The organism is Streptomyces sp. NPDC045998 (assembly GCF_056430285.1).
In genome coordinates this window covers 111,435-166,766 of the sequence record NZ_JBWKLJ010000005.1, presented here as the reverse complement: position 1 = coordinate 166,766, position 55,332 = coordinate 111,435, and the positions used below count along the sequence as shown (strand labels likewise).

The window sequence follows — 55,332 nt, the reverse complement described above, 5'->3', positions numbered from 1 at the left end:
ACCATCTCCTGCGCCTCCGCGCGGCCGAGTTCTCCGTCGAGGCCCCGGACGACGAGGGCGGGGCAGGAGACCTGGGCGAGCGCGTCCCAGTGGGCGTCGTGGACCCAGGTCTCGCGGGAGGTGAGCATCTGGCGGCGGGAGAAGAGCGGGTACCAGCCGTCCTCGCGCTCGGCCATCACCTCGGCGAAGAACTCACCGCGCGCGGGGCTGGGGCGCTCCAGCCGGGGGTCGTCCTCGCCGAACCACTTGCGGACGTCGGCGAGGGTGGCGAAGGGGACGGGCCAGGAGCCGAACCACTGCTCCCACTCGCGCTGGGAGGCGGCACCGAGGGCGGAGGCGCGCATGTCGCAGATGACGAGGGCGCGGACCAGGTCGGGGCGCTCGGCGGCGAGCTGCCAGGCGGTGAGGGCGCCCATGGAGTGGCCGACGAGGATGGCGGGGCCCAGGCCGAGCTGCTCGATCGCGGCGGCGGCGTCGGCGACGTACGCCTCGCGGGTGAAGGGGCCGTCGGCGGGCTTGTCGCTGCGGCCGTGCCCGCGCTGGTCGAGCGCGACGGCGCGGTGCCGCTCGGCGAGCCAGCGGGCGGTGGTGGCCCAGTGCGAGGCGCGGCCCATCAGGCCGTGGAGGAGCAGGACGCCCGGGACCGCTTCGCCCGCCGCCTGGTCCTTGGGCGGGTCGGCGAACTCCCAGGCGGCGAGGCGTAAGCCGTCGGCCGCGGTCAGGTCGATGCGTCGCACCATGCGTCCTGGCACCCCCTTCTCTCTCGTGTGTCTCGCTGTCTCGTACCGACGCCCACAGTATCGAACTCGTATTCGAAAATCGGGTTCCGGGGCATAACACCGCTCGTTCGAGTGACGCCGCTCAAGGATTGACGGGCGTGACCGAGGGGAGATCTTCATCGGGAGGCGGGCCGCTCGGGGAAAACCGGCCCGAGGGGGATGACCCTGAGAGCTCGGGGCTCCGGGTCAGCACAGGGGAGGCAAGGCCCCGGCGCCGAAAGGCGCCGGGGCTTTCCGTATGCCCATGCCAGCGGGGCACGCGGCGTGGCCGCGCGCCCCGGATGCCGGTGCGGCGCATCACCTGCTCCCTCCCCGGGCCCGCGGCCCCGGCGCTCACGCCCTCAGGTCATATGCCGAGCCAAGCGTGGCACGCGGAAGGGTGCGTGCGCTGCGATTCCGGAAGTAACCGCAGGTAAGCCGCCTAGGCCTGTCTTTTCGATCAGGCCCTAGCGCTTGGCGACGAAGACGTGGGACGCGACGTCCGCGCCCAGCTCCGCGGCCTCGCCGCCGCTGCCGACCAGCACCCCGCCGGGGGATTCCGTCACGCTGACCACCGAGCCGGGCTGCACGCCCGCGCGGCGCAGCGTGTACATCAGCTGGGCGTCCGTCTGGATCGGCTCGCCGATCCGGCGCACCACCACGGTCTTGCCCTCCGCGCCCGCGTCGAGCTCGGCCAGCGACACCATGCCCTCGTCGAGGAACGCCTCCGCGCCGGCCTCCTCGCCCAGCTCCTCCAGGCCCGGGATCGGGTTGCCGTACGGCGACTCCGTGGGGTGGCGCAGCAGCTCCAGGACGCGGCGCTCGACGGCCTCGCTCATCACGTGCTCCCAGCGGCACGCCTCCGCGTGGACCTGCTCCCACTCCAGGCCGATCACGTCGACGAGCAGGCACTCGGCGAGCCGGTGCTTGCGCATCACGCGGGTGGCCAGGCGGCGGCCCTCCTCCGTGAGCTCCAGGTGGCGGTCACCGGCCACGGTGACCAGGCCGTCGCGCTCCATGCGCGCGACCGTCTGGCTGACGGTCGGCCCGCTCTGGTCGAGCCGCTCGGCGATGCGGGCGCGCATGGGCACCACACCTTCCTCCTCCAGCTCGAGGATGGTGCGGAGATACATCTCCGTGGTGTCGATCAGTCCGGACATACATGCCCCTCGATTCGTGCGCTGGCCCTGCCTCAATTCTGACGCATCGCACTGACAACCGTCTTCGGTAGGCGGGGAGCCGGTATTGACAGAGCAATGGTCCAGACCGCAACGTGAGCGCGGGACGAGCGAGCGGCACGAGGAGAAGGGGCTCCGAGCCATGGGCGAGAGCAAGCTGGCCGGCCGGTACTTCGACGCCGCGATCGACCTGCTGCGGCGGGTGCGGGACGAGGAGGCGGAGCACGTCGCCGCCGCCGGCGCCGCCATCGCCGACACCGTCGCCGCGGGGGGCCGCCTCTTCGCCTTCGGCGCCGGCCACTCCTCGCTGGCCGCCCAGGACGTGGTCTACCGGGCCGGCGGGCTCGCGCTGATGAATCTGCTCGCCGTGCCGGGTGTCGTCGGCGTCGACGTCATGCCCGCCACGCTGGGCTCCGCGCTGGAGCGCGTGGACGGTCTGGCGGGCGCGGTCCTGGACGCCTCACCGGCCCGCTCCGGCGACCTGCTGATCGTCGTCTCGCTCTCCGGTCGCAACGCCCTCCCCGTGGAGATGGCGATGAACGCGCGCGCCCTGGGCCTGAAGGTCATCGGTGTGACCTCGGTGGCGTACGCGGAGGAGACGAAGTCCCGGCACGTCTCGGGCACCTTCCTGAAGGACCACTGCGACATCGTGCTGGACTCCAAGATCGCGGTGGGCGACGCGGAGCTCACGCACGAGGGCGTGGAGGCGCCGTTCGCGCCGGCGTCCACGGTGGTCACCAGCGCGCTGATGCAGGCGGTGATGGCCGCGGCGGCCGAGGCCCTGGTGGCCCGCGGCATCGAGCCGCCGCTGCTCCGGTCGGGCAACGTCGACGGCGGGCACGAGTGGAACGGCCGCGTGATGAACGAGTACGCGGACCGGATCTTCTTCCGTCACTGAGCCTCCCGGCCCTCTCGACCCTCCCGGCCCTCCCGGCCCTCCCGGCCCTCCTGGCCCTCCTGGGCGAAGGCGACCCGTACCGTCAGACCGCCCGAGGGGGGCGGGTTCGGGGTGGCGGTGGCCGTCGCCCCGTGGGCGTGCGCGATCGACTCGACGATCGAGAGGCCCAGCCCCGCGCCCTCGCCCCCGGAGTGGTGGAAGGGTTCGAAGAGCAGCGGGACCGTGTCCGGCGCGACCTCGGGGCCCGTGTTGGAGACCTCGACGCCCGACGGGCCCGTACGGAGGCGGACGTGGCCGCCCGGCCGGTTGTGGCGGATGCCGTTCGCGACCAGGTTGTGCACCAGGCGGTCCAGCAGGACGGCCTCCCCCGCGACGGTGAGCGGCCGCGCCTCGACCTCGACGGTCACCTCGCGCCGCGCCGCCTCCGCCGCCAGCGCCTCCGCCGCCGCGCGGGCGACCTCGTCCACGCGTACCAGTTCGCGGCGCTCCAGGCCCTGGTCGGAGGCGGCCAGCAGCAGCAGCCCATCGATGATCCGCTCGCTGTCCTCGGCGACGGAGAGCAGCTTCGTGCGGATGCGGGCCACCCGCTCCGGGTCCGGCCGGCCCGCCAGGCCGATCTCGGCCGCGGCCCGCTGCACCGCCACCGGCGTACGCAGCTCGTGCGCCGCGTTGGCCGCGAACCGCTGCTGGGCGGAGACCAGGCGCTCCATGCGCTCCAGCATCCCGTCGAAGGTGTCCGCGAGCCGCTTCAGCTCCCCCGGCGGCCCGGTCAGCCCGATCCTCTCGTGGAGGTTCTCGCCGGACAGCCGCCGTGCCGTCTCCGTGATCACCGCGACCGGCCGCAGCACCCGCCCGGCCATCCACCAGGCCAGCGCCACGGACGCCATCGCGTACAGGCCGAGGGCGGTCAGCGACACGGTGAGCAGCCGGCCCAGCGCGGCCTCCTCGGCGGCGCCGCTGAGCCTCTGGGTGACCGCGTACGCGCGTACGGCCCGTTCCGACGTCGTGGGCGAGGGGGTGGGGACGGGCACGGGGCTGGCCGGTACCGCCGAGGCGGTCGCGTCCGGCCAGGGCAGGGTGGTGTCAAACGACCTGCCGGGTACGGCCGTCGTCACCGCCGTGCTGATCGACGAGTACAGCCCCTGCCGTACGAGCAGGTAGACCACGCCCGTGAGCAGCACCCCGGCCACCACGAGCAGCCCGCCGTACAGGGCCGTGAGCCGGGCCCGCTCGCTCCTCATCGCGCGATCCGGTAGCCCGCGCCCGGCACCGTCTCCACCACCGGCGGCTCCCCCAGCTTGGCCCGCAGCTTGCTCAGGGTGACCCGTACGGCGTTGGTGCGGTAGCTCGTGTGCTCCTCCCACACCTGCTCGATCAGGTCCTCGCCGCTGACCACCGCCCCGTCCGCGCGCAGCAGCGCCTCCAGGACGGCGAACTCCTTGCGGGAGAGGTGCAGCGGCCTGCCGTCCCGGTCGGCCTGGCGGCGGGCCGTGTCCAGGACGATCCCGGCCCGTTCGAGGACGGGCGGCAGCGCGGGGCGGGCCCGCCGGCCGAGGGCCAGCACGCGCGCGAGGAGCTCGTCGTACGCGAACGGCTTGGTCAGGTAGTCGTCGGCGCCGAGGCCCAGGCCGTCCACCCGGTCCCGTACGGTCCCGGACGCGGTCAGCATGAGGATGCGCGTCAGGAGCCCCTGCCGCACCACCCGGCGGCACACCTCGTCGCCGTGGACGCCGGGCAGGTCCCGGTCCAGGACCATCACGTCGTACGCCCCGAAGGACAGCTTGCGCAGCGCCTCGGCGCCGTCCGCCGCGACGTCGACGGCGAGCGCGTCACGGCGCAGCCCCTCGGCGATCATCTCCGCGAGGAACTCCTCGTCCTCCACCACCAGTACGCGCATGGGTCCCTGTGTAGCCCAGGGACACCTTTCGTCGGTGTAAAGGCGGCGCTGAGAGAAACGAAACACCGGTCGGCGCCACGCTCCCGGTCATGAGAATCCGACAGATCCGCCACTGCACCGCTCTCGCCGCCCTGGCGCTCCTCGCCGCCGCGTGCTCCGGCACCGGCGCCGAAGCCCCCAAGAGCGACGACGTCAGCGGCGAGGGCAAGAAGGCCGACCAGGCCCTGGAGTACCGCAAGTGCCTGCGCGACCAGGGCCTCGACGTGCCCGAGCCGAAGCCGGGCCAGGATCCGCGCTCCATCGCCATCGGCGGCGACCTGAGCAAGGAGCAGATGGAGAAGGCCTTCAAGGCGTGCCGGGGGAAGGGCGGCGGCGGGGCGGGCGGCTCCGGTGAGCTCACCCAGGCCGACAAGGACAAGGCGCTGGCGTTCTCCCGCTGCATGCGGGAGAACGGCGTCAACATGCCCGACCCGAAGTTCGACGGCGCGGCGCAGCAGGCCCTGCCCATGCCGACGGCCGGGCCGGAGAAGGAGACGTTCGAGAAGGCGATGAAGGTGTGCGGGGGCGAGGCCCGGTGACCCGCCGCCGCCTCGCCGTCGCGATCGGCGCCCTCGTCGTACTGGCGGGCAGCGGCGCCGCCGCCGTCTCCGCGTACAGCGCGCCCGAGCGGAAGGACGCGCCGGAGAAGACGGCCACCGCCACCGCCGCCGTCGAGCGGGGCGACCTCAGCGACAGCAGCAGGCAGACCGGCACCCTCGGCTATGCCAAGGAGCGCCGTATCACCGCGGGCCCCGTCTCCGGCACGCTCACCTGGATCGCGGGCGCCGGCTCGACCGTCGAGCGCGACGAGCGGCTGTACGAGGTCGACGGCACGCCCGTACGCCTGCTGTACGGCACCGGGCCGATGTACCGGACGCTGAAGCCGGGCGACGAGGGGCGGGACGTCGAGGAGCTGGAGGAGAACCTCCGCGACCTCGGGTACGGCTCCGGGCTCGCGGTCGACGAGAAGTACACCGACGGCACGGCCGAGGCCGTCAAGCGGTGGCAGAAGTCCCACGGCCTGAAGCGCACCGGGCACATCGGCCCGGACCAGGTGGCGTTCGCGTCCGGCGCGGTGCGGGTGAAGGAGGCGGGCGCGGCGGTCGGCGAGCCGGTCGGGCCGGGCAAGCCCGTCCTGACGGTCACCGGCGCCGAACGCACCGTACGGTTCCAGCTCCCCGTCGCCGACGGCTCGCTCGCGAAGACCGGCACCAGGGTCACGGTCGAGCTCCCGGACGGCACGGTCGTACCGGGCAAGGTCACGGGGGTCGGGAAGACGGCGAAGGCGGCCGAGGACGCCCAGGACAAGACGCCGAAGATCGACATCACGGTGTCGTTCGACGATCCGGGCAAGGTCAAGGCGCTCGACCAGTCGCCGGTCACCGTCAACCTCACCGGCGAGACCCGCAGAGGCGTCCTGTCCGTGCCCGTCAACGCGCTGCTGGCCCTCCCGGGAGGCGGTTTCGGCGTCGAGGTCGTCGACGGCGACGGCCGCAGCCGGGACGTGAAGGTGGAGCTCGGCATGTTCGCCGAGGGCCGCGTGGAGGTCAGCGGCGGCGGACTGCGCGAGGGCATGAAGGTCGGGGTGCCGTCCGTATGAGCACGGTCGTACGCCTGACCGGGGTCACCAAGCAGTACGCGGGCGGCGTCACGGCGCTGGGCGGCGTGGACCTCACCGTCGACCAGGGTGAACTGGTCGGCATCGTCGGCCCGTCCGGGTCCGGCAAGTCCACGCTGCTGCACATCGTCGGCACCCTCGACCGGCCGACGGCGGGGAGCGTGGAGATCGCCGGGCACGATGTGGCGACCCTGTCCGACCGGCGCCTGTCGGCGCTGCGCGCCCGGCACATCGGCTTCGTGTTCCAGGCGTTCCACCTGGTGCCGGGCGTCAGCGCCCAGGACAACGTCGCCGAAGGGCTGCTGTACTCGGGCCTTCCGCGCGGTCGGCGCCGGGCCTTGGCCGCGGAGGCGCTCGCCCGTGTGGGGCTCGCCGACCGGCTGCGGCACCGGCCGCACGAGCTGTCCGGCGGGCAGAAGCAGCGCGTCGCCATCGCGCGTGCGGTGGTCGGGCAGCCGGACCTGCTGCTGGCCGACGAGCCGACCGGGGCGCTGGACTCGGCGTCCGGGGAGGCCGTCATGGAGCTGCTGCGCGACCTGAACGCGGAGGGCGCCACGATCGCCGTCATCACGCACGACACGGAGATCGCGGACCGGCTGCCGCGCCAGGTGCGGATCCGGGACGGCCGGATCGTCGCCGACGTGCGGGGGGTGGCGGCCTGATGGCCCGTACGCGTACGCGATCGAAGGCATCGAAGGCATCGAAGGCGCTGAAGGCGGCGCGGCTCGGGCCGCGCGACGTCCTGCACGTGGGTTCCGCGGGGCTGCGCAGCCGGCCGGTGCGGATCGTGCTGTCCGCACTCGGCATCGCCATCGGGATCGCGACGATGATCGCGGTGGTGGGCATCTCGGCGTCCAGCGCGGCGCAGTTGATGCGCCAGCTGGACGCGCTGGGCACCAACATGCTGGTGGCGACGCCCGGCGAGTCGATGTTCGCCGGGCAGGAGGTCAAGCTACCGAAGGACGCGCCCGGCATGGTCGGCCGCATCGACGGCGTCGAACACGTCGGCGCGACGGGCGACGTGGCCCGGTCGGTGCGCCGCTCCGAGAAGATCCCCGAGGGGGAGACGGGCGGAATCGCGGTCAAGGCCGCCTCGGAGGAGCTGCTGGAGGTGCTGCGCGGCGAGGTGGCGCGCGGCACCTGGCTGAACGGCGCCAACGGCCGCTACCCGGCGGTCGTGCTCGGCCATGTCGCCGCCGAACGCCTCGGCATCACCGAGCCGGGCCGTCAGGTGTGGCTCGGTGACCGGTACTTCACGGTCGTCGGCATCCTCGCCCCGCTGCCGCTCGCCCCGGAGATCGAACGCTCGGCGCTGGTGGGCTGGACGGCCGCGGAGGAGCTGCTCGGCTTCGACGGGCACCCGACGTCGGTGTACGAGCGGTCCACGGACGCCTCGGTGGGGCACGTACGGGCGCTGCTGGCGGCGACCGTGGACCCGCGCAGCCCGCAGAACGTGCGGGTGACCGACCCGTCGTCGGCGCTGCGGGCGAAGGCGGCGACGGAGGGCGCGTTCTCCACGCTGCTGCTGGGGCTGGGCGGGATCGCCCTGCTCGTGGGCGGGGTCGGGGTGGCCAACACCATGATCATCTCGGTGCTGGAGCGCCGCCACGAGATCGGCCTGCGCCGCTCGCTGGGCGCGACCCGGGGCCAGATCCGGGTGCAGTTCGTCACCGAGTCGCTGATGCTGTCGGGCCTGGGCGGCATCGCGGGCGTGGCCCTCGGCGCGGCGGCGACGGGCGCGTACGCCGTCTCCGGCGGCCTGCCGTGGGTCGTCCCGCCCTGGGCGGTGGGCGGCGGCTTCGCCGCCACCCTGGCGATCGGCACGGTGGCCGGCCTCTACCCGGCGGTGCGGGCGGCCCGGCTGTCCCCGACGCTGGCACTGCACGCGGCGTAGCCGCGGGCGTCTCCGGCCGGGGCTCTCCAGGCCGGGGCTCTCCGGCCGGGCGGGCTCTCCAGGCCGGGGCTCTCCGGCCGGGCGGGCCCTCGCCCGGGCCCCGCCCCGGAGAGCCGCCTCAATCCCCCGAGCGTCCCCCCAGCGCCGACGCCAGGTCCACCGAGCCCGCCACGCGGACCGCCACGCTCTCCGCGTACGCCGCGTCCGGGCGCTCGAAGGCCGGTCTGGTCGCGCAGCGGAGGAAGGTCACCACGCCGAGCGTCCGGCCCCGGCTGCGCAGGACCGTGCAGAGGGCGTGGGCCGCGTCCCGGGGCCACTGGCGCTCCGCGGCCCAGGCCTCGGACGCGGCGCTCGCCCGCACCGAGCCGGCGCGGTCCACCGCCTGGAGGGCCGGGTGGCCGGGGCCGTACCGCACGGGAAGGCCCCCGCCCGCCACGCGCGCGACGGGGCCGGGCGCGCCGGAGGGCGACGCCGCGGCGCGTACGAGGCCCTCGCCCCGCGCCGGGTCGGGGCCGACGAGGTCGAGCAGTACGTGGTCGGCGAACCCGGCGAGCGCGAAGTCCAGGTACACGGCCGCCGCCTGCATCGGGTCCTCGCACTCCGCCGCCGCGCCGCCCGCGCGGTGCAGCTGGCTGGAGCGGAACCGCAGCCGGTCGGCCTCCTGTGCCGCCAGCTTGTCCTCGGTCACGTCCTGGAACAGCCAGCCGACGCCCAGCGGGACCGGCTCCTCCGCGAGCGGGGACGCCAGCCGCAGGAAGCCGCTGCGCCAGCACCGCCGCCGCTCGCCCTCCGCCGTCCGCACCGTCACCCACAGCTCGGCGAGCGCCGGGGGCGCGCCCTGCGCCAGTACGTGCTGCAGCGCGCCCTCCAGCTCCTCCACGCCCTGCACCACCAGCTCGCCCAGCGGCCGGCCCAGCACCGTCGTGCGCCCGGCGCCCAGGGCCCGGGCGGCGTGCGCGTTGACCAGGGCCGGGCGCAGGTCGACGTCGACGAGCACGACACCCCAGGCGGCGTCCTCGAACAGCGCCTCGCTGAGCGCGATGGACCGCTCCAGGTCGATCTGCGCGTGCACCTCGCTGAACGCGCAGTACACCCCCGCCGGCCGGCCGTCCGCGCCGCGCACACCGGCCGACTGCGTCCGTACGAGGACCCGCCCGCCGTCCTTGCGCAGCAGCGGGAACTCGTGCACCTGCCGCCCGGCCGCCCGCATGACCCCGGCCAGCCGCTCCCACACCTCCGCGGCGTCCTCGGCCCGCGCGGCCCACCCGCCGAGTCCGGGCCGTCCGACAGCCTCCTCCGCGGTCCAGCCGAGGATCCGCTCGGCCTCGCGGTTCCAGTGGGTGATCACCCCGTCGGCGTCGAACGCACAGAGCGCCGCGTCCATCCCGTCCAGCAGCGCGGCGAGCAGCTCGTCCGATCCGCGCTCACCGGTCGCCGTCTCGCTCTTGGACGCAGTCATCCCGGCACCCCCTGCAGGACGTGTCCCAACCTGTTCTCCTGTACTCACCTGCGGTCATTGAACTGGAAGGTGACCCAGGACACAGCCCGTTCGCGAAAATGCGTTGTGCGGCCGCCGGACCGGTTCTTAGTGTGTGGGCACACAGGAAAGGAGGTGATCCGGAAGTGGTTTCTTTTCGGATGCGTGAGGTGACTGCGGGCTAAGGCCTGTCGTCGCACTCTGTGCAAAGGCGGCAGGCCTCCTGCCGTAATCCCAAGCAGTCACCGGCCCGCGGGCTCGTCGGCACATCCGGCCGACCCCTCCGTCCAGGAGGGAACAGAGCCCGCGGGCTTCTGCGTTTCCCGGGCTCCGTCTTTTCCGTGGTTCCGTCGTTCCCTGGCTCCGTCGTTCCCTGGCTCCGTCTGAGTAGGAGCCGCACGCGGAGATGAGTACGCGACCCGGTGTGGGCGGCCGGGCGCGGGCGGCAGCATGGCGGCCATGACGAACACGACCGCGGACACCGCCGGCTCCGCTGCCGGCACCACCGACCCCGCCGACCCCTTCGCCCCGTCCACGGGCGCCGTGCGCGTCTTCGCCGGGATCGGGCTCCTGCTCCTCGCCGTCGCCTTCGTCGCGACCCTCGTCATCATCCTGAACCAGGCCTACAGCGGCGACGGCCGCAGCGGCCCGCTCGTCGGAGCGGCGATGTGGTCGATGGGGCTGTCCGGCCTGGTGGGCCTGGTGGCGCTGTGCGCGCCGCGGGACACGCTGGACCACGGCGTACGCCGCGGGGCGGTGTTCGCGCAGTACGCGTTGGCCTTCGGCGGCCCGGTGCTGGCCGCGATCGACTTCGCCTGAGCGGCGCCCGCCCCGGTCGACGCGTCAGGGCGAGAGGCGCTCCACGCGCCAGGAGGCGTCCTGCCCGACGTAGCGCAGCCGGTCGTGCAGCCGGTTCTCGTGGCCCTGCCAGAACTCGACCGTCTCCGGGGCGATCCGGAAGCCGCCCCAGTGCGGCGGCACCGGCACCTGCTCGCCCTCCGGGTAGCGCGCCGCGAGCTCCTCGAAGCGGGCCAGCAGCTCCGCCCGCGAGGCGATCACGGACGACTGCTCGCTCGCCCAGGCGCCCAGCTGGGAGCCGTGCGGGCGGGTGCGGAAGTACGCGGCGGTCTCGTCGCGGCCCACGCGGGACGCCACGCCGTTGACGATGACCTGGCGGGCCACCGGGTGCCAGGGGAACAGCAGCGCGACGTACGGGTTGGTGTCGAGCTCCATGCCCTTGCGGGAGCCGTAGTTGGTGAAGAAGACGAAGCCCCGCTCGTCGTAGTGCTTGAGCAGCACCGTGCGCGACGAGGGGCGGCCGTCGGGCGAGGCCGTGGAGACGATCATGGCGTTCGGCTCGTGGATCACCCCGCTGCCGGCCACCTCCTTGAACCAGCGGTCGAACTGGTCCATCGGCTCGGCCGCGAGGTCCGACTCCAGGAACTGGGCGGTGCGGTACTGCTCGCGCATGTCGGCGGGATCGAGAGCTGCTGGGTCGAGAGCGTCTGTCACAGAGGCCATCCTGCCGTAGCCGGGCAGTCTTCCCGGCACGGAGTGCCACTAATCCTTCCTGCCCGGTTCGGCGGAGTGTGCCGGATGTCACGCTTCCCCGCATCGGGGGAACCCGACAGACTCATGCGCTGGGTCACTGTTCCCTCCCTACGACGGTGCTGGATGACCACCTGCCGTACGGGGTATCACCGCACCCCCGGAAGACACACCGGAACTCTCACCGGAAGACTCACCTCACGAGGAGCCGCCTGATGTCCGACTTCGTACCCGGACTCGAAGGAGTCGTCGCGTTCGAGACGGAGATCGCCGAACCGGACAAGGAAGGCGGTGCGCTGCGCTACCGCGGCGTCGACATCGAGGAACTCGTCGGGTCCGTCTCGTTCGGCAACGTGTGGGGCCTGCTGGTCGACGGGGCGTTCAACCCCGGCCTGCCGCCGGCCGAGCCGTTCCCGATCCCGGTGCACTCCGGCGACATCCGCGTCGACGTGCAGTCGGCGCTCGCCATGCTCGCCCCGGTGTGGGGCCTGAAACCGCTCCTCGACATCGACGAGGAGCAGGCCCGCGACGACCTCGCGCGGGCGGCCGTCATGGCGCTGTCGTACGTCGCGCAGAGCGCGCGCGGGCAGGGCCTGCCGATGGTGCCGCAGAGCGAGATCGACAAGGCGCAGTCCGTCGTCGAGCGGTTCATGATCCGCTGGCGCGGCGAGCCGGACCCGAAGCACGTCAAGGCCGTCGACGCGTACTGGACGTCCGCCGCCGAGCACGGCATGAACGCCTCCACCTTCACGGCCCGCGTCATCGCCTCCACGGGCGCCGACGTGGCCGCGGCCCTCTCGGGCGCCGTCGGCGCCATGTCCGGGCCCCTGCACGGCGGGGCCCCGTCCCGCGTGCTCGGCATGATCGAGGAGATCGAGCGCACCGGTGACGCCGGCGCGTACGTCCGCCAGGCCCTCGACAAGGGCGAGCGCCTGATGGGCTTCGGCCACCGCGTCTACCGCGCCGAGGACCCGCGCGCCCGCGTCCTGCGCCGTACCGCCAAGGAGCTCGCCGCGCCGCGCTTCGAGGTGGCGGAGGCGCTGGAGAAGGCCGCCCTGGAGGAGCTGCACAACCGCCGCCCGGACCGCGTCCTGGCGACGAACGTGGAGTTCTGGGCGGCGATCGTGCTGGACTTCGCGGAGGTCCCGGCGCACATGTTCACCTCCATGTTCACCTGCGCCCGCACGGCCGGCTGGAGCGCCCACATCCTGGAGCAGAAGCGCACCGGCCGCCTGGTCCGCCCCTCCGCCCGCTACGTGGGCCCGGGCCCGCGCAGCCCGCGCGAGATCGCCGGTTTCGACGACATCACCGGCTGACGCCGGTACCGATACGGCGACGGCGCCGGCCCCCGCGCGGGGGTCGGCGCCGTTCGCGTACGTACGCCCGCCGGCGGGGGCTCAGAGGCTGATGAGCCGGACCCGGTCGCCGCACAGGCGGGCCATGTCGTCGATGTCGGACGTCAGCATGACGACGGGCCCGGGCTGGCGCCGCGCCATCTCGGCGACCGTGGCGTCGATGGCGTACTTGTGGCCGTGCAGACCGGCGTCCTTGAGGAGGCGGGCGGCGGCCTTGGCGGACTGCTCGGTGACGGGTTCGACCCGGCAGCGGGACAGCAGCCACTGGAGGCGGGGCAGGTTCACGCCCGCGTGCATCACCTCGACGATGGTGTTGGCGCACACGGCGATCGTGGCTTGCAGGTCGTAGAAGATCTGGATCTTGGTCGACACCTTCCGGTCCTCGGTGATCCAAGCGGAGAGGCCCTCGGAGTCCAGGACGACGGTGCTGATGTGCTCGGTCAAGCCGCCCTCGCCTCGGTGTGCTCGGGCTGCTGGAGCTCCGGGAAGATCTCGGCGCGCGCTTCGGCGAGCTCCTCCTCGGTGAAGGCGCCGTGTTCTTCCTGGTAGCGCCGTAGCTCCTCGGCCAGCAGCTTGCGTCTGATCAAGTGACCCACCGCCTCCGCCACGAAGGCGGACACATTGTCCGTGAGCTTCTTCAGCTCTTCCACGTGCGGGGTGGGGAGGGTCACCGTGATGCGCGTCGTCTCAGCCATACGTCGAGCGTAGCGCCTATCTGCATACCAGCAGTATGCAGATAGGCAGCCATCGGATCAGCCCAAGACCTCGTCCAGCAGCCTCCCCCACTGCGCCACCACCCGGTCCCGTCGGGCCCGGTCGTCCGTCAGCAGGTTGGCGAGGCCGAGGCCGCGGGCCATGTCCAGGAGGCCCTGGACCGTCTCGCGGACGCCGGGGCGGGACTCGTCGGCGGCGAGGAGCTCGACCGCGATGCGGTGGGTCTCGCGGCCGACCTTCGCCTCCAGTTCGGTCACGCGGGCGCGCAGCTGCTCCTCGTTGGAGGCGGCCACCCACAGGTGCAGGGCCGCCCGGAACAGGGGGCCCGTGTAGAGGTCCACCAGGGCCGCGACGACCGCCGCGCGGCCCTGCACGGGCAGGGCGCGCAGGGCCTGGGAGCGCTCCTCGGCGACGTACTCGACGGCCGCCGTGAAGAGGTCCTCCCGGGTCGGGAAGTGGTGCTGGGCGGCGCCGCGCGAGACGCCGGCGCGTTCGGCGACGACGGAGACGGTCGAGCCCGCCCAGCCCCGTTCGGCCAGGCAGGCCACGGCCGCCTCCAGGAGCCGCTGCCGGGTGGCCCGGCTGCGGTCCTGCTTCGGCGCCTTCGAGGCGTTCGGCGCCTTCGCGGCGGTGGTAGCGGTCGTACCGGTGGTCACAACACCCATGCAGCGTCCCGTCGCTCCAGGAAGGCCGTCATCCCCTCGCGGGCCTCCGCCGAGGCGAAGAGCGAGGCCGAGCGCTGGACGAGGTCCTCCGCGTCGCGCTCGAAGGTCTCCAGCACCCTAGCCGTGACCAGCCGCTTGCTCTCCGCCAGCCCCTGCGGCGACGCCCGCCGCAGCCCGTCCAGCACGGGCGTGAGCGCGCGGTCCACGTCCTCGCCGACGACGGTCACCAGGCCGATCCGGGCCGCCTCCGCCGCGTCGAACCGCTCGCCCGTCAGGTAGTACCGGCTCGCGGCCGCCGGGTCGAGGCGCGGCAGCAGCGTCAGCGAGATGACGGCCGGCGCCACCCCGAGGCGCGCCTCCGTGAGCGCGAAGTCCGCCTCCGGCCCTGCCGCCACGATGTCGCACGCGCCCACCAGACCGAGCCCGCCGGCCCGTACGTGCCCGGTCACCCGGGCCACCACCGGCTTGGGCAGCTCCACGATCGCCCGCAGCAGCGCCACGAAGGTGTACGGGCTGGGCGGCGCCTTCAGGTCGGCGCCCGCGCTGAACGTCGGCCCCGCGTGCGTGAGCACCACCGCCCGCACCGCCGGGTCCTTGCCGCAGGCGTCCAGCGCCTCCGCCAGCTCGCCGACGACCCGCGCGGACAGCGCGTTGCGGTTGTCCGGGGAGTCCAGCGTCAGGGTGGTGATGCCGCGCTCGTGCGCGGTGGTGACGAGGCTCGTCATGCGCCCTCCCGTTCCCTCTCCCTCAGTTCCCGGCGGAGGATCTTCCCCGACGCCGCCCTCGGCACGCCCTCGATGAACTCGACCCGCCGGATCTTCTTGTACGGGGCGACCTTGCCGGCCACGAAGGCCATGACCTCGCCGGCCGTCGGTTCCGTGGCGCCCGGCCGCCGTACGACGTACGCCTTCGGCACCTCGTCGCCGTTCTCGTCGTACACGCCGATCACCGCCGCGTCCGCGATGCCCTCGTGCGTCAGCAGCAGCGCCTCCAGTTCGGCCGGCGCGACCTGGAAGCCCTTGTACTTGATCAGCTCCTTGACGCGGTCGACGACGTACAGCCAGCCGTCGGCGTCGACGCGCCCCACGTCACCGGTGTGCAGCCATCCCTCCGCGTCGACCATCGCGGCCGTCGCGTCCGGACGGCCCAGGTAGCCCTTCATCACCTGCGGCCCCCGGATCCAGATCTCGCCCTCCTCCCCCGCGCCCAGGTCCTTGCCGGGGTCGTCGAGGGACACGATCCGCATCTCGGTGCTCGGAAGCAGCTTGCCGACGGCGCCCGGTGGGGCGTCGGGGGCCGTCAGCGGCACCACGTGCGTGGCGGGCGACAGCTCCGTCATGCCGTACGCCTGCCGTACGGGGGGCAGCCCGAGCCGCGCCCCGCAGGCCCGGGCGAGGTGCCCGTCGAGCGGGGCGGCGGCGCTGAGGACGTACTCCAGCGACGACAGGTCGTACCGCTCGACCGCCGGGTGCTTGGCGAGTGCGAGGACCACCGGCGGGGCCACGTACAGGCCGTTGACGCGGTGCTTCTCGATCGTCCCGAGGAACTGCTCCAGTTCGAAGCGCGGCAGCACGACCACGGTGGCGCCGTGCCGCAGCGGCGCGTTCATCAGCGCCGTGAGCCCGTAGATGTGGAAGAACGGCAGGATGGCGAGGATCCGGTGGCCGGGCCCCACCGGCACCAGCGGGTCCAGCTGCGCCAGGTTGGTGGCGATCGAGCGGTGGGTGAGCATGACGCCCTTGGGGACGCCGGTCGTGCCGGAGGAGTACGGCAGCACGGCGACGTCCTCGTCCGGGTCGATCGCGACGGACGGTTCCGGCGCCGTCGAGCCCAGCATGTCCAGGACGGAGCGGTGCCCTTCCGCCTGGTCGCAGACGAAGATCTCGCGGACGTCCGTTCCGCGCGCGGCGCGCCGGGCCGTCTCCAGGAGCGGCGAGACGGTGACGACCCAGCGGGCGCCGGAGTCCCGCAGCTGCTTGGCGACCTCCTCGGCCGTCGCCAGCGGGTGGAGGGTGGTGACGGACGCGCCGGCGCGCGTCGCCGCGTAGAAGACGGCCGGGTAGACGACGGTGTTCGGGCTGTGCAGCGCCAGCACGTCGCCCTTGCGCACGCCCGCCTCCGCGAGCGCGGCGGCGATGCGGCGGTGGTACGTGTCGAGCTGGGCGTACGTGACGGTCAGCTCGCCCGCGCCGTCGACGAGGGCGACGGTGTCGCCGTACGCGCGGGCGTTGTCCAGGACGGCGTCGTGGATGGGGAGGGACAGGGTCGGGACGTCCGCGTACTCGCTGTGGAACACCATCAACGGCTCCTGTCGGTACGGCGTCGGTGATCAGTACGACTTGGGCAGTCCGAGCGTCTGGTGGGACACGTAGTTCAGAATCATTTCCCGGCTGACGGGGGCTATCCGTGCCACGCGCGAGGCGGTGATGAGCGAGGCGAGGCCGAACTCGCGTGTGAGGCCGTTTCCGCCGAGGGTGTGCACGGACTGGTCGACGGCCCGCACGCACGCCTCGGCCGCCGCGTACTTGGCCATGTTGGCGGCCTCGCCCGCGCCGATGTCGTCGCCCGCGTCGTACAGGTGGGCGGCCCGCTGCATCATCAGGCGGGCCAGCTCCAGTTCGATGTGGACCTGGGCGAGGGGGTGCGCGATGGCCTGGTGGGCGCCGATCGGTGCCTTCCACACCTGGCGCTCCTTGGCGTACGCGACGGCCCGCGCGACCGCGTAACGGCCCATGCCGACGGCGAAGGCGGCCGTCATGATGCGCTCGGGGTTGAGCCCGGCGAAGAGCTGGAGCAGCCCCGCGTCTTCGTCACCCACGAGCGCGTCCGCCGGGAGCCGTACGTCGTCCAGCGTCAGCTCGAACTGCTTTTCGTGGGCGTGCAGTTCCATGTCGATGGGGCGGCGGCCGAAGCCGGGGATGTCGCGCGGGACGACGAACAGGCACGGCTTGAGTTTCCCCGTGCGGGCGTCCTCCGTGCGGCCCACGATCAGCGTCGCGTCGGCGATGTCGACACCGGAGATGAACACCTTGCGGCCGGTCAGCACCCAGTCGTCGCCGTCGCGGCGCGCGGTGGTGGTGATCCGGTGGGAGTTGGAGCCCGCGTCCGGCTCGGTGATGCCGAAGGCCATGGTGCGGCTGCCGTCGGCGAGGCCCGGCAGCCAGCGCCGCTTCTGCTCGTCGGTGCCGAAGCGGGCGATGACCGTGCCGCAGATCGCCGGGGACACCACCATCATCAGCAGCGGGCAGCCCGCCGCGCCCAGCTCCTCCAGGACGATGGACAGCTCGGCCATGCCGCCGCCCCCGCCGCCGTACTCCTCGGGCAGGTTGACGCCCAGGTAGCCGAGCTTGCCGGCCTCCGCCCACAGGGCCTCGCGGTCGTGCTCGCGCCCGTGGCGCCGCCCGAGGGCGGCGACGGCGGCGCGCAGGGCTTGCTGTTCGTCGGTCTCGACGACTCCGGTCATGTCTGTTCCTCCTGTACGTCCACGTCCTGTACGACGGCGAGCAGGGCACCGACCTCGACCTGGTGGCCGGGGACGGCGTGGAGCGCGGTGAGCGTGCCGGAGGCGGGAGCGGCGATCCTGTGCTCCATCTTCATGGCCTCCAGCCAGACGAGCGGCTGCCCCGCCTCGACCCGGTCCCCGGGCTCCACGTCGGCAACCCGGACGACGGTGCCTGGCATGGGCGCGAGCAGCGAGCCGGGCGCGGCGCGCTCGGCGGGGTCGGTGAAGCGGGGAGGTGCGGTGAGCCGGAACGGCCCCGCGTACACGGTGCCGTCGCCGTACGCGGCGACCTCGAAGCGCCGGACGACGCCGGCCACGTCGAGGCGGACGTGGTCGGGCGACACGTCCACCACGCGTGTGTGCGGGTGGGACTCGACGGTGAACCGGCCGTCGCGGGTGGGGCGGTAGCGGATCTCGTGGTCGCCGTAGCGGGCGGTCTGCGGCTGCGACGGCACGTTGCGGAAGGCGCCGAAGCGCCCGGAGTGGCGTGCGGCCTCCGCGAGGGCGGCGGCCACGGCCGCCTCGGCCTCCCCGGGCTCGGGGGCGGTGAGTCCGGGCAGGTGCCGCTCGTAGAACCCGGTGTCGAGCCGCCCCGCCAGGAAGTCCGGATGCCGCAGCGACCGCACCAGCAGCTCCCGGTTGGTGACCGGCCCGTGCACGCGGGCGCGCGCCAGGGCGTGGGCCAGCTTGCGGATCGCCTCCTGCCGGGTGGGCGCGTGGGCGATCACCTTGGCCAGCATGGCGTCGTAGTGGACGCCGACGGCGTCCCCGGCGGCGTATCCGGCGTCCACGCGGAGCCCGTCCCCCGCCGGGAGGTCCAGCGCGTGCAAGGCGCCCGTCTGCGGGGCCCACGCGCGGGCCGGGTCCTCGGCGTAGAGGCGGGCCTCCACCGCGTGGCCCGAGGGGGCGGGGGGCTCGGGAGGGAGCGCTCCGCCCTCCGCGATCCGGAGCTGGAGGGCGACCAGGTCGAGGCCGAAGACGGCTTCCGTGACGGGGTGTTCGACCTGGAGGCGGGTGTTCATCTCCAGGAAGTACGCCCGGTCGCCGGAGACCAGGAACTCGACCGTGCCCGCGCCCGCGTACCCCACCGCCCGTGCCGCCGCCACCGCCGAGGTGTCCAGCGTCTCGCGCAGCTCCGGGCCCAGGCCCGGCGCCGGGGCCTCCTCAACGACCTTCTGGTGCCGCCGCTGGAGCGAGCAGTCGCGGGTGCCGAGCGCCCACACGGTGCCGTGGGTGTCGGCGAGGATCTGCACCTCGACGTGGCGGCCCCGCTCGACGTACGGCTCAGCGAACACCTCGCCGTCGCCGAACGCCGAACGGGCCTCGGCGGTGGCCGCCGCCAGCTCGCCGGGGAGCGCGGCCAGGTCCCGGACGACCCGCATGCCCCGGCCGCCGCCGCCCGCCGCCGCCTTGAGCAGGAGTGGCAGGTCCTCGGGGGCGGCCGTCGCCGGGTCGACCGGGTCCAGCAGCGGGACGCCCGCCGCCGCCATCAGCTCCTTGGCGCGCGTCTTGGACGCCATCGTCTCGATCGCCTTGGGCGGCGGGCCCACCCACGTGAGACCGGCGTCCAGCACCGCACGCGCGAAGTCGGCGTTCTCGGACAGGAAGCCGTACCCGGGGTGGACGGCGTCCGCGCCCGCCGCGAGGGCGGCCTGCACGATCAGGTCGCCGCGCAGGTAGGTGTCGGCGGGTGCCGCTCCCGGCAGCCGTACGGCCGTGTCGGCCTCCCGTACGTGCAGGGCGGACGCGTCCGGGTCCGCGTACACCGCCACCGTGTCGACGCCGAGCGAGCGGCAGGTGCGGAAGACGCGGCAGGCGATCTCCGCGCGGTTCGCCACAAGGACGGAAGTAATCATCAGGGCCTCACATCCGGAAGACGCCGAAGCCGCCGTGCGCGCCTTCGACCGGGGCGGTGTGGATCGCCGACAGGCACAGGCCGAGGACGGTGCGCGTGTCGCGCGGGTCGATGACCCCGTCGTCGTACAGCCGCCCCGACAGGAACAGCGGCAGCGACTCCGCCTCGATCTGCTGCTCGACCATGGCGCGCAGCGCGGCGTCGCCCTCGTCGTCGTACGGCTGCCCCTTGGCCGCCGCCGACGCGCGGGCGACGATCGACAGGACGCCGGCGAGCTGCTGCGGGCCCATGACGGCGGACTTGGCGCTGGGCCAGGCGAACAGGAACCGGGGGTCGTAGGCGCGGCCGCACATGCCGTAGTGCCCGGCGCCGTACGAGGCGCCCATGAGCACGGAGAGGTGCGGGACGCGCGAGTTGGACACCGCGTTGATCATCATCGCGCCGTGCTTGATGATGCCGCCCTGCTCGTACTCCCTGCCGACCATGTAGCCGGTGGTGTTGTGCAGGAACAGCAGCGGGATGTCCCGCTGGTTGGCCAGCTGGATGAACTGGGCCGCCTTCTGGGACTCGGCGGAGAACAGCACGCCCTGGGCGTTGGCGAGGATGCCGACCGGATAGCCGTGCAGCGTGGCCCAGCCGGTGGTGAGCGAGGGCCCGTACAGCGGCTTGAACTCGTCGAAGTCGGAGCCGTCGACGATCCGGGCGATGACCTCGCGCGGGTCGAAGGGGGTCTTCAGGTCCCCCGGCACGATGCCGAGGAGCTCCTCCGAGTCGTACTTCGGCGGCTCGGCCGGGCCGGGATCGGGGTGCGCCTTGCGGTGGTTGAGGCGGGCGACGATCCGGCGGGCCTGGCGGAGGGCGTCCGGCTCGTCGACGGCGTAGTGGTCGGCGAGGCCCGACACGCGGGCGTGCATCTCGGCGCCGCCGAGGGACTCGTCGTCGCTCTCCTCGCCGGTGGCCATCTTCACCAGCGGCGGCCCGCCGAGGAAGACCTTCGACCGCTCCTTGATCATGACGGTGTGGTCGGACATGCCGGGCACGTAGGCGCCGCCCGCCGTCGAGTTGCCGAAGACGACGGCGACGGTCGGGATCCCGGCGGCGGACAGGCGCGTGATGTCCCGGAAGAGCGCCCCGCCCGGGATGAAGATCTCCTTCTGGGAGGGCAGGTCGGCGCCGCCGGACTCCACGAGCGCGATGCACGGCAGCCGGTTGGCGTGCGCGATCTCGTTGGCACGCAGGGCCTTCTTCAGCGTCCAGGGGTTGGACGCGCCGCCGCGCACGGTCGGGTCGTTGGCGGTGATCAGGCACTCGACGCCCTCGACGACGCCGATGCCGGTGACGATCGACGCGCCGACGGTGTGGTCGCTGCCCCAGGCGGCGAGCGGCGACAGTTCGAGGAACGGTGCCCCGGGGTCGAGGAGCAGCTCGATCCGCTCGCGGGCGAGCAGCTTGCCCCGCGCGCGGTGGCGTGCGACGTACGTGGGGCCGCCGCCCGCGAGCGCCTTGGCGTGCTCGGCGTCGAGTTCGGCCAGCTTGGCGAGCATGGCCTCGCGGTACGCGGCGTAGTCGGGCCCGGCGGTGTCCAGGCGCGAGGGGAGCACGGTCACAGCAGGGCCTCCGGGATGTCGAGGTGGCGGGCGCGCAGCCATTCGCCGAGGCCCTTGGCCTGGGGGTCGAAGCGGGCCTGGGCGGCGACGCCCTCGCCCAGCAGGCCGGTGACGACGAAGTTCAGCGCGCGCAGGTTCGGCAGGACGTGCCGGACGACGGGCAGGTCGCGTGCCTCCGGGATCAGGTCGCGGAACCGGTCGGCGGTCAGCTCGTGGGCGAGCCAGCGCCACGCCTCGTCCGTCGGCGCCCAGACGCCCACGTTGGCGTCGCCGCCCTTGTCGCCGCTGCGGGCCCCGGCGACCAGCCCGAGCGGCGCGCGCCGTACGGGTCCGGGCGGCAGGGGCTCGGGCAGGGGCGGTTCCGGGACGGGCTCCAGGGGATGGGTGCGTACGGGGGCCGGGACGACCTCGTGGTGCCCGTCCGGCAGCACGGCGGTGTGCGGGACCGTGCCCGCGTCGACGTACTCCGCCTCGAAGACGCCGTACGGGGTGCCCTTGCCGGGGGGCGCGGTCACGTGGAAGCCGGGGTAGCTGCCGAGCGCCAGCTCGACCGCCGCGCCGCTGACCGCCCGTCCCACGACGTCGGCGTCGCGGTCGCGGACGACGAGCCGCAGCAGGGCGCTGGCCGTCTCCTCGGTGTCGGCGTCCTCCCGGTCGGTCCGGGCCAGCTCCCAGCGCACCTCGGCCGGTTTCACGGGGAGCGCGTCCTCGACCTGGGCGCGCACGAGCCGGGCCTTGGCCACGATGTCGAGGCCCGTGAGCACGAACACGACCTCGTTGCGCCAGCCGCCGAGCCGGTTCAGTCCGACCTTGAGCGCCGGGGGCGGCGGCTCGCCCCGTACGCCGGAGATCCGGACCCGGTCCGGTCCGTCCGGCGCGAGGCGCACGGTGTCCAGCCGGGCCGTCACGTCGGGGCCCGCGTACCGGGCGCCCGCCGTCTCGTAGAGCAGCTGCGCGGTGACGGTGCCGACGTCCACGAAACCGCCCGTGCGGTCGTGCTTGGTGATGACGGCGGTGCCGTCCTCGTGGAGCTCGGCGAGGGGAAACCCGGGGTGCCGTACGTCATGGTGGGCGAAGAAGGCGTAGTTGCCGCCCGTCGCCTGGGTCCCGCACTCCAGGACGTGCCCGGCGACCACCGCGCCCGCGAGCCGGTCGTAGTCCTCGGGGCCCCAGCCGAACCACCAGGCGGCGGGTCCGCTGACGAGCGCCGCGTCCGTGACCCGGCCGGTCACGACGACGTCCGCGCCGCCGCGCAGGCACGCCGCGATGCCGCCCCCGCCGAGGTACGCGTGCGCCGCGAGGACGCCGTCGCGCGGTGCGGGCAGCCGGTCGCCCTCGACGTGCGCGACCCGCACCCCGGGCAGACCGAGCCGGGCGGCGAGGGCGCGCAGGGCGTCGGCGAGGGACGCCGGGTTGAGGCCGCCGGCGTTGGTCACGATCTTCACGCCGCGCTCGTGGGCGAGGCCGAGGCCCTCCTCCATCTGGCGCAGGAAGGTCTTGGCGTATCCGAGCGCCGGATCCTTCATGCGGTCGCGGGCGAGGATGAGCATGGTCAGCTCGGCGAGGTAGTCACCGGTGAGGACGTCCAGCTCGCCGCCGGTGAGCATCTCGCGTACGGCGTCGAAGCGGTCGCCGTAGAAGCCGGAGGCGTTCCCGATCCGCAGCACGCTCATGCCGTCTTCCGGGGCTCGCGGCCGGTCCCGGCCGGTCCGGCGAAGGCCTGCGCGATGCCGAGCCAGCGGTCGGCCTCGGTGCCCTCGGCCCGTACGGCCACGTCGTCGCGGTGGGCCCGCTGGGTGACCAGCAGGCAGAAGTCCAGGGCGGGCCCGGTCACGCGCTGGCCGGCGTCCTCGGGCCCGTACGTCCACAGCTCCGTGCCGTCCGGTGCGGTGAGCTCCACCCGGAAGGGCTCGGCGGGCGGGGTCAGGCCGCGGACGGCGTAGGCGTAGTCCCGGGCGCGCACGCCGATCCAGGCGACATGGCGCAGGCGCGCGGTCGGTTCCCGTACGGCTCCGAGGGCGTCGGCGACGTCCTGGCCGTGGGCCCAGGTCTCCATCAGGCGGGCGGTGGCCATGGACCCGGCGCTCATGGGCGGCCCGTACCAGGGGAAGCGGGCGCCGGGGGGCGCGGTGCGCAGGGCGTGCTGGAGGCGCTCGCGCCCCTCCCGCCAGCGGACCAGCAGTTCGTGAGGGGGTCCGGCCGCCCCCTCCTCCGCCCCGTCGTCGACGAAGGTGTCGGGCGCCTTGAGCGCCTCTTCCACATGCGCCGCGAACGCCTCCGGGGCGGTGACGGCGAGCAGCGCCGCGGCGTCGGTCCACGCGAGGTGGGCGATCTGGTGGGCGACGGTCCAGCGGGGCGCGGGGGTGGGCGTGGCCCACCGGTCCGGTTCCAGGGGCGCGACCAGCCGGTCGAGCTCCTCGCTCTCGTCACGCAGGTCGTCCAGCAAGGCGTGGGACACGGGGCGCTCCCTCCGGGACACGGGCACGGAAAACGCGGTGCGTGCCCCGGAGCATGACAGCGCCCGGAGAAACAAGCAAGCGTGCTTGCTTTACTTTCTTGCGCTACTTCTTCGCCGCCCGCGAGCGGACGGACCCCATGCTCGCCGCGATGACGAGCGCGATGGCCATCGCGTCAACGAGCGACATCGCCTGGCTCAGCACCAGGAACCCGGCGGTGGCGGCGATCGCCGGCTCCAGGCTCATCAGGATCGCGAAGGTCGGCGCGGGCAGGCGGCGCAGCGCCAGGAGTTCGAGGGTGTACGGCAGGACGGACGACATCAGCGCGACGGCGAGGCCCAGGCCGATGGTCGACGGCACGAGGAGCTTGCTCCCGGCCTCGGCGATGCCCAGCGGCAGCGTCAGCACCGCCCCCACGGCCATGGCCAGCGCCAGCCCGTCGGCCTGCGGGAAGCGCCGCCCGGTGCGCGCGCTGAAGAGGATGTACGCGGCCCACATGACGCCCGCCGCCAGCGCGAACACCGCGCCCAGCGGGTCCAGCCGGTCGAAGCCGCCCCCGCTCAGCAGGACCACTCCGGCCAGCGCGAGCCCGGCCCACACGACGTTCACCAGCCGCCGCGAGGCGACCACCGACAGCACGAGCGGCCCGAGCACCTCCAGGGTGACGGCGGCGCCCAGCGGGATGCGGTCGATGGACAGGTAGAAGAGGACGTTCATCGCGGCCATGGCGGCGCCGAAGGCGACGACGGTGCCCCAGTCGGCGCGCCGGTACCCGCGCAGCCGGGGCCGGCAGACGAGCAGCAGCACGACGGCGGAGAGCAGCAGCCGCAGCGTGACGACCCCGATCGCCCCGGCCCGCGGCATGAGCAGCACGGCGACGGCCGCCCCGAACTGCACGGACAGCCCACCGGCCACCACCAACGCGACCGGCCCGAGCGCGCCGCGCCTTCCGGGGCCCCCTTCGGGGTGCGCGGCGGAGACCTCGGGGAGCGCGACGGCGGCCGCGTCGGCGACCGCCGCGTCCGGGCGTGCGGTGTCGTTCACCGGGAGAACCTCGACTTCTTCCTCTTCGATAGGTGCATTGGAGTGGACCTTCAGTCCACAGTACTGCACTGAAATGGCCAGAGGCCCCTGCGTTCCACCGTAACGAGCGGTGGCCGGAAACGCCCGAGGCCCTTCCGGGGCTCAGGCCGAGGCGCCGAGTTCCGTGCGCGTGCGGCGTACGTCACCGTTCGCATCCGGGGAACTGGACAGCAGCGTCAGCGACCGAACGAGTTCAGGCCGGTCGAGCGCGAGTAGCTGGGCCACCATGCCGCCGACGGACTGACCCGCCACGTGCGCCGGGCCGAGTCCGAGTCCGACGATCACGTCGGCGGCGTCCGCGGCGAGCGTCGACAGGTCGTACTCGTCGCCGGACTTCCCCGACTTGCCGGTGTCCCGGTGGTCGTAACGCACCACCTGGTACCCGTCCTTGGCGATCAGCCGGCACAGCTCGCCCAGCCACACGATGCCCGGTGCCGTGCCGCCCATCACCAGCAGCACCGCCGGATCGCTGCGGCTGCCGAACGTCGTCTCCGTCCACAGTCGCAGACCGTCCCGTGTCGCGATTCGCCTCTCCATTGGCGGTCTTTTCCCCTTGGTAGGGTGCGTGAGCCGCCGATCATCCGTCCCGGGGGAACAAAGTGACTCGCGCACGCACGGCACTGGTCCTGGTTGATCTGCAGCGGTGGATCGTCGACATGCCGTGGCAGCCGGTAGGCGGTGAGGTCGTGGCCGACGCCTGCCGAAGGCTGCGCGAGCACTTCGCCCACACGGGCTCTTCGTCCGTCGTGCTGGTCCGGTACGTACGGGAGGACGGCGCCGACGGCGGCATCGGCGCCGCCGCCAACCAGCTTGTCCCCGGTCTCGAACCCCGTACCGGCGAGCACCTGGTGACCAAGCACGGTCTCGACGCCTTCGCGGGCACCGACCTCCACGACCAGCTGCGCGACGAAGGCGTCACGGACGTCGTGGTCGCCGGACTGTCCACCGCGCACGGTGTCGCGTCGACCGCCGCGGCGGCGCTGCGTCTGGGCTACGGGGTGGTCGTCGTCTCCGACGCCACGGCCAGCGTGAGTGAGGCACAGCACCGCGAGGCACTCGACCGCCTCACCGCGCTCGGCGCGGGCACCGCCGTGGTCGCGGACCTCGTGACCGCGAAGGTCAGCGGGAACTGACCCTCGCGGCACGGCAGAGCGAGCCTGACGTCAGCGCGGTTCATCCATCCCCAGCCCCTCCGCCAGCACCTCCGCCAGGTGCCGTCCCCGCCGCCCCGCCAGCTGGTCCAGCTGGGTGCGGCAGGAGAAGCCGTCCGCGAGGAGCTCGGTGCCGGGGGCGGCGGCGCGGAGGGTGGGGAGGAGCTGGTCCTCGGCGCAGGCGACGGAGACGGCGTAGTGGCCGCGCTCGAAGCCGAAGTTGCCGGCGAGGCCGCAGCAGCCGCCCACCAGGTCGCCGGTCAGGCCCGCGCGCTCGCGCAGGCGGCGTTCGGCGGCGTCGCCGAGGACCGCGTGCTGGTGGCAGTGGGTCTGGCCGGTGACCGGGCGGTCCAGGCGCGGGGGCCGCCAGTCGGGCGCGAACTCCTCCAGGGCCTGGGCGAAGGTGCGTACGGAGTCGGCCAGGCGGCGGGCGCGCGGGTCGTCGGGGAGCAGCTCCGGCAGGTCGGTCCGCAGGGCGGCGGCGCAGCTCGGTTCGAGGACGACGACGGGGCTGCCCAGGACGGGCTCCATGGTGTCGAGGGTGCGGCGCATCACCGTACGGGCCCGGTCGAGCCGGCCCGTGGAGACGTACGTGAGGCCGCAGCACACCCGGCCGGGCGGGAGCGCCGGGCGCAGCCCCGCCGCGTCCAGGACCGCGACGGCCGCGCGGCCCACGGACGGCGAGAGGTGGTCCGTGAAGGTGTCGGGCCACAGGAGCAGGTCACCGGCCGTGGCACCGCCGTGGCGCGCGAACCAGGCGCGCAAGGTCCGGGGCGCCAGCCGCGGGAGGTCACGCTCCGGCGCGATGCCCGCCATCCGCTTGGCCAGCGCCGCCAGCGGCCGCACGCGGGCGGTGGCGTTGAGGACCCGGGCGAAGGGCGCGGCGAGGCGGAGCCACTGCGGCAGCCCGCCCATCGCGTAGTGCGCGGCGGGGCGGAGCCGTCCCGCGTAGTGGTGGTGCAGGAACTCCGCCTTGTACGTCGCCATGTCGACGCCCACCGGGCAGTCGCTCCGGCAGCCCTTGCACGACAGGCACAGGTCGAGCGCCTCGCGCACCTCCGTCGACCGCCAGCCGTCGCGCACCACCTCGCCCGCCAGCATCTCGTGCAGTAGCCGGGCGCGCCCGCGCGTGGAGTGCTGCTCCTCGCTGGTCGCGCGGAAGGAAGGGCACATCACGCCCGCGCCCTGGTTCGGCCCCGCCACCCGGCACTTGGCGACGCCCACGCAGCGGCGTACGGCGGTGGCGAAGTCCCCGCCGTCGTGCGGGTAGCCGAAGGCCACGGGCACGGGCTCGTGCGGCAGGACGTCGAAGCGGAGGTTCTCGTCGAGGCGGGCGGGCCGGGCGAGCATGCCCGGGTTCATGCCGCCGTCGGGGTCCCACAGGTCCTTGAACCGGCCGAAGAGGCCGACCAGTTCGTCCCCGTACATCTTCGGCAGCAGCTCCGCGCGCGCCTGCCCGTCGCCGTGCTCGCCGGAGAGGGACCCGCCGTGGGCGACGACGAGGTCGGCGAGCTCCTCCGAGAACCGCCGGAAGCGCCGCACGCCCTCCGCCGACACCAGGTCGAAGTCGATGCGCACGTGCACGCAGCCCTCACCGAAGTGGCCGAACGGCGTGCCGCGCAGCCCGTGGCCGGCGAGCAGCGCGCGGAAGTCGCGCAGGTACGGGCCGAGGCGCGCGGGCGGGACGGCGCAGTCCTCCCAGCCGGGCCACGCCTCGGTGCCTCCCCCGAGGACTCCGTCCAGGGGGGACCCCCAGGTCCGGGTGGCGGTCCCGGCGGCGTCCTCGCGCACCCGCCACAGGGCGCGCTGCGCGGCCGGGTCGGTGACCACGGTGGCGTCCACGGCGTCGGCGGCGCGCACCAGCGCCTCGGCGTGCGCCCACGCCTCCGCCGGGGTCGCGCCGCCCGTCTCCACGAAGAGCCAGGCGCCGCCCCGGGGCAGCGCTCCGCGCGCGGCCGGGTCCCGGACCAGGTCCTCCGCCATGCCCTCGACGGTGAGCGGCCCGTGCGGCAGCAGTCCGGACGCCGCTTCGGCGGCGGCGCCCTCGTCGGCGTAACCGAGGACGGCCAGCGCCCGCGCGGGCGGCGACTCGACCAGCCGTACGGTCGCCTCGGTCACCACCCCGAGGGTGCCCTCGCTGCCGCAGAAGGCGCGGGCGAGGTCGGTGCCGCGCTCGGGGAGGAGGGCGTCGAGGGCGTAACCGGAGATGCGGCGCGGCATCCCGGGCGGGAAGCCCGTACGGATGGCCGCCAGGTGCCCGCCGACCAGCTCCGCCAGCCCGTCCGGCGCGCCGTCCCAGCCGCGCCCCAGGCGCCGTTCGGGGCCGCCGCCGTACGTCACGACCGACAGCGCGCGGACGTTGTCGGCGGTGGTGCCCCAGGCCACCGAGTGGGAGCCGCAGGCGTTGTTCCCGATCATCCCGCCGAGGGTGCAGCGGCTGTGCGTCGAGGGGTCGGGCCCGAAGGTCAGGCCGTACGGGCGGACCGCCGCGCGCAGGTCGTCGAGGACCACGCCCGGCTGGACCACCGCCGTCCGCGCCTCGGGGTCCACCGAGAGGACGGAGCGCATGTGCCGGGTGAAGTCCAGCACCACGCCGGTCCCGGTGGCCTGCCCCGCGATCGACGTCCCGGCACCGCGCGGGACGACGGGCACGCCGTGCGCCCGGCACACCTCCAGCGCGGCGGCCACGTCCGCCGCGTCGCGCGGCGCGACGACCCCGACGGGGACGCGGCGGTAGTTGGACGCGTCCATGGTGTGCAGCGCGCGGGCCGCGGTCCCGAAGTCCACGTCCCCGCGCAGGGCGGCGCGCAGGGCCCGCGCGACCTCGGCCGGGGCCTGACGGGTGTGCCGGTCGGTCATGGGTCAGGATCCCCCCGCGTCCGCAGGGCCGCGATCATCAAGCGTATGAGTCATGAAAGAAATCCTCATCCGACCTTTCCCAACTGATCGTCAACTCTCCTATAGTGGCCAGAAATTTGCCGCACCCCCGGCACCCCGGATCCCGCCCCCGCCCCGAGGACTGACGACGTGCGCCTTTCCCCCCTCCGCTCCGTACGGGCTCCGCTGGTGTGGGGCCCGGCCGCGGCCGCCGTGCTGACGACGGCCGCGTACGCCCTCGGCACCACCCGCCGGCTGCGTACGGACAACGCGGCGCTCGCCGCCGAGGCCGCCCGCGCCCGCGAGGCCGTGGAACGCGCCCGCGAGGAGGCGGAAGGCGCCCGCGAAGCCGCCGCGCAGGCCCGGCGGGAGACCGAGCTGGCCCGCGCGGAGGCCCGGCGCAGCGAGCGGAACCGCGCCGCCGCCGTGGCCGCCTGCGCCAACGCCGCCGGGCGCATGCAGGCCCTCGCCACGAGCATGCTGGCCGACCTGCGCGAGATGGAGCACCGGCACACCGACGAGGACGTCCTCGCCGACCTCCTCCACCTCGACCACCGCACCGCGCAGGCCGGGCGTCTCGCCGACTCCGTGGCCGTCCTCACCGGCGCCCGCTCGGGCCGCCGCTGGGCGAAACCGATCGTCATGGAGTCCATCCTGCGCGGCGCCATGGGCCGTATCGGCGGCTACCAGCGCGTACGGCTGCACTCCACCACGGACGCGGCGATCGCCGGCCACGCCGCGGAGGGCGTGATGCACGCCCTCGCCGAGCTCCTCGACAACGCCGCCACCTTCTCGCCGCCCACCGCCGAAGTGCACGTGTACGTCGAGGAGGTCGCCACCGGCCTCGTCGTCTCCGTCGAGGACAGCGGCCTGGTGATGAGCGAGGCACAGCTGCGCCGCGCCGAGCGTGCCGTCGGCGCGGACCACGCCACCGACCCCACCGACCTGACCGCCCTGTCCGGGACGCGGCTCGGCCTCGCGGTCGTCGGCCGGCTCGCCCGCAAGCACGGCCTGACGGTCTCCTTCCGGCCGTCCGCGCGCGGCGGCACCGGCGTGGTGGTGACGATCCCCCAGGAACTGATCACGCGCGTACGCGTCCCGGAGCCGAAGCCGGAGTCGACCCCGAAGCCTGAGGCGGAGTCGACGCCGACGCCGAAGCCGGTGCCGGAGACCCCGGCCGAGCCCGGGCCCGCCGCCCCCGAACTCGGCGAGAGCGGCCTGCCCAAGCGCCGCCGCGGCCGTACCCTCGCCGCCGCGCACCGCACGCCGACGGCCACCGAACCCGCCGGACCCGCCGGACCCGCCGGGCCGCCCACCACCACCCGGCCGGTCGACGCGACCGCCGCCACCCGCTTCCACAGCTTCCGCCAAGCGGTACGCACGACCACGGAAGGCACCCCCGAATGACCACCGCCACCACCGACGAGAAGCTCAACTGGCTGCTGGAGGGCCTCCTCGAGCGCACCCCCGGCGCACGCCACGCCCTCGTCCTGTCCCGCGACGGCCTCAAGCTGTGCCGTACCCCCGAGCTCTCCGTCGACCGGGCCGACCAGCTGGCCGCCATCGCCGCCGGCATCCAGTCCCTGTCGCACGGCGCCTCCGTCGAGTTCGGCGACGGGAGCGGCGGCGTACGGTCCGCGATGGCGGAGTTCCACGGCGGCGTCCTGCTCATCGTCGAGGCGGGCGAGGGCGCACACCTCGCGGTGGTCGCCGCCGAGGACGCCGACGTCGGCCTGGTGGGGCACGCCATGAGCGAACTGGTCGAACAGCTCGGCGAGCACCTGCGCGCCGAGCCCCGCACCCCGTGAGCCCGGGCGGCCACCGGGACGAGTCGCCGGACCGGCTGTACACCCTCACCGGAGGCCGCGCCCGCTCCGGGCCGGACTCGCCGTTCGACCTGGTGACCCTCGTCGTCGCCGAGTCCGATCCGGTGCCCGGCATGCAGTCCGAGCACGCCGCCATCCTGCGCATGTGCCGCCGCCCCACGGCGGTCGTCGAGGTCGCCGCCGAACTGGGCCTGCCGGTGAGCATCGTCCGCATCCTCCTCGCCGACCTGCTCGGTACGGGGCGGATCAGCGCCCGCCACCCCCGTACGCCGACGAACCCGTCCGCGTACGTCCTCCCCGACCCCGACATCCTGGAGCAGGTGCTCGTTGGACTACGCAGCCTCTGACGCCGCCGCCGACGCTTCCCCCGACGCCTCACCACGGGCACCGCTCTCCAGCACCGCCGACAACGGTCTGAAGATCGTCATCGTCGGCGGTCTCGGTGTCGGCAAGACCACCCTCGTCCGCTCGGTCAGCGAGATCCGGCCCCTCGACACCGAGGAGACGATGACACGCGCGGGCGAGCCCGTCGACGACGTCACCGCGGTCGGCACCAAGCGGTCCACCACCGTCGCGTTCGACTTCGGCCGCATCACGCTCGACGCCCGCAACGTCCTGTACCTCTTCGGCGCCCCCGGTCAGGAGCGTTTCTGGTTCCTGTGGGACCGCCTCTTCTCCGGCACCCTCGGCGCGGTCGTCCTGGTCGACACCCGCCGCGTCGCCGACTCCTGGTACGCGATCGACCGCCTGGAGCACCACGGCACCCCGTTCATCGTCGCCTGCAACGACTTCGGCGGCCCCGTCCACACCGAGGCGCAGATCCGCGAGGCGCTCGATCTCGCCGACCACGTACCGCTGGTGGAGTGCGACGCCCGCGACCGGTCCTCCAGCAAGTACGTCCTGATCAACCTCGTCGAGCACCTCCGCAGCCTGCACCGGGAATCCAGACCATGACCGCACCCGCCCCCGCACCCGCCCCGGTTCCGCTCTCCGGGCCCCGCTTCCAGACCGACCCCGCCCGCCTCTACCGCGAGCTGCGGCGCGACCACGGCGCCGTCGCCCCGGTCCTCCTCGACGGCGACATCCCGGCCTGGCTGGTGCTCGACTACCGCGAGCTGCACCGCGTCACCGGCGACCCGGTCCTCTTCAGCCGCGACTCGGCCCTGTGGAACCAGTGGGACCGCGTCCCCGGCGACTGGCCCCTGCTGCCCATGATCGGCCGGGACCAGCCGTCCATCCTCTACACCGTCGGCGAGCGCCACCGGCAGCGCGCCGCGATGGTCGGCCACGCGCTGGAGTCCGTCGACCCCTTCACCCTGCGCCGGTACGCCGAGGAGTACGCCGACGGCCTCATCGACGCGTTCTGCGGCAAGGGCGAGACCGAGCTCATCGGCCGGTACGCCATGCTCCTGCCCGTACGCGTCCTGGTGAAGATCTACGGCGTGCCCGACGACCAGGGCCCCGGTCTCGTCACCGCGCTCAACGACATGATCGACGGCCGCGAGCGGGCCCTGGCGGGCCAGCGCCACCTGGCCGGGGCGATGTCCGCGCTGCTGGCCGCCAAGCGGGAGGCGCCCGGCGACGACGTGGCGTCGCGCATGCTGGCCGACCCGTCCGGCTTCACGGCCGAGGAGATGGCGCAGGACCTGATGGTGATGATGGCGGCCGGGCACCAGCCGACCGCCGACTGGATCGGCAACTCGCTGCGCCTGATGCTGACCGACGACCGGTTCGCGGCCTCCCTCTCCGGCGGCCGGCACAGCGTCGCCGAGGCCATGAACGAGGTGCTGTGGGCCGACACCCCGACGCAGAACGTCGCCGGACGGTGGGCCTCCCGCGACACCCGCCTGGGCGGCCGCGACATCAAGGCCGGGGACCTGGTGCTGCTGGGCCTGGCCGCCGCGAACTCCGACCCCCAGGTGCACATCGACAACTCCGCCCTCACCGGCGGCAACGCCGCGCACTTCTCCTTCGGGCACGGCGAGCACCGCTGCCCCTTCCCGGCGCAGGAGATCGCCGAGGTCATCGCCCGTACCGCGATCGAGGTGCTGCTGGACCGGCTGCCCGACCTCGACCTCGCCGTACCGGCGCAGTCGCTGACCCGGCGCCCCTCGCCCTGGCTGCGCGGCCTGACCGAGCTGCCCGTGACCTTCACCCCGACCCCTGCCCTCGGAGGCACCGCATGACCGCCGAACCGACCGTCACCGAACCGGCCGTCGAAGAACCGGCCGTCGAAGAACCGGCCGTCGGAGAACCCATCCCGCTCGACCCGTTCGTCACCGACCTCGACGGCGAGAGCGCCCGGCTGCGCGCCGCCGGTCCGCTGGCCCGCGTCGTCCTGCCGGGCGGCGTGCCCGTGTGGGCGGTCACGCACCACGCGGAGGCGCGCGAGCTCCTCACCGACAAGCGGCTCGTCAAGGACATCAACGTGTGGGGCGCCTGGCGGCGCGGCGAGATACCGCCGGACTGGCCGCTGATCGGGCTGGCCAACCCCGGCCGTTCGATGCTCACCGTGGACGGCGAGGACCACCGGCGGCTGCGTGCCCTGGTGGCGCAGGCGCTCACGCCGCGCCGCGTGGAGCGGATGCGGGAGCGGATCACCGAGCTGACGAACGGCCTGCTGGACGAGCTGGACCGGATCGCCGCGGGCGACCCGGGCGGGACGGTGGACCTCAAGGCGGCGTTCGCGTACCCGCTGCCCATGTACGTCATCAGCGACCTGATGGGCATCGATCCGGCGGACCACCCGCGGCTGAAGGTCCTCTTCGAGAAGTTCTTCTCGACGCAGACGCCGCCGGAGGAGGTCGTGGCGACCCTCGGCGAGCTGGCCGGGATGATGGCGAAGGTGGTGGCCGCGCGCCGGGCCGAGCCGGGCGACGACCTCACCAGCGCGCTGATCGCCGCATCGGAGGACGGCGACCACCTTGACGACGAGGAGATCGTCTCCACGCTCCAGCTGATGGTGGCGGCCGGCCACGAGACGACGATCTCCCTCATCGTCAACGCCGTGGTGAACCTCTCCACCCACCCGGAGCAGCGGGAACTGGTCCGTTCCGGTCAGGTCGGCTGGGACGCCGTCATCGAGGAGACGCTGCGCTTCTCCACCCCCACCTCGCACGTCCTGATCCGGTTCGCGACGGAGGACGTCGAGGTCGGCGGTCGCGTCCTGCCCGCCGGCGAGGCGCTGATCGTGTCGTACGGGGCCATCGGACGCGACGAGCGGCAGCACGGCCCCACGGCGGGCGTCTTCGACGTCACTCGCTCCCCCATCCGGCACATCTCCTTCGGGCACGGCCCGCACGTCTGCCCCGGCGCCGCCCTGTCCCGGCTGGAGGCGGGGGTGGCGCTGCCCGCCCTGTACGAGCGCTTCCCGGAGCTGACGCTCGCCGTGCCGGCGTCGGACCTGCGCAACAAGCCGGTGCTCACGCAGAACGACCTCTTCGAGCTGCCGGTGCGGCTGGCCTGAGCCCCCGGCCGCCCGTCCGCCCGTCTCATTTTCGTGTCTCACCCGACGGACACGGCGTTCCGCCGTGTCCGTCAGCGGTTAGGCTCCGGCCGTGGCTGAGATCCAGATTCCCACCGACATCAAGCCCGCCGACGGCCGTTTCGGCGCGGGCCCCTCCAAGGTGCGTACGGAGGCGCTGGACGCCCTGGCCGCCACCGGCACGTCCCTCCTCGGTACGTCGCACCGTCAGGCCCCGGTCAAGAACCTGGTCGGCGAAGTCCGCGAAGGCGTACGCGCGCTCTTCTCGCTCCCCGACGGGTACGAGGTGATCCTGGGCAACGGCGGCTCCACCGCCTTCTGGGACATCGCGACCCACGGGCTCATCGAGTCGAAGTCGCAGCACCTCTCCTTCGGCGAGTTCTCCTCCAAGTTCGCGAAGGCGGCCAAGCTGGCGCCGTGGCTGGAGGAGCCGACCGTGATCTCCTCCGACCCGGGTACGCACCCCGAGCCGCGGGCCGAGGCGGGCGTCGACGTGTACGCGTTCACGCACAACGAGACCTCCACCGGTGTCGCCGCCCCGATCAAGCGCGTCCAGGGCGCCGACGAGGGCGCGCTGGTCCTCGTCGACGCGACCTCCGGCGCGGGCGGCCTGCCGGTCGACATCACCGAATCGGACGTCTACTACTTCGCGCCGCAGAAGTCCTTCGCCTCCGACGGCGGCCTGTGGATCGGCGTGTTCTCCCCGGCGGCGCTGGAGCGCGCGCAGCGGGTGCACGCGTCGGGCCGCCACGTCCCGGAGTTCTTCTCGCTGCCGACCGCGATCGACAACTCGCTGAAGAACCAGACGTACAACACCCCGGCCCTCTCCACCCTCTTCCTGCTCAACGAGCAGCTGAAGTGGATCAACGGCCAGGGCGGCCTGGACTGGTCGGTGCGCCGCACCGCCGACTCCTCGCGGACGCTCTACGGCTGGGCGGAGGAGTCCAAGTACGCGGCTCCGTTCGTCTCCGACCCGGCGAAGCGCTCGCAGGTCATCGGCACCATCGACTTCTCGGACGAGGTCGACGCGGCGGCGGTCGCCAAGGCGCTGCGCGCCAACGGCATCGTGGACACCGAGCCGTACCGGAAGCTGGGCCGCAACCAGCTGCGCATCGCGATGTTCCCGGCCGTCGAGCCGTCGGACGTCGAGGCGCTGACGAAGTGCATCGACTACGTCATCGAGAAGCTCTGATCCTCGGGTACGCACGACGTACGCGTGTGAACGCGTGTGAGGGCCCGGCGCGGGAACGCGCCGGGCCCTTCCGCGTGTCCACGCGGCCGATAACCGCTCTATCGGCCCCGGGGGCCCATCCCTACCATCCGTAACGCGCAGACCCGCTACGAATGAACAACGGGTTGGCATGCGCACACCATCCACGGTTGGACCCCCCACTTCGACCGAAGGCAACCGATCGGAGAACCATGTCCAGAGCAGCACGAGCGACCGCCGTCGGCGGCGCGGCCGCGGCCTTACTGGCGTCCGTGGCCGTCTCCCCCGGCGCCTCCGCCGCCACGACCCGGGGCATCGTCGCCCCGCCCGACAAGATCGTGATCGAGATCGCCACCGTCAACGGCTCCGGCTGCCCGCTCGGCACCGCCGCCGTCGCCGTCTCGCCCGACAACACCGCCTTCACCGTCACGTACAGCGACTACCTCGCCCAGGTGGGCGTGGGCGCCGAGCCGACCGACTTCCGCAAGAACTGCCAGCTCAACCTGGTCGTCCACGTCCCGCAGGGCTTCACCTACGCCGTCGCCAGCGCCGACTACCGCGGCTACGCCAGCCTCGCGGCGGGCGCCTCGGCGGTCCAGAAGGCGTCGTACTACTTCCAGGGCTCGCCCAGCACGGTCGCCAAGTCCCACCCGTACAAGGGCCCGTACGCCGACAACTGGCAGGCCACGGACTCCACCGACTGGGCGCAGCTGGTCTGGGCTCCCTGCGGCGAGAAGCGGAACTTCAACATCAACACCGAACTGCGGGTCAGCGCGGGCACCTCGGACCCGACGAAGACCAACAGCTTCATCGCCATGGACTCCACGGACGGCGACATCAAGACGGTCTACCACCTGGCGTGGAAGGAGTGCCCGCGGTAAGCCGGGCTGACCGGCCGGTGGGCCCGCCCCCCTCCGCGGGCCCACCTCCCCCACCCCGCCCCCGTTCGAGCGGCTCAGCGGCCCAGCGGCTCAGCGGCTCAGGCTCTGGAAGCGGCGTACCGCGAGCGGCAGGAAGACGGCCGTGATCACCAGCGGCCACACCACCGCCATCAGCACGGCGTTCTCCTGGATCCAGCTGCCGTCGCCGCCCACCGGGTTGCCGAACAGCTCCCGCGTGGCCGCCGCCGTCGAGGAGATCGGGTTCCAGGCGGCGAGCGTGCCCAGCCAGTCGGGCATGGTCCCGGGCTGGACGAACACACTGGAGATCATGGTCAGCGGGAACGCCACCGCGAACAGCCCGCCGGCCGCCTCCGGGTTGGGCACCAGCAGCCCGAGCCAGATGCCGACCCAGGTCAGGCAGTAGCGCAGGAGCAGCAGCAGCGCGAAGCCGGCCACCGTCCCGAGGAACCCGCCGTCCGAACGCCACCCGATGACGAACGCCGTCGTCGCCAGGATGGTCAGCTCGGCGCAGGCCACGATCAGGTCCGTCACGCCGCGGCCGGTGACCACCGCCGACGGGGCCATGGGCATGGAGCGGAAGCGGTCGATGACGCCCTTGTCGGCGTCGGTGACCACGGCCGTCGCGGTGTTGATGAAGCCGAAGGCCATCGTCATCACGAACATGCCGGGCATCAGGAAGTCCCGGTAGTCCGCGGCCCCTCCGCCGCCCGGCGGCTTCATCGCGCCGCCGAAGACGTACCCGTACAGCAGGACGGACAGGATCGGGAAACCGAGCTGCCAGGCGATGGAGACGGGTTTGCGCTGGTAGTGGGTCAGCTGGCGGCGTACGACGTTCCAGCAGTCGACGACCGCCCAGTAGGCGCGCCCGCGCCCGGCGATCGGCTCCAGGGTGTCCGTGCTCATGCCACCGCCTCCTTCTCCTCGGTCGCGTGGCCGGTCAGGCGCAGGAACACGTCGTCCAGGCTCGGCCTGCGCAGCCCGATGTCCTCGACCTGGACCCCCTCGTCCTGCAGGGTCCGCGCCACCTCGGTGAGCGCCGCCACCCCGTCGGCGACGGGCGCGTGGACCCGCCGCTCCAGGTCGTCGACGCGCGGCTCGCCCGCGCAGACCCGGGCGACGGTCTTGGCGACCCTCGGCAGGTCCGCCGGGTCCACGGCCACCACCTCGATGCGGTCGCCGCCGACCTGGCGCTTGAGCGCCTCGGGGGTGTCGTCGGCGATGGCGCGGCCCCGGTCGATGACGGTGATACGTGAGGCGAGCCGGTCGGCCTCCTCCAGGTACTGCGTGGTGAGCAGGACGGTCGTGCCGCCCGCGACCAGGTCGCGCACCGCCTCCCACACCTCGCCGCGCCCGCGCGGATCGAGGCCGGTCGTCGGCTCGTCCAGGAACAGCACGCGCGGCGCCAGGATCATGGAGGCCGCCAGGTCCAGGCGTCTGCGCATGCCGCCGCTGTAGCCCTCCACGCCCTTGTCGGCGGCCTCGGTCAGGCCGAACCGCTCCAGCAGTTCCGCGGCGCGCTGCCGGGCCCGCCGTCCGCCCAGGTGGAACAGCCGCCCGAACATCTCCAGGTTCTGCCGGCCCGTGAGGACCTCGTCCACCGCGGCGTACTGGCCGGTGAGCCCGATCAGGCTCCGTACGCGCCGGGGATCGCGGGCCACGTCCACCCCGGCGACCTCGGCGCGCCCGTCGTCGAAGCGGCGCAGGGTGGCCAGCACCCGCACCGCCGTGGTCTTGCCCGCGCCGTTCGGCCCGAGGAGGCCGTGCACGGTGCCGGGGCGGACGGCGAGGTCGAAGCCGTCCAGTGCCCTCTTCTCCCCGTACCGCTTCTCCAGGCCCTCGGCCCGTACCGCCCAGTCGTCCATGACACCCTCCCCGTCGGGAAACTGAGTACACCGTACCCAAGTGAGCGTACACCGTACCCAGTTTCTGTCGAGCGGGAAGGGCGGGGGTCCGGCGGGCAATTACGCTGGCCCCATGAGCAGCCAGAAGACCACCGGCGGCGGCGTCACGGCGACGACCGGCAGCGGAGACATCACCCGCAGCCTTGAGCTGCTCTGGGACGCCGGGGAGCCGCCCGCGCGGGGCGCGCGGGGGCCCAAGCGCGGCCTGACCCTCGACCGGATCGTCACCGCCGCGGTCGAGGTCGCCGACGCGGAGGGCCTCGACGCCGTCTCGATGCGCCGCCTCTCCACCGAGCTCGGCGCCGGCACGATGTCGCTGTACCGGTACGTCCCCGGCAAGGCGGAGCTGCTCGACCTGATGCTCGACCACGTCCAGGGCGACGCCCTGGACTCCCCCGCCCCGCCGCCCGCCGACTGGCGCGCCGCCGTGGAGTTCCTGGCCCGGGAGCAGCTCGACCTCTACCGCCGCCACCCGTGGCTGCTGAAGGTCAACCAGGCCCGTACGGTCCTCGGCCCGAGCGCGCTCCGGGGCTTCGAGCGGGCGCTGCGGGGCCTGAAGGGCATGGGGCTGAGCGATCCGGAGACCCTCTCGGTGATCATCACCGTCCAGAGCTTCGCCGCCGGTATCGCGCGCATGGAGGCGCAGGCGGTGGAGGCCGCCAAGGAGACCGGCGTCAGCGACGAGGAGTTCTGGACGCGCCAGGGCCCCTTCCTGGTCCGCGCCATGGAGAGCGGGGACTACCCGCTGATCGCCGCCCTCGCCGAGGACACCTTCTCGCCCGACGTCGACCACTTCGGCTTCGGCCTGCGCGCCCTGCTGGCGGGCTTCGAGTCCCTGGTGCCCGCCCGCCCCACCCAGCACGACGCGCCACCCCCGCCGGACGACGCCGCCTGACCCCGCCTGCCTTCGGCGGCCGCCGCGTGCCCGAAGGCCGACCGGGCGGTCAGCCGCTTGCCTGCGGCAGGCAGGGCTGCGCGGGGTTCACGGAGCGGGAGCACAACACGCACCACTTCTCGTTCCTCCACACTCCACCGGTCACCGCGCGCCGTACCGACGCGACGGCCGCCGGCAGGTCCTCGGCCCTCCTGGCGAAGCAGCGCGCGATCCAGAGGTCCTCCTTGCCCCACCACGTGGAGAGCTCCAGGTGGACAGCGGTGGCGTCACCGCTCCACCACTTGTCGGCGGGCCCCGTCGCCGCGACGTCACGGGGCGGGAGGTGTGCTTCGCCGACGGCCGGCGCCCGGCCGGGCGCGGTGGTCACGCCCAGGGTCACATGGGCCCAGCCCCGGACCGAGGCCAACTGACCGTGGGCCTCCAGGCGCTGGTCGACGCTGCTGTTGATGATTCGGGTCCGGTCCTGAAGGGTCATGGCCGTGCGGCCGTCGAGGAGGACGTCGACGGGCCAGGTCTGGTCACCGTCGACGATGCCGGAGAAGCCCCAGCTGTCGATGCCCTCGACGGCGGTGTAGACGGTGACTTCGCCGTCCAGGCCGTGGTCCATGCCGTTGGATCCGATGAGCGGGTACCAGAGGCCGCCGTAGCGCTCCTCGAAACGGATCATCGCCTCGACGGCCCCCTGGGGCAGGGGCACCTCGCTCTCGTCTGACGCCTCCGCGCGCGCCAGTTCGCGTATCCGGTCAGCGGGCGTGGACGGGTTGCGCCGTGCGCGGGTCAGGAGAGCCGCGACACGGGGCGACACATGGGGGTCGTCGAGGATGTGCACGTCCAGACGCTAGCGGCTGGCCGCGGCTCCTCGCGGTCGACTTCTCTTCGAGCTGTACGTACGGGAGTTGCCACCTGGGCGCAGGTGAGTACGCGTACTCATGCCCCGAGGTGGCCGGCCTTCGGATGATGCGTGCATGCGAAAGAACACTCTTCCGAAGTCCGTGCTGGTGGCCGCGCTGAGCTGCCTCGTCCTCTCCGCCTGCGGCAGCCAGAAGGCCACCACCGACCAGGCGGCCCCCGCGGGCAGCGCCGCCTCGGCGCGCCCCGTGCCGAGCGTCTCGCCAAGCGCCCCGTCCGGCCACGGAGATCCGGAGATGCGCTTCATCGACTTGGTGGGCCAGACGCTCCGAGCCTGCTCTCCCGACGCCCCCAGCGACAAGGGCGGTGGCGAACCGCCCGTGCCCGACGGCCTGGTGCTCGAGGAGGAGCCCACCCGGATCTACGGGCCGGGCGAGACGCCCCCGGCCGTCCCGGGCGACGACGAGGGCCTCCCCGTTCCCCTTCCCCCCGACGCCCCCGAGCCGCCGAGCCCCACCCCCGGTCCCCGCAAGTCATCCGCGCCGGTCGAGGTGCCCCTGACCAAGGTCGAGCAGTGCTTCGCCGACCAGCACGCGGACCGCGTCGGCAAGGCGTTCAACACGAGGACGACCGACTACGACGCGATGCGCACGAAGCTGATCGCCCTCGACTACCCCGCCTCGCGGGTGCACCGCATGCCGGACCACGGGGGTGCTCCCCGGGTGCGGGTCGACCTGCGCTTCATGGGCAGCCACGAAGCCCTGGAGGTCACCGGAACCGGCAGCGGAGTGATCGTGGAGACGTTCGGCGCCCCCGAGACGGAGGACGTGAAGCTGACCGACGTGAAGCGGAAGCCCCGGCTGGACACGACCCAGTGAGGATGGGGGCCGGCGGTCAGCGACGGGACGCGGGACGCGTGGGCGGCGCGATGCGCACCCGCTTCTCGGCGGGCGCCTGCTCTATGTCGTCAAGCTGCGCGGTGATCGTGGCGCGCAGATCGTCGTCGTCCTCGAAGTGGTGGTCCTGGAAGAGCGTGTAGCCCGTCCACATCAGGTTGGCGCACACCCGCGGCGGCACCCCGCCGGTCCGGGCTCCCATGCCGACCAGCGCCACGGATCCGATGGAGCCCGGCGCCTGCGCGTTCTGACGGTGGATCGCCTGGAACGCGGCGGCGCACGCGAGCGCGACGTTCAGGGTCTCGCTCACGTCCTGCGCGGACCGCTCCATCGTCGGCGTGGAGATCAGATACTTCGGGTTCACCGCCCCGGACGGCACGCACACCGCGCTGCCCACCGGCAGCCTCCCCGCGAACCGGTCGCGGATCGCCCGCTGCACCCGCAGCTGGATGCCCGCTCCGAGGTACCGCTTGACGGCGGCGTCGACCCCGCCGTCCATCCGCCCCCGGGAGTTCGTCGGGCTCACCCACGCGTCGACCTGCTCATCGAGGATCGAGCCCCTGCGGATCTCGACCTCGGGCGTGTCGGCGAACGCCGCCCGCCACGCCTCCACCACATCCGCGTTGACATCGGTCAGCACGACCCTGAGCGGCACCTGCACTCGGTCCACGGTCATCGTCCACTCCCCCATCGAGCAACGGTTCTTCCACTGCCCACGACGCTAGCGCCCGCCACTGACAACCGGCCCTTTCGCAGCGGTACATGATGATTCGTCACCAACGTCCCACTGTCACTGCCCGGTGCTAGCGTCCCGCTCCAGTTTCGCGACCGACGAGATTCGGAGCCCTTCACCATGAGCGATTCCCCCACCCCGGCCACCCCCTCCACCCCGGACCCGGCCGACCCGCTGGCCCTTGCCGAGCTGTTCAAGGGCGGCGGCGAACCGTGGCTCCCGCTGCTGAAGCCCGTCATCGAGGCGCAGCCCGGCGCGGCCGCCTTCATCGGCCCCGACCGCAGCCCCGAAGTCGTTCCCGTCCGCGAACTGACCTTCCAGGCGCTCAAGCCCCACCCGCCGCACAAGTGGAAGGTCGTCGTCTTCGGCCAGAACCCCTACCCGCGGCCGGAGAGCGCGACCGGCATCGCCATGTTCGACAACACCTTCCACGACTGGAAGGACAGCCAGTTCGGCAGGGTCGTCAGCATCCGCTGCATCATCAAGGCGGCCGCGATGTGGAAGTACGGGATACCCAAGAAGACGCCCATCGCCGACGTCCGCGCGCTGCTGGCGAAGCAGGACACCGTCCAGCCGCCGGAGTGGTTCCAGGCCATGCTCACGCAGGGCGTGCTGCTGCTGAACGCCGCGCTCACCGCCAGCGGCGACCGGTCGACGGGGCCCGACCGGCACACGGCGTTCTGGCGGCCGGTCGCCGAGCGGATCGTCGAGGAGATCCTCAAGGCCAAGCAGGACGCCGCCGAGGAGGACCGCGGTGTCGTCTTCGCCTGGTGGGGCGCGCACGCACGCAACCTGAAGAAGATCGTCCTCCGGCTCCAGGAGAAGTACCCCGACGTCGACGTCCGCCACATCGACCACGCCAACCCCGCGGCGCAGGGCGACCTCTTCTGCGAAGGCGATCACTTCGCGACCGTGAACGACGCTCTCGCCTCACTCGGCGCCGACCCGATCGACTGGCTCCCGAGCAAGGGGTGGGACCAGCGCACCGCGGCGGACGCCGACGGGGGCGGGACCGCGGACGACGGCACCGCCGAGCGCATGGGCGCCTTCATCGCGTCCACCATGGAACTGCACCAGCTCTATCTGGACCGCCTCTCCAGCGTCAAGGACGAGGGCCTCGTCCTCCCCGCCATCACCGGCGTGTTCGACACCCCGCTCATGGACTTCCGCGACGCCGTCGCCCCGGTCGCCCGGCTGCTGTCCGGCCTGGACCGGCACGTCCGGCTGTCCCACGAGTTCGGCAAGCGGCGGGCGGACGAGGCGGCCGGCGGCCTCTCCGCCGACGCCATCGCCGCCCTCTACCTCTACACCTGCGAGTCGGCGTTCTACCGCGAGATCAACGCCATCCTGCGCGCCCCCGACCGGTCCAGGCTCGTCCCGTACCTGCCCTATCTGCGCCTGCTGTTCTCGGCGGTGTCGGGGCTCCCGGCCCGCACCGAGCCGCTGTGGCGCGGCGTGGCCCTGGACCTGCGGGCGCAGTACCCGCTCGGGCGGACGGTGACCTGGTGGGGCGTGTCCTCGTGCACGTCCGAGCTCGGCGTGGCCCGGTCGTTCCTCGGCAGCCGCGGCAAGCGGACGCTCTTCGAGGTCCAGCCCGTCCGGGCCGTGGGCATCCGCAGCTTCTCGGCGTTCACCGGCGAGGAGGAGTACATCCTCGCGCCCGGCACCCAGCTCAAGGTCACCGACGTGAAGACCGAGCGCGGCGGCCTGTGCACCGTGCGGCTGACCGAGCTGGAGGAGCAGCCCCTCGTCTCCTGAACAAGGCAGCGCCGCCGGTGACGCCCTACCCGCGCGGGCGCCGCCGCCTCAGCCAGAAGGCGCCCACCGCGACCGCGCCCAGCACGAGCGCGCCCAGGGTGGCGTTCCCGCCCTCGCCGCCCGAGCCGTCCGCCGAGCCGCCGCCGTTGCCCGAAGGGGAGCCGGGAGCCTGCGTCCGCCCCTGCCCGGCGTCGGCACCGGCTCCGGCACCCCGTTCCACCGGCACCCGGACGACCTCGCTCCCCTCCCCCTCCGACCCGATCATCAGCGCCTTCCCGTCCAGCGTGTACGTCACCGACTCCGACTGCCGCTGCAACGGCGCGGACACCCGCCGTTCCTCCCCCAGCCGGCCCCCGCCCTCCCACGCGTACGCCCGCGCGCTGAAGTAGCTCCGCAGCACCAGCTCCGTCCCGTCCGGCGAGAAGGCGCCGTCCGTCACCCAGGGCACCTCGCCGACGCGCCGGAAGACGTTGGCGCCGTCCGCGGAGAGCCGCGCGGGCCCTTCGTACAGGCCGCCGCCGTCCTCGTTCTTCGACGCGATGTACACGCGGCCCGTCTTCGGGTGCACCATCAGCGCCTCCGCGTCGCGCGCCCCGTCGGCGTACCGGACGGTGTACTGCGTGGCGTCGACCGTCCGGTCGCCGAGCTCCTTCGGCTCGGGGAAGCGGTAGATCCACACGTGGTCCCAGGAGCCGTTGAGGTTGTCCCCGATGTCCCCGACGTACACGGCACCGTCCGGGCCGACCGAGATGGCCTCCATGTCGCGCGGGGTGCCGATCCCGCGCAGGGTGACCGTGGCGACCGTCCGGCCGGTGCGGCCGTCGACGGCGAAGACGCGCGGACCGTCCTGGTCGTTGTGCGTCCAGTAGACGCCCGGGTGGGCGCGGCTGGCCGCGAGCCCGCTGGACTCGGTGATCCGCGGGTCCTGGAGGGTGAACCCGCCGTCGTCCGCCACCGCCGGGACGGCGGCCGCCACCACGAGCGCACCCACCGCCAGCGGGCCCGCCACGAGCGCACCCGCCACCGAAGCCATCCGCAAGAACGCAGCCATACGCCCCAGTGTCCATGGTCACAGCGCCCCCGCGCTCCCCGGCCGGGGGTCGGGTCGGGGATGATGGCCGTATGCGTTTCATGTTCGTCGGCGACAGCCAAACCATCGGACGCGCCGGCGACTACACCTGGCGCTACCGGATGTGGCAGCACCTCAACGCCACCTACGGCGGCCCGTACGCCATCGTCGGCCCGCGCACCGAGCTGTACGACACCTCCGCCGACGCGCCCGTCTCCCACGCGTACGGCGACCCCGGTTTCCCCGCCAAGGCCCAGCGCCACCTCGCCGGCTGGGGCGAGGGCTGGCTCCACATGGCGCCCCTCATCCGCGGGGCCGTCGCCTCCACGAAGGCGGACGTCCTGCTGGTCGCCCTCGGCCTGATCGACCTCGGCTTCTACACCAACAGCGACCAGACCGCCGAGAACGTCCGCGCCTTCCTCCGGGAGGCGCGCGCCGCGAACCCCCGCGTCCGCGCCGTGCTCCTCCCCGTCATCCCGAACGTCCGCGCCCGCGACGAGCCCGACTTCGCCGCCGAGTGCGCCCGCTTCAACGAACTGCTCGCGAAGGCGGTCGCCGACCTCGACGAGCCGGGCTCGCCCCTGCTGCTGGCGACGCCCCCGGAGGCGTACGACCTCCACACCGACACGTACGACGGCACCCACCCCGGCCCGTCGGGCGAGCACAAGCTGGCGGCGGCCTTCGCGACGGCGATGCACCAGGCGTGGGACATCGGCGGCCCCTACGAAGCGGCCCCCGCCTCCTGGTAGCGGCAACCCCCTGGCAGCGGCACTCCTGACAGGGCCGCCACAGAAGCGGACTGCTACCCTCCGGGTCCATCGTGCGCACCACCCCCGCGTGCGCGTTCCTTGGGGGGAACAGATCTCCGTGCCCAACTCCGCGTCACCGCTCTTCTCGGCGCGCCCGCGCTTCGACGCGCACCTCGCCATGCCCGTCCTCGACACCCTCCGCACCGCCGTGGCGGAGCGCGACTGGCCGGCCGTCGCCCGGTTCTTCGCCGGTCTGACGCACGAGGACGAACGCGCCTACGCCTGCTCGTACGTCGCGGGCCTCGACGGCTGCGAGGCGTTCCTGGAGCAGGCCGTCGCCGACCACCCCGGCGACCCGCTCCCCCGCTGCCTCCTCGCCGACCGCCGCGTCCGCATCGGCTGGGGCATCCGCTCCAACGCCCGGGCCCAGCACGTCTCGCGCGAGCAGTTCGACCAGTTCCACGCCTGGCTGCGCCGCGCCGAGGGGCTCCTCATCGAGGTCTGCGCCGAGTACCCCGACTACGCCCTCGGCTGGTACCTGCGCCTGATCACCGCGCGCGGCCTGGAGCTCGGTCAGAGCGAGACCCGCCGCCGCTACGACCGGCTCGCCGAACACCACCCCCACCACTACCCGGCGCAGACGCAGCTCCTCCAGCTGCTGTGTCCGAAGTGGGGCGGCTCCTGGGACGCCGCCTTCGGCTTCGCGAAGGAGTGCGCGGCCGCCTCCCCGGCCGGCGGGCACAACGCCACGCTGGTCGCCGAGGCGTACCTGGAGCAGTGGCTCGACCTCTCCCCGCGCGAGGGCGGCCGCCGGCTGGCCGAGCCCGCGGTCCGCGACGAACTGACCGCGGCCGCCGCGCACTCCGTCCTGCACCCGCACTACCGCCCGGGCTTCCACTGGGTCTCCGCCCACGGCCACTTCGCCGCCGCCCTCTCCCTGGGCCGCCACTACGCCGAGGCCGCCCCGCACTTCCGGGCCCTCGGGGACAACGCGACGAGGCACCCCTGGGACTACCTCGACGACGACCCGGCGGCCGCGTTCCTCCGGCACCGCAAGCACGCACTGGCGAAGGGCTGACCCGATGACCCCGATGGATCCGATGGGCCGGCTCACCGACACCCCCGTCACCGGCACCCCCGTCACCGGCACTCCCGTCGCCGGCATACGCGAGACCGTGATCGACGGCGTACGCACCGTCGTCGCGCACCGCCCCGGCCCGGCCTCCGCCGGCCTGCTCTTCCGCGTCGGCAGCGCCGACGAGACGCTCGCCACGCGCGGCATCACGCACCTCGTCGAGCACCTCGCCCTGCACCGCCACGGCATCGACGGCGCCGGCCCGCACCACTACAACGGCACCACCGACGCCACCCACACCCACTTCCACGTCACCGGCGACCCGGCCGAGGTCGTCGCGTACCTCAACGACGTCTGCGCGGCCCTGCGCGACCTGCCCGTGGAACGGCTGGAGACGGAGAAGGAGATCCTGCGCACCGAGGCCGCCGGGCGCGGCACCGGCCCGCACTCCGACGTCCCCCTGTGGCGGTACGGCGCCCAGGGCCACGGCCTCGCCTCGTACCACGAACTGGGCCTGCCCCGGCTCGACGCGGCCGCGATACGCCACTGGGCGGCCACCCGCTTCACCCGCGAGAACGCCGTCCTGTGGATCAGCTGCGACAGCCCGTCGGGGGACCTGCCCGAGGGCCTGGACGTGCGCCTGCCGTCCGGCCCCCGCCACCCGATGCCGGCCGTGACGTCCGCCCTGCCCCACACCCCCGCCTTCTTCCACGGCGACGACGGTGTCGTCGTCCTCGACGCCGTGGTCCGCCGCTCGACCGCCGCCGGCGTCTTCTCGGACGTGCTCGGCAAGGCGCTCTTCCGCGAGCTGCGCCAGAAGGGCGGCCTGTCGTACACCGCCGACAGCGACTACGCGCCCCGGGACGCCGACTTCGCGACGATCACGGCGCTCGCGGACGCGCTGCCGCGGAAGCAGGACGCGGTCGTCGGCGGCTTCATCGACGTCCTCGCCGCCCTGCGCGCCGGGCGCGTCGACGAGACCGACTTCGCCGCCGTACGCGCCGCCCGCCGCAAGATGTACGAGGTCCCCGACCTCGCCGCCGCCCAGCTGCCCGCGTACGCCCTCGGCCTGCTCACCGGCCATCCGCTCCCCGGCAAGGACGCCTACCTCGCCGAGCTGGACGCCCTCACCCCCGCCGACCTGCACGCCGTCGCCCAGGAGGTGTGGGCGAACGCCCTGCTGAAGGTGCCCGGCGGCCGGGGCGCCGACTGGGCCGGGTTCCACGAGGCGCCGTCGCAGTCGGCCGAGGTGCTGGAGGGCCGCCGCCACCCCTACCGCACCGACTCGCGCGCGGCGCTGGTCGTCGGCGCGGAGGGCGTCAGCCTGGTCTCGCCCGGGAACCAGGCCAGCGTCCGCTACGACCAGTGCGCGGCCGTGCTGGCCTTCCCCGACGGCGCCCGCCACCTCATCGGCCTCGACGGGATGAGCGTCTCCGTCGAGCCGACGCTGTACGAGGTGACGCCCGCCGCGCTCGCCCCCATCGACGCGGCGGTCCCGCCGCAGGTGGTCGTCCCGATGCCGGCGCGCTCCCCGGACCGCATCCCGCAGCCCGAGGCCCGCCGCCCGGAGCCGCCCGTTCCGGGACAGCGCGCCTCGAAGGCGAAACTGTGGGTCCTGGGCGTGCTGGCGCTGTTCTGGAGCCTGGTCGCGGCGACCGGTACGGCGGACGAGTTCGACCCGTCGGTCGCGGCGGGCCCCGACTGGGGATTCCTCTTCACGGTGTGGCTGCTGGAGGCGTTCCTCGTGGGCGCGCTGGCGGTCACCGCCCGCCGCCACTGGAAGTCCCGCCGGGCCGCCCGCCGCTGAGCTTGGCGATCTCCCGCCCCGGGGACAACTCCCGTACGGGGAACGGGGGAACGGCCATGCTCCATCTCACGACCATGCTCCATCTCACGGCTTTGCTCGTCGTGGCGGCGGCGATCGGCTACCGCCTCGCCGTCGCGGCGCGCGTCACGAGGGCGATGGAGGGCGGCGTACGCGAGGACCTTTCCGCCGAGGACCTCTCCGCCGAGGAGGTCGCCTTCCTGGCGGGCGGGCCGCGCCGGGTCGTGACGACGCTGCTGTTCCGCATGAAGCGGGAGGGCCGGCTGTCCGTCTCCGACGACGGCACGGTCACCCTCCACGACGACGTGTACGCGGCCGGCTCCCTCGAGAAGGCCCTCGTCCAGGCGGCGGGCGTCTCCCGGACCGAGCGCCTCGGCAAGCTGGTGGCGCGCGCGTCCACGAGCCGCGCGGTGCAGTCCATCGGCGACCGCCTGGAAGCGGGGGGCCTGGTGATAGGGCCCGCCCTGCGCCGGTCCCAGCGCCGGTCGCGCAGCCTGCTGTCGTGGTCGGCGGTGTTCCCGGCCGTCCTGTCCGCCGTCGACGTCGTCACCGGCCCGTCCGCCTTCTGGTGGGCGGGCTTCGCGCTGTTCGCCGTGGCCGACGTCGCCTCCCGGCTGCTCAAGCCGGTCGCGGCGCGGGTGCCGTACCGCGTCCAGTGGACGCTCACCACCCTGCGCACCACGTGCGACCGCCCCTCCACGGTCGCCGTCGCCCTCGACGGCCTCACCGCCTCCGAGGAGCCCGAACTGCTGGCCCTGGTCACCCCCGAGACCTGGAAGGCGCGGCAGAGCCCGTACGGCAACGGGACCGGCGCCGCCGTCAGCGGCACCCTCGCGCCCTGGTGCGGCGCCGCCGCCGACTGGGGTTCCCCGGGCGACGGCGCCGCGGGCGCGGCCTCAAGCTGCGGTGGTGGTGGCGGCGGCGGCGGGGGCGGTGGCTGCGGCGGCAGCGGCTGACCCGGGGAGCTGTACGACGCGCCGGCGGCGGGTCGGCAGGCCCGCGGTCGGGTTGGCGACGCCCCAGGCGGCTCCCTTGCAGATCAGCTCCTTGTAGAGCGCGGCCACGCGGCCCGTCAGGGCGCCGTCCTTCGCCCGGTCGTCGGCCGTGACGAACTGGATCAGGCCCTCCTTGCGGCCGAGCGAGACGCACTGCTGGAAGTAGCGGATGGGGACGCGGGGCACCTTGACCCCGGCCAGGCGGGCGGCGATGGCGTCGGCGGCCTGCCAGGCCATGGGGACGCCCGAGGCGCAGGACATGCGCAGCGGCTTGTCGTGGGGTCCCATGGCCATCGCCGCGTCGCCGACGGCGTACACGTCCGGGTGGGAGACCGAGCGCATGGTGGCGTCGACCACGATCTGGCCCCGGTCGGTGAGTTCGAGGGCGGTGGCCTGGGCGATGGGGTGGACGGCGAAGCCGGTGGTCCACACGGTGACGTCGGCGGGGAGGGTCCGGCCGTCGGCCGTCGTGACCTGGTCCGCCTCCACGGCGTTCACCACCGCGTACTCGTGGACCGTGATGCCGAGCTTGTCCGCCACCTTCCGCAGGTGGGCGCGGCCCTTCTCGGAGAACCAGTCGCCGAAGGCGCCGTAGGTGGCCAGGGCGACGTCGAGGTCCGGGCGGGCCTCGGCGATCTCGGTCGCGGCCTCCAGGCCGGTCAGGCCGCCGCCGACCACGACCACGGGCCGGCCGGCGTCCAGGGCGGCGAGGCGGTCGCGGAGGCGGAGGGCGCCGGGGCGGCTGGAGACCTCGTACGCGTGGGTGGCGGCGCCGGGCACGCCGCCGTCGTTCCAGCCGCTGCCGAGGGCGTAGACGAGCGTGTCGTACGCGAGTTCCTCCGCCCGCGCGGCGCCGTTCACGGGGGCGACCGTCACCGTCTTGCGGTCCACGTCGACGGCGGTGACCTTCGCGAGCTTGAGCGCCACGCCCGTGCCGGCGAACATCTCGCCGAACGGGCGGGGCTTGAGTTCCTGCCCGACGGCGAGCTGGTGCAGCCGGACGCGCTCGACGAAGTCGGGCTCGGGGTTGACGAGGGTGATGCTGACGTCCGCGCGGTGCAGTCGCCGGGCGACGCGGCCGGCGGCGACGGCTCCGGTGTAGCCGGCTCCGAGGACGACGATGCGGTGCTGCATGGGCCTGCTCCTGTCTGCGAGGTTCCGCCGCTGTCTTGCGCGGTTTCGCCCCTTGAACCGGGCAGCCCGACGTTTCCTGACAGGCTGGGGATGTGAACCACGTCACACCCGGCCGGGGTCGGGTCAGAGCGTGAGGAGCGGGGGCTCCCCCTGGTGCGCGGCGGTCCACAGCTCCGTCGCACGGACGAGCTTGTCGGGGTTGACCTGGCTGCGGACCGCGACGATGCCCTCCGCGGTGACCTCCAGGCAGGTGACCGCGACGACCCGGCCGTCCACGACCACCACGATGGCGGGCTCGCCGTTGGCGGTCGTCGCGTGGATCTCGGGCGTGCCGCCGACGAGGGCCCGCTTGGCCTGGCTGGGCTTGAACAGCCCGCGCAGGAACTTCGCGACCGCGAGCGCGCCCTCGAAGCCCTTCGCACGCGCCGGGACCTTCCCGCCGCCGTCACCGGCCGCGATGGCGTCCTCGGTCAGCAGGCGTACGAGGGGTTCGGTACGGCCGCTGGTCGCCGCCGCCAGGAACTCGTCGACGATCCGCCGGGCCGCGGTCTCGTCGATCTCGGTGCGCGCCTTGCCGTCCGCGACGTGCTTCTTGGCCCGGTGGTACGTCTGCTGACTGGCGGCCTCGGTGATGTCGAGGATCGCGGCGATCTCCCGGTGCGGGTAGTCGAAGGCCTCCCGCAGCACGTACACCGCCCGCTCGCCGGGCGACAGGCGCTCCAGCAGGACGAGGACGGCGTACGACACCGACTCGCGCTGTTCGGCGGTGTCGGCCGGGCCCAGCATCGGGTCCCCGGCGAGGAGCGGCTCCGGGAGCCACCTGCCCACGTACGTCTCCCGCCGGGCGCGGGCCGAAGTGAGCATGTTGAGACAGAGGTTGGTCAGCACCTTCGTGAGCCACGCCTCGGGCACCTCGATCCGCGCCACGTCGGCGGCCTGCCAGCGCAGGAACGTTTCCTGCACGGCGTCCTCCGCCTCACTCGCCGAGCCGAGCAACCGGTAGGCGATGGCCTCCAGCCGCGGCCTGGCGGCCTCGAACCGGTCGACGTCACTCGTGATCAGGGCCATGCGCGCGATCGTAGCCGTCCCGGGCCGGGACGGCACGAGGTGCCGTCCACGCATCCCTTCCCTCCGACATCTTCGCAGGTCACGGCTCTGGGACGTCCCTCCACGTCCCTGGGACGGCGGCGTCTCTGGCCCCCGGCGGAGCCCGCTCCGACAGTGATCGGGAAGTCGGTCCGGGACGGTTCCGGACCCAGGGGGGTGTGACGTTGAGACGCCGTGTGTGCGCAGCCGGAGGCTGCCAGTGGTTCTATGCGAAGCCCGATGCCCGGCTCCGGCCGGGCATCGGCGCGTACCGCGGATTCCGGTCGACGGCCGGTGTGCCGCAGGAGCGGCTCGTGGTGCCGAGCGGGAGGGTGTCCCTGCTCATCGGGTTCGGGAGCGAGATGCGCCTCGGGCGGGCGGGACGGGAGGCGGCGGGGGCCGCACCCGTGCACACGTCGCTGGTGTCCGGACTCCACACCCGGGCCAGGGTGCTCGGGCACGCGGGCGATCTCCACGGGGTGGAGCTCACGCTCGCCCCCTGGGCGGCGTACCGCCTCTTCGGCGCGTCCCTCGGGGAGCTCGCGGACACGGTGACCGATCCGTCCGACGTCCTGGGCGGCCGGGCGCGTGACCTCGCCGCGGCCCTGGAGGCGGCCCCGGGGTGGCGGGAGCGGTTCGCCCTGCTCGACGAGACCCTGCTGCGGTGGAGCGCGCAGGCGGACGCGTCCCACGAGCCGTCCCCGGCCGTCCTGGAGGCGTGGCGGCTCCTCTCCCGTACGGCGGGCTCCCTGCCGATCCGCGAACTGGCCTCCCGTACCGGCTGGAGCCTGCGCCACCTGGAGAACCGGTTCCGCGAGCAGATCGGCCTCCCCCCGAAGCGCCTGGCCCGCATCCTGCGGTTGAACCGCTCCATCCACCTGCTGGCGACGGGCGGCCGCGCCATCGACGTCGCGTACGCCTGCGGCTTCTACGACCAGGCGCACCTGAGCCGCGAGTTCAGCGCCATGACGGGGATGCCACCGGGCCGCTTCCTGGCGGCGAGGGGCGGGGCGAGCGCGTGGCTCGCCGGCTGAGAAGGGCGGCCGGCTGGGGCACTTCGGGCGGTGCGCTTTTCTCCAATACGCGGCTGGGCGACGGGTGTCAGCCTGTCTGCGCGCGCGACCCGCCGGGTCGCCAACGACCAGAGGTGGATCACACGATGAGCAAGACCACGGGGTTCCGTCGGCGCGCCGCGGCGGTCGCGGGCGCGACCGCGCTGATCGTCGCGGGCGGAGTGGCGACGGCGGGCCAGGCGGCAGCGGGGCCCCACTGCCCCGCGGGCTACCACTGCGTCTTCAGCAACGAGATAGGCCCCAGCGATGCGGACCGCTACAACTTCTTCAACAGCGACCCCAACTTCACCGACAACACCTTCGCGTACTCCACGAACCCCGTGAACGACGGAATCCACGCCGCCAGCAACTCCAGCAACAGCGGCTACGAGAGCCACTACTACAGGGACATCAACTACGAGGGCGGGTTCCTCTTCTGCGTCAACCCGGGCAGCGCCGTGTACTCCCACCAGCTGACGCACGACGTCATGGACGGCGACGGCAAGAGCCAGGCGGGCGAGGCCAGCTCCATGCGGGTCCGCTCCACGACGGCCATCCCCTGTTTCTGACGACAGGCGGCATGGCCGGGACCCGGCGGCGCGGGGGTGTGCCGGGTCCTCCAGCACTCCACTTCCCACCCACACCGAAAGGCGGATCAAACATGTCCACGACCACCCGCACCACCGGCCTGCGCAAGCGGGCCGCGGCCATCCTCGGCTCGACCGCGCTCCTCGTGGCGGGCGGCGTCGCGACGGCGTCGCCGTCGTGGGCCGGATACATGTGCGACCCGGGCTACCACTGCGTATGGGCGTCGGGAGAGATCGGTGACAGCGCTTCGCACGACTTCTACAACAGCGACCCCAACTTCACCGACGACTACTACAACACCAATGCCGGCAGGTTCGGCTACGGCGACAACGTGAACGACTCCGTCTCAGCGGTCAGCAACTCCAGCACCGGAGGCTACGAGAGCCACTTCTTCCGTGACATCAACTACACGGGCGGGTTGCTGTTCTGCGTCAACCCCGGCAGCAACGCCTGGGGTTCCGAGCTGGCGGACTGGCAGGAGAACCAGGCCAGCTCCATGAAGCTCAAGCCGTCGACCACCACTCCCTGCTTCTGAATCGACCGCGCATGCGCACGGGCCCGGCGCCACGGAGGTGCGCCGGGCCCTTCAGCACTCCAGTCCCCACGAAAGGCACCTCGACCCCGTGCTTCTGACGCTTCACGCAAGCGCCCGCCTCCGCGCCGCCCGCGCGCTCGGTCTCGCCCTGGCCGCCGCCGGTGTGGCGCTCACCGGCTGCGGTACGGAGCCGAAACCGGAACCGGACCGACGGAACGGCGCCGTCGCGCGGACCGACACGGCCGCCCTGCACCGGCTGCCTCCGGTCACCCAGCTGCTCTTCACCCCCGACGACCGCAGCCACGAGGCGCAGCGGCGGATCGCCATCGCCTGCATGGGCGAGCAGGGGTTCCGTTACGCCCCCGTCGCCCGGGCCGCGGCGGACGAAAGCGGCGAGCAGCTGCCGCAGCCGTTCGGCCTGGAGACCGCCGAGGAGCCCCCGGCCCCCGCACCGCAGCCGTCCGGGACGCCGCCGAAGCCCGGCAGCCCCGAGACCACCGAGGCGTACGGCAAGGCCCTGTTCGGGGACCAGAAGAAGCGCGTCACCGTCAAGGGCACCCACATGAGCGTGTCCCGGCCGGGCGACGGCTGTCTGGCCGAGGCCGAGAAGAAGGTGCTCGGCGACGAGGCGGGCCGGTTGCGGTGGCTCCAGGTGCGGATCATGCTCTTCGAGGCGCAGGAGCAGGCGCGCGTGGACGTGGAGAAGGACCCGGCCTTCAAGGCCGCGACCGCTCAGTGGCGGGCGTGCATGAACCGGGCCGGCTTCGACCAGCCCGACCCCGTACGGCTCCTGGCGTCCCTCCGTACCGAGGAGGCCCGCCGGACCAGCCCGGCCCTCAAGGCGGACGTGCGCTGCAAGGGCGAGACGCGCTACCTCGACACCGCGTACACCCGCCTCGCGGCCGTCCAGCAGCGGTGGCTGGAGCGCAATCCCACGGTGGAGAAGGACTGGCGGGCCTTGACGGCCCGCCAGAACGAAGCTGCCCGCCAGATCCTGGGGAGCGGCGCTACCCCTCCTCGCTCGGAATGAAGCGGCCGGTGCAGCTGCGCGGCCCGTCCTTGTCGCCGACCTTGGGCAGCGCCGCGCAGACCCACACCGAGCCGTCGTGCGGCGCCGCGATCAGCGGCGTGTAGACGTCCCGGTCGAAGTGGACGACGTCCGCCTGCGCGGCGCCCTCGGAGTTGTTGACGACCACGGTGGCGCCGACCTGGGCGAAGGAGATCCGCCCCCAGGCCGCCTCGCAGGCCCTGCTGTACCGGAGCTCGATCACCAGGTCCTTGGGGATGGAGCCGGTGCGCACGGTGACCGCGTCGGTGCCGCAGTTCATCTGCTTGGGATCCCGGCCCTCGCACGCGACGCCCGTGCAGCCCGTAGCCGGCCCCGCGACCTTCACCGGGCGGGTGGGAGCGGGTTGGGGTTCCTCGCCGTAGGACCCGATGGCGGCGTAGCCGACGGCGGCGCCCGCAGCCAGGATGACGGCGAGCGCGGACGAGAGCCACAGGGCCCGGCGGCGCCTGGGCCGCACGGGCGCGGCCACGTCACCCGCCGCGTCACCCGCCGCCTCAACCACCGTGCCGTCGGCCGACTCCCGTTCTTCCTCGGCCCGGTCCCAGAGGGCGAGCAGGGCTGCCGGGTCCTTCTCGCAGACGCGGGCGATGCTTTCGACGGCGGCCCGCGGCGGGAACTGCTTCCCGTTCACCCACCGCTCCCACGACGACTTCGCGTAGTGGGTCTTCTCGCCGAGCTGGGCGAAGCTCAGCCCCGACGCCTTCTTCAGGGCGAGCAGTTCGCCCGCCAACTCCTCGGCCGAAGCCTCGGATCTACCACTCACAGACCCCTGGCGGTCCACTTGGCTCTGTACTCCCGGAACGTAGACATGCTCATGCCTGTCATGAACCCGCACATGGTAGAGCGGAGGGGGAGATACCTCCCAGTAGTCTCATTCCAGGGCGCGTCACCAGGTCGCGTACCCCGAAAAGGGCCGTACGCCGTCGCCCCGACGGACCGCGATAAGCAGGTCCTTGTACGTCAGGAGGCCCGCCAGCTCCGCGTTGCCGTCGTCCGCGTCGCGGTTGAAGGTGCGCGCGTCCCGGCGCTCGCCGGTGGCGGCGTCGTGGACGTACAGCTGATCATGGCCCCTCCTCTCACGGGTCAGGACCGTCACCCGGCCACCGCCCGCGTGCAGCGCCGTCATCCC

General features: G+C 73.5%; 55 protein-coding genes (2 of these 55 running past the window's edge). 27 read left to right on the top strand and 28 right to left on the bottom strand.

Going from position 1 to position 55,332, the window contains the following annotated elements; translation table 11 throughout:
- Together AC07FJ_RS17245 and AC07FJ_RS17240 are read right to left on the bottom strand one after the other, a co-directional pair.
- On the bottom strand, positions 1–740 hold the 5' portion of the coding sequence (locus tag AC07FJ_RS17245) for an alpha/beta fold hydrolase (RefSeq protein ID WP_479049751.1). The gene continues 130 nt to the left of window position 1, outside the view; only the first 740 of its 870 coding nucleotides appear in the window; the start codon lies at positions 738–740; its stop codon lies beyond the left edge, outside the window.
- 485 nt (positions 741–1,225) lie between these two features.
- Positions 1,226–1,918, bottom strand: a complete 693-nt coding sequence (locus AC07FJ_RS17240) for an iron-dependent transcriptional repressor DtxR (RefSeq protein WP_355355346.1) — start codon at positions 1,916–1,918, stop codon at positions 1,226–1,228.
- A gap of 160 nt (positions 1,919–2,078) precedes the next feature.
- Here AC07FJ_RS17240 and AC07FJ_RS17235 point away from each other — a divergent pair, with 160 nt between their 5' ends.
- A complete protein-coding gene (locus tag AC07FJ_RS17235) occupies positions 2,079–2,834 on the top strand; it encodes an SIS domain-containing protein (protein ID WP_479049749.1) in 756 nt (251 codons plus the stop codon).
- Here AC07FJ_RS17235 and AC07FJ_RS17230 read toward each other — a convergent pair.
- Together AC07FJ_RS17230 and AC07FJ_RS17225 are read right to left on the bottom strand one after the other, a co-directional pair.
- Positions 2,828–4,075 carry an ATP-binding protein gene (locus tag AC07FJ_RS17230; RefSeq protein WP_479049747.1) on the bottom strand — a complete coding sequence of 416 codons (1,248 nt, stop codon included), beginning with the start codon at positions 4,073–4,075 and terminating at the stop codon, positions 2,828–2,830. The genes AC07FJ_RS17235 and AC07FJ_RS17230 overlap by 7 nt on opposite strands.
- Complete coding sequence (locus tag AC07FJ_RS17225) at positions 4,072–4,731, bottom strand: response regulator transcription factor (protein WP_468293700.1); 660 nt, start codon at positions 4,729–4,731, stop codon at positions 4,072–4,074. The genes AC07FJ_RS17230 and AC07FJ_RS17225 overlap by 4 nt, the downstream gene beginning before the upstream one ends.
- Positions 4,732–4,820: 89 nt before the next feature.
- Here AC07FJ_RS17225 and AC07FJ_RS17220 point away from each other — a divergent pair, with 89 nt between their 5' ends.
- The 4 genes from AC07FJ_RS17220 to AC07FJ_RS17205 are packed head-to-tail and all read left to right on the top strand — an operon-like array spanning position 4,821 to position 8,282.
- The gene (locus AC07FJ_RS17220; protein ID WP_479049745.1) at positions 4,821–5,309 is read left to right on the top strand and encodes a hypothetical protein; all 489 of its coding nucleotides are present in this window, start codon (positions 4,821–4,823) and stop codon (positions 5,307–5,309) included.
- Complete coding sequence (locus AC07FJ_RS17215; RefSeq protein ID WP_479049743.1) at positions 5,306–6,370, top strand: efflux RND transporter periplasmic adaptor subunit; 1,065 nt, start codon at positions 5,306–5,308, stop codon at positions 6,368–6,370. The genes AC07FJ_RS17220 and AC07FJ_RS17215 overlap by 4 nt, the downstream gene beginning before the upstream one ends.
- A complete protein-coding gene (locus AC07FJ_RS17210; RefSeq protein ID WP_479049741.1) occupies positions 6,367–7,050 on the top strand; it encodes an ABC transporter ATP-binding protein in 684 nt (227 codons plus the stop codon). The genes AC07FJ_RS17215 and AC07FJ_RS17210 overlap by 4 nt, the downstream gene beginning before the upstream one ends.
- Positions 7,050–8,282 carry an ABC transporter permease gene (locus AC07FJ_RS17205; protein ID WP_479049740.1) on the top strand — a complete coding sequence of 411 codons (1,233 nt, stop codon included), beginning with the start codon at positions 7,050–7,052 and terminating at the stop codon, positions 8,280–8,282. Before AC07FJ_RS17210 ends, AC07FJ_RS17205 begins: the two co-directional genes overlap by 1 nt.
- Before the next feature lie 118 nt (positions 8,283–8,400).
- Here AC07FJ_RS17205 and AC07FJ_RS17200 read toward each other — a convergent pair whose 3' ends face one another.
- The gene (locus AC07FJ_RS17200) at positions 8,401–9,741 is read right to left on the bottom strand and encodes a PAS domain-containing protein (RefSeq protein WP_479049738.1); all 1,341 of its coding nucleotides are present in this window, start codon (positions 9,739–9,741) and stop codon (positions 8,401–8,403) included.
- Positions 9,742–10,218: 477 nt separating this feature from the next.
- On the opposite strand from AC07FJ_RS17200, the gene AC07FJ_RS17195 reads away from it, so the two are divergent.
- Positions 10,219–10,578, top strand: coding sequence for a hypothetical protein (locus tag AC07FJ_RS17195; RefSeq protein WP_479049736.1), 360 nt, complete (start codon positions 10,219–10,221; stop codon positions 10,576–10,578).
- A 24-nt stretch (positions 10,579–10,602) separates the two neighbouring features.
- Here AC07FJ_RS17195 and pdxH read toward each other — a convergent pair whose 3' ends face one another.
- On the bottom strand, positions 10,603–11,280 hold the full coding sequence (gene pdxH, locus AC07FJ_RS17190) for a pyridoxamine 5'-phosphate oxidase (protein WP_479049734.1): 678 nt from the start codon (positions 11,278–11,280) through the stop codon (positions 10,603–10,605).
- A 242-nt stretch (positions 11,281–11,522) separates the two neighbouring features.
- Between pdxH and AC07FJ_RS17185 the strand changes: the two genes are divergently transcribed.
- Positions 11,523–12,623 (top strand): citrate synthase 2, encoded by a 1,101-nt coding sequence (locus AC07FJ_RS17185; RefSeq protein WP_361417723.1) that lies wholly within the window; start codon positions 11,523–11,525, stop codon positions 12,621–12,623.
- An 81-nt stretch (positions 12,624–12,704) separates the two neighbouring features.
- Here AC07FJ_RS17185 and AC07FJ_RS17180 read toward each other — a convergent pair whose 3' ends face one another.
- The 12 genes from AC07FJ_RS17180 to AC07FJ_RS17125 form a co-directional block, all read right to left on the bottom strand.
- Complete coding sequence (locus tag AC07FJ_RS17180) at positions 12,705–13,106, bottom strand: PIN domain-containing protein (protein ID WP_479049732.1); 402 nt, start codon at positions 13,104–13,106, stop codon at positions 12,705–12,707.
- Positions 13,103–13,357: a hypothetical protein gene (locus tag AC07FJ_RS17175; RefSeq protein WP_479049731.1), complete on the bottom strand. Its 255-nt coding sequence runs from the start codon at positions 13,355–13,357 to the stop codon at positions 13,103–13,105. The genes AC07FJ_RS17180 and AC07FJ_RS17175 overlap by 4 nt, the downstream gene beginning before the upstream one ends.
- Before the next feature lie 57 nt (positions 13,358–13,414).
- Entirely contained in the window at positions 13,415–14,041 is a 627-nt protein-coding gene (locus AC07FJ_RS17170; protein ID WP_479049729.1) for a TetR/AcrR family transcriptional regulator, read from the bottom strand.
- Complete coding sequence (locus AC07FJ_RS17165; RefSeq protein ID WP_479049727.1) at positions 14,029–14,766, bottom strand: enoyl-CoA hydratase family protein; 738 nt, start codon at positions 14,764–14,766, stop codon at positions 14,029–14,031. The genes AC07FJ_RS17170 and AC07FJ_RS17165 overlap by 13 nt, the downstream gene beginning before the upstream one ends.
- A complete protein-coding gene (locus AC07FJ_RS17160; protein WP_479049725.1) occupies positions 14,763–16,340 on the bottom strand; it encodes a 4-coumarate--CoA ligase family protein in 1,578 nt (525 codons plus the stop codon). Before AC07FJ_RS17160 ends, AC07FJ_RS17165 begins: the two co-directional genes overlap by 4 nt.
- Before the next feature lie 30 nt (positions 16,341–16,370).
- Positions 16,371–17,504: an acyl-CoA dehydrogenase family protein gene (locus AC07FJ_RS17155; protein WP_479049723.1), complete on the bottom strand. Its 1,134-nt coding sequence runs from the start codon at positions 17,502–17,504 to the stop codon at positions 16,371–16,373.
- Positions 17,501–19,399 carry an acetyl/propionyl/methylcrotonyl-CoA carboxylase subunit alpha gene (locus tag AC07FJ_RS17150; protein WP_479049721.1) on the bottom strand — a complete coding sequence of 633 codons (1,899 nt, stop codon included), beginning with the start codon at positions 19,397–19,399 and terminating at the stop codon, positions 17,501–17,503. The genes AC07FJ_RS17155 and AC07FJ_RS17150 overlap by 4 nt, the downstream gene beginning before the upstream one ends.
- 7 nt (positions 19,400–19,406) lie before the next feature.
- Entirely contained in the window at positions 19,407–21,005 is a 1,599-nt protein-coding gene (locus tag AC07FJ_RS17145) for an acyl-CoA carboxylase subunit beta (RefSeq protein ID WP_479049720.1), read from the bottom strand.
- Positions 21,002–22,678 (bottom strand): acyclic terpene utilization AtuA family protein, encoded by a 1,677-nt coding sequence (locus tag AC07FJ_RS17140; RefSeq protein WP_479049719.1) that lies wholly within the window; start codon positions 22,676–22,678, stop codon positions 21,002–21,004. The genes AC07FJ_RS17145 and AC07FJ_RS17140 overlap by 4 nt, the downstream gene beginning before the upstream one ends.
- Entirely contained in the window at positions 22,675–23,463 is a 789-nt protein-coding gene (locus tag AC07FJ_RS17135) for a TIGR03084 family metal-binding protein (RefSeq protein WP_479049717.1), read from the bottom strand. The genes AC07FJ_RS17140 and AC07FJ_RS17135 overlap by 4 nt, the downstream gene beginning before the upstream one ends.
- A 103-nt stretch (positions 23,464–23,566) precedes the next feature.
- Positions 23,567–24,505 carry an EamA family transporter gene (locus tag AC07FJ_RS17130; RefSeq protein WP_479049715.1) on the bottom strand — a complete coding sequence of 313 codons (939 nt, stop codon included), beginning with the start codon at positions 24,503–24,505 and terminating at the stop codon, positions 23,567–23,569.
- A 141-nt stretch (positions 24,506–24,646) separates the two neighbouring features.
- Positions 24,647–25,081: an alpha/beta fold hydrolase gene (locus tag AC07FJ_RS17125; protein WP_479049713.1), complete on the bottom strand. Its 435-nt coding sequence runs from the start codon at positions 25,079–25,081 to the stop codon at positions 24,647–24,649.
- A gap of 62 nt (positions 25,082–25,143) precedes the next feature.
- On the opposite strand from AC07FJ_RS17125, the gene AC07FJ_RS17120 reads away from it, so the two are divergent.
- Entirely contained in the window at positions 25,144–25,677 is a 534-nt protein-coding gene (locus AC07FJ_RS17120) for a cysteine hydrolase family protein (protein WP_479049711.1), read from the top strand.
- A gap of 30 nt (positions 25,678–25,707) precedes the next feature.
- On the opposite strand, the gene AC07FJ_RS17115 is transcribed toward AC07FJ_RS17120, so the two are convergent.
- On the bottom strand, positions 25,708–28,554 hold the full coding sequence (locus tag AC07FJ_RS17115) for an FAD-binding and (Fe-S)-binding domain-containing protein (protein WP_479049709.1): 2,847 nt from the start codon (positions 28,552–28,554) through the stop codon (positions 25,708–25,710).
- A 168-nt stretch (positions 28,555–28,722) separates the two neighbouring features.
- Here AC07FJ_RS17115 and AC07FJ_RS17110 point away from each other — a divergent pair, with 168 nt between their 5' ends.
- The 8 genes from AC07FJ_RS17110 (at position 28,723) to AC07FJ_RS17075 (ending at position 35,973) form a co-directional block, all read left to right on the top strand.
- Positions 28,723–29,979: a sensor histidine kinase gene (locus tag AC07FJ_RS17110; protein ID WP_479049707.1), complete on the top strand. Its 1,257-nt coding sequence runs from the start codon at positions 28,723–28,725 to the stop codon at positions 29,977–29,979.
- Positions 29,976–30,380 (top strand): roadblock/LC7 domain-containing protein, encoded by a 405-nt coding sequence (locus AC07FJ_RS17105; RefSeq protein ID WP_361417681.1) that lies wholly within the window; start codon positions 29,976–29,978, stop codon positions 30,378–30,380. The genes AC07FJ_RS17110 and AC07FJ_RS17105 overlap by 4 nt, the downstream gene beginning before the upstream one ends.
- Positions 30,377–30,745: a DUF742 domain-containing protein gene (locus AC07FJ_RS17100; RefSeq protein ID WP_361417678.1), complete on the top strand. Its 369-nt coding sequence runs from the start codon at positions 30,377–30,379 to the stop codon at positions 30,743–30,745. Before AC07FJ_RS17105 ends, AC07FJ_RS17100 begins: the two co-directional genes overlap by 4 nt.
- Positions 30,726–31,352, top strand: a complete 627-nt coding sequence (locus AC07FJ_RS17095; protein WP_361417675.1) for a GTP-binding protein — start codon at positions 30,726–30,728, stop codon at positions 31,350–31,352. The genes AC07FJ_RS17100 and AC07FJ_RS17095 overlap by 20 nt, the downstream gene beginning before the upstream one ends.
- Positions 31,349–32,584 (top strand): cytochrome P450, encoded by a 1,236-nt coding sequence (locus AC07FJ_RS17090; RefSeq protein WP_479049705.1) that lies wholly within the window; start codon positions 31,349–31,351, stop codon positions 32,582–32,584. The genes AC07FJ_RS17095 and AC07FJ_RS17090 overlap by 4 nt, the downstream gene beginning before the upstream one ends.
- Positions 32,581–33,864: a cytochrome P450 family protein gene (locus AC07FJ_RS17085; protein ID WP_479049703.1), complete on the top strand. Its 1,284-nt coding sequence runs from the start codon at positions 32,581–32,583 to the stop codon at positions 33,862–33,864. Before AC07FJ_RS17090 ends, AC07FJ_RS17085 begins: the two co-directional genes overlap by 4 nt.
- 91 nt (positions 33,865–33,955) lie before the next feature.
- Positions 33,956–35,074 (top strand): phosphoserine transaminase, encoded by a 1,119-nt coding sequence (gene serC, locus AC07FJ_RS17080; RefSeq protein ID WP_361417665.1) that lies wholly within the window; start codon positions 33,956–33,958, stop codon positions 35,072–35,074.
- A 230-nt stretch (positions 35,075–35,304) separates the two neighbouring features.
- On the top strand, positions 35,305–35,973 hold the full coding sequence (locus AC07FJ_RS17075) for a DUF4360 domain-containing protein (protein ID WP_479049701.1): 669 nt from the start codon (positions 35,305–35,307) through the stop codon (positions 35,971–35,973).
- Positions 35,974–36,063: 90 nt separating this feature from the next.
- Here the strand turns inward: AC07FJ_RS17075 and AC07FJ_RS17070 are convergent, their stop codons facing one another.
- Positions 36,064–36,897: an ABC transporter permease gene (locus AC07FJ_RS17070; RefSeq protein ID WP_479049699.1), complete on the bottom strand. Its 834-nt coding sequence runs from the start codon at positions 36,895–36,897 to the stop codon at positions 36,064–36,066.
- Positions 36,894–37,856, bottom strand: a complete 963-nt coding sequence (locus AC07FJ_RS17065; protein WP_479049698.1) for an ATP-binding cassette domain-containing protein — start codon at positions 37,854–37,856, stop codon at positions 36,894–36,896. The genes AC07FJ_RS17070 and AC07FJ_RS17065 overlap by 4 nt, the downstream gene beginning before the upstream one ends.
- Positions 37,857–37,968: 112 nt before the next feature.
- Between AC07FJ_RS17065 and AC07FJ_RS17060 the strand changes: the two genes are divergently transcribed.
- Positions 37,969–38,790: a TetR/AcrR family transcriptional regulator gene (locus AC07FJ_RS17060; RefSeq protein ID WP_479049696.1), complete on the top strand. Its 822-nt coding sequence runs from the start codon at positions 37,969–37,971 to the stop codon at positions 38,788–38,790.
- A 49-nt stretch (positions 38,791–38,839) separates the two neighbouring features.
- Here the strand turns inward: AC07FJ_RS17060 and AC07FJ_RS17055 are convergent, their stop codons facing one another.
- A complete protein-coding gene (locus AC07FJ_RS17055) occupies positions 38,840–39,619 on the bottom strand; it encodes a hypothetical protein (RefSeq protein WP_479049694.1) in 780 nt (259 codons plus the stop codon).
- Between the two features lie 136 nt (positions 39,620–39,755).
- Between AC07FJ_RS17055 and AC07FJ_RS17050 the strand changes: the two genes are divergently transcribed.
- Positions 39,756–40,517: a hypothetical protein gene (locus tag AC07FJ_RS17050; protein ID WP_479049692.1), complete on the top strand. Its 762-nt coding sequence runs from the start codon at positions 39,756–39,758 to the stop codon at positions 40,515–40,517.
- 16 nt (positions 40,518–40,533) lie between these two features.
- Here the strand turns inward: AC07FJ_RS17050 and AC07FJ_RS17045 are convergent, their stop codons facing one another.
- Positions 40,534–41,211: a macro domain-containing protein gene (locus tag AC07FJ_RS17045; RefSeq protein ID WP_479049690.1), complete on the bottom strand. Its 678-nt coding sequence runs from the start codon at positions 41,209–41,211 to the stop codon at positions 40,534–40,536.
- Positions 41,212–41,388: 177 nt separating this feature from the next.
- Here AC07FJ_RS17045 and AC07FJ_RS17040 point away from each other — a divergent pair, with 177 nt between their 5' ends.
- Positions 41,389–43,026, top strand: coding sequence for an ADP-ribosyltransferase domain-containing protein (locus AC07FJ_RS17040; protein ID WP_479049688.1), 1,638 nt, complete (start codon positions 41,389–41,391; stop codon positions 43,024–43,026).
- A gap of 25 nt (positions 43,027–43,051) precedes the next feature.
- On the opposite strand, the gene AC07FJ_RS17035 is transcribed toward AC07FJ_RS17040, so the two are convergent.
- Positions 43,052–44,077 carry a WD40 repeat domain-containing protein gene (locus AC07FJ_RS17035; RefSeq protein ID WP_479049687.1) on the bottom strand — a complete coding sequence of 342 codons (1,026 nt, stop codon included), beginning with the start codon at positions 44,075–44,077 and terminating at the stop codon, positions 43,052–43,054.
- Positions 44,078–44,148: 71 nt separating this feature from the next.
- Between AC07FJ_RS17035 and AC07FJ_RS17030 the strand changes: the two genes are divergently transcribed.
- From AC07FJ_RS17030 to AC07FJ_RS17015, 4 genes are all read left to right on the top strand, one after another.
- Positions 44,149–44,844 carry a GDSL-type esterase/lipase family protein gene (locus AC07FJ_RS17030; RefSeq protein WP_479049686.1) on the top strand — a complete coding sequence of 232 codons (696 nt, stop codon included), beginning with the start codon at positions 44,149–44,151 and terminating at the stop codon, positions 44,842–44,844.
- A 118-nt stretch (positions 44,845–44,962) separates the two neighbouring features.
- Positions 44,963–45,922 (top strand): hypothetical protein, encoded by a 960-nt coding sequence (locus AC07FJ_RS17025; protein WP_479049685.1) that lies wholly within the window; start codon positions 44,963–44,965, stop codon positions 45,920–45,922.
- Between the two features lie 4 nt (positions 45,923–45,926).
- Entirely contained in the window at positions 45,927–47,726 is a 1,800-nt protein-coding gene (locus AC07FJ_RS17020) for a M16 family metallopeptidase (protein WP_479049684.1), read from the top strand.
- Positions 47,727–47,782: 56 nt separating this feature from the next.
- Entirely contained in the window at positions 47,783–48,700 is a 918-nt protein-coding gene (locus AC07FJ_RS17015; protein ID WP_479049682.1) for a TIGR04222 domain-containing membrane protein, read from the top strand.
- Here the strand turns inward: AC07FJ_RS17015 and AC07FJ_RS17010 are convergent.
- On the bottom strand, positions 48,641–49,873 hold the full coding sequence (locus AC07FJ_RS17010) for an NAD(P)/FAD-dependent oxidoreductase (RefSeq protein ID WP_479049680.1): 1,233 nt from the start codon (positions 49,871–49,873) through the stop codon (positions 48,641–48,643). The genes AC07FJ_RS17015 and AC07FJ_RS17010 overlap by 60 nt on opposite strands.
- 123 nt (positions 49,874–49,996) lie before the next feature.
- Positions 49,997–50,941, bottom strand: coding sequence for an RNA polymerase sigma-70 factor (locus AC07FJ_RS17005; RefSeq protein WP_479049678.1), 945 nt, complete (start codon positions 50,939–50,941; stop codon positions 49,997–49,999).
- Positions 50,942–51,156: 215 nt separating this feature from the next.
- Here AC07FJ_RS17005 and AC07FJ_RS17000 point away from each other — a divergent pair, with 215 nt between their 5' ends.
- The 4 genes from AC07FJ_RS17000 (at position 51,157) to AC07FJ_RS16985 (ending at position 54,164) form a co-directional block, all read left to right on the top strand.
- Positions 51,157–51,993 (top strand): helix-turn-helix domain-containing protein, encoded by an 837-nt coding sequence (locus AC07FJ_RS17000; RefSeq protein WP_479049677.1) that lies wholly within the window; start codon positions 51,157–51,159, stop codon positions 51,991–51,993.
- A 125-nt stretch (positions 51,994–52,118) separates the two neighbouring features.
- Complete coding sequence (locus AC07FJ_RS16995) at positions 52,119–52,580, top strand: hypothetical protein (RefSeq protein ID WP_479049675.1); 462 nt, start codon at positions 52,119–52,121, stop codon at positions 52,578–52,580.
- A 92-nt stretch (positions 52,581–52,672) separates the two neighbouring features.
- Complete coding sequence (locus AC07FJ_RS16990; RefSeq protein ID WP_479049674.1) at positions 52,673–53,134, top strand: hypothetical protein; 462 nt, start codon at positions 52,673–52,675, stop codon at positions 53,132–53,134.
- Positions 53,135–53,222: 88 nt separating this feature from the next.
- Complete coding sequence (locus tag AC07FJ_RS16985) at positions 53,223–54,164, top strand: hypothetical protein (protein ID WP_479049672.1); 942 nt, start codon at positions 53,223–53,225, stop codon at positions 54,162–54,164.
- Here AC07FJ_RS16985 and AC07FJ_RS16980 read toward each other — a convergent pair.
- Positions 54,142–54,966, bottom strand: a complete 825-nt coding sequence (locus tag AC07FJ_RS16980) for a DUF2690 domain-containing protein (RefSeq protein ID WP_479049671.1) — start codon at positions 54,964–54,966, stop codon at positions 54,142–54,144. The genes AC07FJ_RS16985 and AC07FJ_RS16980 overlap by 23 nt on opposite strands.
- 123 nt (positions 54,967–55,089) lie before the next feature.
- A protein-coding gene (locus AC07FJ_RS16975) for an outer membrane protein assembly factor BamB family protein (protein ID WP_479049669.1) crosses the window boundary here: on the bottom strand, positions 55,090–55,332 show its final stretch. It continues 1,011 nt past the right edge of the window; 243 of the gene's 1,254 nt are visible here — the last part of the coding sequence; its start codon lies off the right edge, out of view; its stop codon occupies positions 55,090–55,092.

Coding starts and splice junctions, on each gene's coding strand:
- AC07FJ_RS17240 (WP_355355346.1), bottom strand. CDS start 1,918: ATGTCCGGACTGATCGACACCACGGAGATGTATCTCCGCACCATCCTC.
- AC07FJ_RS17235 (WP_479049749.1), top strand. CDS start 2,079: ATGGGCGAGAGCAAGCTGGCCGGCCGGTACTTCGACGCCGCGATCGAC.
- AC07FJ_RS17230 (WP_479049747.1), bottom strand. CDS start 4,075: ATGAGGAGCGAGCGGGCCCGGCTCACGGCCCTGTACGGCGGGCTGCTC.
- AC07FJ_RS17225 (WP_468293700.1), bottom strand. CDS start 4,731: ATGCGCGTACTGGTGGTGGAGGACGAGGAGTTCCTCGCGGAGATGATC.
- AC07FJ_RS17220 (WP_479049745.1), top strand. CDS start 4,821: ATGAGAATCCGACAGATCCGCCACTGCACCGCTCTCGCCGCCCTGGCG.
- AC07FJ_RS17210 (WP_479049741.1), top strand. CDS start 6,367: ATGAGCACGGTCGTACGCCTGACCGGGGTCACCAAGCAGTACGCGGGC.
- AC07FJ_RS17205 (WP_479049740.1), top strand. CDS start 7,050: ATGGCCCGTACGCGTACGCGATCGAAGGCATCGAAGGCATCGAAGGCG.
- AC07FJ_RS17200 (WP_479049738.1), bottom strand. CDS start 9,741: ATGACTGCGTCCAAGAGCGAGACGGCGACCGGTGAGCGCGGATCGGAC.
- AC07FJ_RS17195 (WP_479049736.1), top strand. CDS start 10,219: ATGACGAACACGACCGCGGACACCGCCGGCTCCGCTGCCGGCACCACC.
- pdxH (WP_479049734.1), bottom strand. CDS start 11,280: ATGGCCTCTGTGACAGACGCTCTCGACCCAGCAGCTCTCGATCCCGCC.
- AC07FJ_RS17185 (WP_361417723.1), top strand. CDS start 11,523: ATGTCCGACTTCGTACCCGGACTCGAAGGAGTCGTCGCGTTCGAGACG.
- AC07FJ_RS17175 (WP_479049731.1), bottom strand. CDS start 13,357: ATGGCTGAGACGACGCGCATCACGGTGACCCTCCCCACCCCGCACGTG.
- AC07FJ_RS17170 (WP_479049729.1), bottom strand. CDS start 14,041: ATGGGTGTTGTGACCACCGGTACGACCGCTACCACCGCCGCGAAGGCG.
- AC07FJ_RS17165 (WP_479049727.1), bottom strand. CDS start 14,766: ATGACGAGCCTCGTCACCACCGCGCACGAGCGCGGCATCACCACCCTG.
- AC07FJ_RS17160 (WP_479049725.1), bottom strand. CDS start 16,340: ATGGTGTTCCACAGCGAGTACGCGGACGTCCCGACCCTGTCCCTCCCC.
- AC07FJ_RS17155 (WP_479049723.1), bottom strand. CDS start 17,504: ATGACCGGAGTCGTCGAGACCGACGAACAGCAAGCCCTGCGCGCCGCC.
- AC07FJ_RS17150 (WP_479049721.1), bottom strand. CDS start 19,399: ATGATTACTTCCGTCCTTGTGGCGAACCGCGCGGAGATCGCCTGCCGC.
- AC07FJ_RS17140 (WP_479049719.1), bottom strand. CDS start 22,678: ATGAGCGTGCTGCGGATCGGGAACGCCTCCGGCTTCTACGGCGACCGC.
- AC07FJ_RS17125 (WP_479049713.1), bottom strand. CDS start 25,081: ATGGAGAGGCGAATCGCGACACGGGACGGTCTGCGACTGTGGACGGAG.
- AC07FJ_RS17115 (WP_479049709.1), bottom strand. CDS start 28,554: ATGACCGACCGGCACACCCGTCAGGCCCCGGCCGAGGTCGCGCGGGCC.
- AC07FJ_RS17105 (WP_361417681.1), top strand. CDS start 29,976: ATGACCACCGCCACCACCGACGAGAAGCTCAACTGGCTGCTGGAGGGC.
- AC07FJ_RS17090 (WP_479049705.1), top strand. CDS start 31,349: ATGACCGCACCCGCCCCCGCACCCGCCCCGGTTCCGCTCTCCGGGCCC.
- AC07FJ_RS17085 (WP_479049703.1), top strand. CDS start 32,581: ATGACCGCCGAACCGACCGTCACCGAACCGGCCGTCGAAGAACCGGCC.
- AC07FJ_RS17075 (WP_479049701.1), top strand. CDS start 35,305: ATGTCCAGAGCAGCACGAGCGACCGCCGTCGGCGGCGCGGCCGCGGCC.
- AC07FJ_RS17070 (WP_479049699.1), bottom strand. CDS start 36,897: ATGAGCACGGACACCCTGGAGCCGATCGCCGGGCGCGGGCGCGCCTAC.
- AC07FJ_RS17065 (WP_479049698.1), bottom strand. CDS start 37,856: ATGGACGACTGGGCGGTACGGGCCGAGGGCCTGGAGAAGCGGTACGGG.
- AC07FJ_RS17060 (WP_479049696.1), top strand. CDS start 37,969: ATGAGCAGCCAGAAGACCACCGGCGGCGGCGTCACGGCGACGACCGGC.
- AC07FJ_RS17050 (WP_479049692.1), top strand. CDS start 39,756: ATGCGAAAGAACACTCTTCCGAAGTCCGTGCTGGTGGCCGCGCTGAGC.
- AC07FJ_RS17045 (WP_479049690.1), bottom strand. CDS start 41,211: ATGACCGTGGACCGAGTGCAGGTGCCGCTCAGGGTCGTGCTGACCGAT.
- AC07FJ_RS17040 (WP_479049688.1), top strand. CDS start 41,389: ATGAGCGATTCCCCCACCCCGGCCACCCCCTCCACCCCGGACCCGGCC.
- AC07FJ_RS17035 (WP_479049687.1), bottom strand. CDS start 44,077: ATGGCTGCGTTCTTGCGGATGGCTTCGGTGGCGGGTGCGCTCGTGGCG.
- AC07FJ_RS17030 (WP_479049686.1), top strand. CDS start 44,149: ATGCGTTTCATGTTCGTCGGCGACAGCCAAACCATCGGACGCGCCGGC.
- AC07FJ_RS17020 (WP_479049684.1), top strand. CDS start 45,927: ATGACCCCGATGGATCCGATGGGCCGGCTCACCGACACCCCCGTCACC.
- AC07FJ_RS17015 (WP_479049682.1), top strand. CDS start 47,783: ATGCTCCATCTCACGACCATGCTCCATCTCACGGCTTTGCTCGTCGTG.
- AC07FJ_RS17010 (WP_479049680.1), bottom strand. CDS start 49,873: ATGCAGCACCGCATCGTCGTCCTCGGAGCCGGCTACACCGGAGCCGTC.
- AC07FJ_RS17005 (WP_479049678.1), bottom strand. CDS start 50,941: ATGGCCCTGATCACGAGTGACGTCGACCGGTTCGAGGCCGCCAGGCCG.
- AC07FJ_RS16995 (WP_479049675.1), top strand. CDS start 52,119: ATGAGCAAGACCACGGGGTTCCGTCGGCGCGCCGCGGCGGTCGCGGGC.
- AC07FJ_RS16990 (WP_479049674.1), top strand. CDS start 52,673: ATGTCCACGACCACCCGCACCACCGGCCTGCGCAAGCGGGCCGCGGCC.